Source organism: Sneathiella sp. (assembly GCF_036960985.1).
Taxonomy (GTDB): Bacteria; Pseudomonadota; Alphaproteobacteria; order Sneathiellales; family Sneathiellaceae; genus Sneathiella.
This window is the reverse complement of the sequence record NZ_JBALWD010000019.1, coordinates 1-57,671: the sequence shown is the minus strand read 5'-3', so window position 1 is coordinate 57,671 and position 57,671 is coordinate 1. Positions and strand designations below refer to the sequence as shown.

50 protein-coding genes and 2 pseudogenes (1 of these 52 running past the window's edge) are annotated in these 57,671 nt (G+C 48.2%); 34 read left to right on the top strand and 18 right to left on the bottom strand.

The features are described 5' to 3' along the window. The 4 genes from ftsH to V7723_RS12235 form a co-directional block, all read right to left on the bottom strand. Positions 1-1,266 carry the 5' portion of an ATP-dependent zinc metalloprotease FtsH gene (ftsH, locus tag V7723_RS12250; RefSeq protein WP_335684762.1) on the bottom strand. The gene continues 594 nt to the left of window position 1, outside the view, so the window shows 1,266 of its 1,860 coding nt (coding positions 1-1,266); it begins with the start codon at positions 1,264-1,266; its stop codon lies beyond the left edge, outside the window. 67 nt (positions 1,267-1,333) lie between these two features. Then, complete coding sequence (locus V7723_RS12245) at positions 1,334-1,669, bottom strand: MerR family transcriptional regulator (RefSeq protein ID WP_335684761.1); 336 nt, start codon at positions 1,667-1,669, stop codon at positions 1,334-1,336. Continuing rightward, on the bottom strand, positions 1,666-2,610 hold the full coding sequence (locus V7723_RS12240; protein WP_335684760.1) for a DnaJ C-terminal domain-containing protein: 945 nt from the start codon (positions 2,608-2,610) through the stop codon (positions 1,666-1,668). Before V7723_RS12240 ends, V7723_RS12245 begins: the two co-directional genes overlap by 4 nt. Positions 2,611-3,193: 583 nt before the next feature. Then, complete coding sequence (locus V7723_RS12235) at positions 3,194-4,801, bottom strand: bifunctional aminoglycoside phosphotransferase/ATP-binding protein (protein ID WP_335684759.1); 1,608 nt, start codon at positions 4,799-4,801, stop codon at positions 3,194-3,196. 117 nt (positions 4,802-4,918) lie between these two features. Here V7723_RS12235 and V7723_RS12230 point away from each other — a divergent pair, with 117 nt between their 5' ends. The 3 genes from V7723_RS12230 (at position 4,919) to V7723_RS12220 (ending at position 6,740) form a co-directional block, all read left to right on the top strand. Then, positions 4,919-5,368, top strand: a complete 450-nt coding sequence (locus V7723_RS12230) for a host attachment protein (protein WP_335684758.1) — start codon at positions 4,919-4,921, stop codon at positions 5,366-5,368. Positions 5,369-5,511: 143 nt separating this feature from the next. Continuing rightward, positions 5,512-5,898, top strand: a complete 387-nt coding sequence (locus tag V7723_RS12225; protein WP_335684757.1) for a rhodanese-like domain-containing protein — start codon at positions 5,512-5,514, stop codon at positions 5,896-5,898. Between the two features lie 344 nt (positions 5,899-6,242). Further along, entirely contained in the window at positions 6,243-6,740 is a 498-nt protein-coding gene (locus tag V7723_RS12220) for a hypothetical protein (RefSeq protein WP_335684756.1), read from the top strand. Positions 6,741-7,055: 315 nt separating this feature from the next. On the opposite strand, the gene V7723_RS12215 is transcribed toward V7723_RS12220, so the two are convergent. From V7723_RS12215 to V7723_RS12185, 7 genes are all read right to left on the bottom strand, one after another. After that, positions 7,056-9,413 carry a xanthine dehydrogenase family protein molybdopterin-binding subunit gene (locus V7723_RS12215; RefSeq protein WP_335684755.1) on the bottom strand — a complete coding sequence of 786 codons (2,358 nt, stop codon included), beginning with the start codon at positions 9,411-9,413 and terminating at the stop codon, positions 7,056-7,058. Next, a complete protein-coding gene (locus tag V7723_RS12210) occupies positions 9,410-9,904 on the bottom strand; it encodes a (2Fe-2S)-binding protein (protein WP_335684754.1) in 495 nt (164 codons plus the stop codon). Before V7723_RS12210 ends, V7723_RS12215 begins: the two co-directional genes overlap by 4 nt. After that, positions 9,901-10,788: an FAD binding domain-containing protein gene (locus tag V7723_RS12205; RefSeq protein WP_335684753.1), complete on the bottom strand. Its 888-nt coding sequence runs from the start codon at positions 10,786-10,788 to the stop codon at positions 9,901-9,903. The genes V7723_RS12210 and V7723_RS12205 overlap by 4 nt, the downstream gene beginning before the upstream one ends. A gap of 183 nt (positions 10,789-10,971) precedes the next feature. Continuing rightward, entirely contained in the window at positions 10,972-11,400 is a 429-nt protein-coding gene (locus V7723_RS12200; protein WP_335684752.1) for a hypothetical protein, read from the bottom strand. After that, the gene (locus V7723_RS12195) at positions 11,397-13,019 is read right to left on the bottom strand and encodes a GMC family oxidoreductase (RefSeq protein ID WP_335684751.1); all 1,623 of its coding nucleotides are present in this window, start codon (positions 13,017-13,019) and stop codon (positions 11,397-11,399) included. The genes V7723_RS12200 and V7723_RS12195 overlap by 4 nt, the downstream gene beginning before the upstream one ends. Before the next feature lie 106 nt (positions 13,020-13,125). Continuing rightward, positions 13,126-13,881, bottom strand: coding sequence for an SDR family NAD(P)-dependent oxidoreductase (locus tag V7723_RS12190; protein WP_335684750.1), 756 nt, complete (start codon positions 13,879-13,881; stop codon positions 13,126-13,128). Between the two features lie 37 nt (positions 13,882-13,918). Further along, positions 13,919-14,830, bottom strand: a complete 912-nt coding sequence (locus tag V7723_RS12185) for a LysR family transcriptional regulator (protein ID WP_335684749.1) — start codon at positions 14,828-14,830, stop codon at positions 13,919-13,921. Positions 14,831-14,959: 129 nt separating this feature from the next. On the opposite strand from V7723_RS12185, the gene V7723_RS12180 reads away from it, so the two are divergent. The 14 genes from V7723_RS12180 (at position 14,960) to V7723_RS12115 (ending at position 33,671) form a co-directional block, all read left to right on the top strand. Further along, positions 14,960-15,688 carry a LamB/YcsF family protein gene (locus tag V7723_RS12180; protein WP_335684748.1) on the top strand — a complete coding sequence of 243 codons (729 nt, stop codon included), beginning with the start codon at positions 14,960-14,962 and terminating at the stop codon, positions 15,686-15,688. Positions 15,689-15,742: 54 nt separating this feature from the next. Then, positions 15,743-15,985, top strand: a complete 243-nt coding sequence (locus V7723_RS12175) for an acetyl-CoA carboxylase (protein WP_335684747.1) — start codon at positions 15,743-15,745, stop codon at positions 15,983-15,985. A 47-nt stretch (positions 15,986-16,032) separates the two neighbouring features. Further along, positions 16,033-17,397, top strand: a complete 1,365-nt coding sequence (locus V7723_RS12170) for an acetyl-CoA carboxylase biotin carboxylase subunit (RefSeq protein ID WP_335684746.1) — start codon at positions 16,033-16,035, stop codon at positions 17,395-17,397. Between the two features lie 28 nt (positions 17,398-17,425). Then, positions 17,426-18,301: a 5-oxoprolinase subunit B family protein gene (locus V7723_RS12165; RefSeq protein WP_335684745.1), complete on the top strand. Its 876-nt coding sequence runs from the start codon at positions 17,426-17,428 to the stop codon at positions 18,299-18,301. Next, complete coding sequence (locus V7723_RS12160) at positions 18,291-19,265, top strand: biotin-dependent carboxyltransferase family protein (protein ID WP_335684744.1); 975 nt, start codon at positions 18,291-18,293, stop codon at positions 19,263-19,265. The genes V7723_RS12165 and V7723_RS12160 overlap by 11 nt, the downstream gene beginning before the upstream one ends. 59 nt (positions 19,266-19,324) lie before the next feature. Next, positions 19,325-21,100 carry a caprolactamase subunit beta gene (capB, locus tag V7723_RS12155; protein WP_335684743.1) on the top strand — a complete coding sequence of 592 codons (1,776 nt, stop codon included), beginning with the start codon at positions 19,325-19,327 and terminating at the stop codon, positions 21,098-21,100. A gap of 33 nt (positions 21,101-21,133) precedes the next feature. Beyond that, positions 21,134-23,218, top strand: a complete 2,085-nt coding sequence (capA, locus tag V7723_RS12150; RefSeq protein WP_335684742.1) for a caprolactamase subunit alpha — start codon at positions 21,134-21,136, stop codon at positions 23,216-23,218. Between the two features lie 98 nt (positions 23,219-23,316). Further along, positions 23,317-24,690: an aminotransferase gene (locus V7723_RS12145; RefSeq protein ID WP_335684741.1), complete on the top strand. Its 1,374-nt coding sequence runs from the start codon at positions 23,317-23,319 to the stop codon at positions 24,688-24,690. A gap of 328 nt (positions 24,691-25,018) precedes the next feature. Further along, a complete protein-coding gene (torT, locus tag V7723_RS12140) occupies positions 25,019-26,086 on the top strand; it encodes a TMAO reductase system periplasmic protein TorT (protein ID WP_335684740.1) in 1,068 nt (355 codons plus the stop codon). Positions 26,087-26,117: 31 nt separating this feature from the next. Further along, a complete protein-coding gene (locus tag V7723_RS12135) occupies positions 26,118-27,707 on the top strand; it encodes a sugar ABC transporter ATP-binding protein (protein WP_335684739.1) in 1,590 nt (529 codons plus the stop codon). 3 nt (positions 27,708-27,710) lie between these two features. Beyond that, on the top strand, positions 27,711-28,733 hold the full coding sequence (locus V7723_RS12130; protein WP_335684738.1) for an ABC transporter permease: 1,023 nt from the start codon (positions 27,711-27,713) through the stop codon (positions 28,731-28,733). Beyond that, the gene (locus tag V7723_RS12125; RefSeq protein WP_335684737.1) at positions 28,726-29,721 is read left to right on the top strand and encodes an ABC transporter permease; all 996 of its coding nucleotides are present in this window, start codon (positions 28,726-28,728) and stop codon (positions 29,719-29,721) included. Before V7723_RS12130 ends, V7723_RS12125 begins: the two co-directional genes overlap by 8 nt. Positions 29,722-29,896: 175 nt before the next feature. After that, a complete protein-coding gene (locus V7723_RS12120; protein WP_335684736.1) occupies positions 29,897-31,615 on the top strand; it encodes a hydantoinase B/oxoprolinase family protein in 1,719 nt (572 codons plus the stop codon). A gap of 4 nt (positions 31,616-31,619) precedes the next feature. Beyond that, positions 31,620-33,671: a hydantoinase/oxoprolinase family protein gene (locus tag V7723_RS12115; RefSeq protein ID WP_335684735.1), complete on the top strand. Its 2,052-nt coding sequence runs from the start codon at positions 31,620-31,622 to the stop codon at positions 33,669-33,671. Between the two features lie 70 nt (positions 33,672-33,741). Here the strand turns inward: V7723_RS12115 and V7723_RS12110 are convergent. The 4 genes and pseudogenes from V7723_RS12110 to V7723_RS12095 form a co-directional block, all read right to left on the bottom strand. Continuing rightward, positions 33,742-34,436, bottom strand: a pseudogene (locus V7723_RS12110) (IS6 family transposase). A 327-nt stretch (positions 34,437-34,763) separates the two neighbouring features. Further along, on the bottom strand, positions 34,764-35,798 hold the full coding sequence (arsB, locus tag V7723_RS12105) for an ACR3 family arsenite efflux transporter (protein WP_335684734.1): 1,035 nt from the start codon (positions 35,796-35,798) through the stop codon (positions 34,764-34,766). A 336-nt stretch (positions 35,799-36,134) separates the two neighbouring features. Further along, positions 36,135-36,592: pseudogene (locus V7723_RS12100) on the bottom strand (IS6 family transposase). Positions 36,593-36,924: 332 nt separating this feature from the next. Then, positions 36,925-37,860, bottom strand: coding sequence for a LysR family transcriptional regulator (locus V7723_RS12095; protein ID WP_335684733.1), 936 nt, complete (start codon positions 37,858-37,860; stop codon positions 36,925-36,927). A gap of 102 nt (positions 37,861-37,962) precedes the next feature. On the opposite strand from V7723_RS12095, the gene V7723_RS12090 reads away from it, so the two are divergent. From V7723_RS12090 to V7723_RS12075, 4 genes are all read left to right on the top strand, one after another. Then, positions 37,963-38,400 carry a MoaF-related domain-containing protein gene (locus tag V7723_RS12090; protein ID WP_335684732.1) on the top strand — a complete coding sequence of 146 codons (438 nt, stop codon included), beginning with the start codon at positions 37,963-37,965 and terminating at the stop codon, positions 38,398-38,400. 78 nt (positions 38,401-38,478) lie between these two features. Beyond that, entirely contained in the window at positions 38,479-39,075 is a 597-nt protein-coding gene (locus tag V7723_RS12085) for an O-methyltransferase (protein WP_335684731.1), read from the top strand. A gap of 19 nt (positions 39,076-39,094) precedes the next feature. Continuing rightward, the gene (locus V7723_RS12080) at positions 39,095-39,547 is read left to right on the top strand and encodes a (2Fe-2S)-binding protein (RefSeq protein WP_335684730.1); all 453 of its coding nucleotides are present in this window, start codon (positions 39,095-39,097) and stop codon (positions 39,545-39,547) included. Between the two features lie 4 nt (positions 39,548-39,551). After that, a complete protein-coding gene (locus V7723_RS12075) occupies positions 39,552-41,702 on the top strand; it encodes a xanthine dehydrogenase family protein molybdopterin-binding subunit (RefSeq protein WP_335684729.1) in 2,151 nt (716 codons plus the stop codon). A 221-nt stretch (positions 41,703-41,923) separates the two neighbouring features. On the opposite strand, the gene V7723_RS12070 is transcribed toward V7723_RS12075, so the two are convergent. Then, a complete protein-coding gene (locus tag V7723_RS12070; RefSeq protein WP_335684728.1) occupies positions 41,924-42,382 on the bottom strand; it encodes an Lrp/AsnC family transcriptional regulator in 459 nt (152 codons plus the stop codon). 120 nt (positions 42,383-42,502) lie between these two features. Here V7723_RS12070 and V7723_RS12065 point away from each other — a divergent pair, with 120 nt between their 5' ends. The 8 genes from V7723_RS12065 (at position 42,503) to V7723_RS12030 (ending at position 51,391) form a co-directional block, all read left to right on the top strand. Further along, entirely contained in the window at positions 42,503-43,687 is a 1,185-nt protein-coding gene (locus tag V7723_RS12065) for an amidohydrolase (protein WP_335684727.1), read from the top strand. A gap of 1 nt (position 43,688) precedes the next feature. Next, complete coding sequence (locus V7723_RS12060) at positions 43,689-44,897, top strand: diaminopropionate ammonia-lyase (RefSeq protein WP_335684726.1); 1,209 nt, start codon at positions 43,689-43,691, stop codon at positions 44,895-44,897. Further along, positions 44,890-46,062, top strand: coding sequence for a M24 family metallopeptidase (locus V7723_RS12055; protein WP_335684725.1), 1,173 nt, complete (start codon positions 44,890-44,892; stop codon positions 46,060-46,062). The genes V7723_RS12060 and V7723_RS12055 overlap by 8 nt, the downstream gene beginning before the upstream one ends. A 10-nt stretch (positions 46,063-46,072) precedes the next feature. Continuing rightward, entirely contained in the window at positions 46,073-46,834 is a 762-nt protein-coding gene (locus V7723_RS12050; RefSeq protein WP_335684724.1) for a maleate cis-trans isomerase family protein, read from the top strand. A 75-nt stretch (positions 46,835-46,909) separates the two neighbouring features. Continuing rightward, positions 46,910-48,001 (top strand): ABC transporter ATP-binding protein, encoded by a 1,092-nt coding sequence (locus tag V7723_RS12045; RefSeq protein ID WP_335684723.1) that lies wholly within the window; start codon positions 46,910-46,912, stop codon positions 47,999-48,001. Positions 48,002-48,078: 77 nt separating this feature from the next. Then, on the top strand, positions 48,079-49,173 hold the full coding sequence (locus V7723_RS12040) for an extracellular solute-binding protein (protein ID WP_335684722.1): 1,095 nt from the start codon (positions 48,079-48,081) through the stop codon (positions 49,171-49,173). 84 nt (positions 49,174-49,257) lie between these two features. After that, the gene (locus V7723_RS12035) at positions 49,258-50,532 is read left to right on the top strand and encodes an ABC transporter permease (protein WP_335684721.1); all 1,275 of its coding nucleotides are present in this window, start codon (positions 49,258-49,260) and stop codon (positions 50,530-50,532) included. Positions 50,533-50,536: 4 nt separating this feature from the next. Beyond that, positions 50,537-51,391, top strand: coding sequence for an ABC transporter permease (locus V7723_RS12030; RefSeq protein WP_335684720.1), 855 nt, complete (start codon positions 50,537-50,539; stop codon positions 51,389-51,391). A 108-nt stretch (positions 51,392-51,499) separates the two neighbouring features. Here V7723_RS12030 and V7723_RS12025 read toward each other — a convergent pair whose 3' ends face one another. Next, entirely contained in the window at positions 51,500-52,198 is a 699-nt protein-coding gene (locus V7723_RS12025; protein WP_335684719.1) for an IS6 family transposase, read from the bottom strand. After that, positions 52,195-52,812, bottom strand: coding sequence for an IS6 family transposase (locus tag V7723_RS12020; protein WP_335684718.1), 618 nt, complete (start codon positions 52,810-52,812; stop codon positions 52,195-52,197). The genes V7723_RS12025 and V7723_RS12020 overlap by 4 nt, the downstream gene beginning before the upstream one ends. Positions 52,813-53,005: 193 nt before the next feature. Here V7723_RS12020 and dctP point away from each other — a divergent pair, with 193 nt between their 5' ends. Genes dctP through V7723_RS11995 form a run of 5 tightly spaced genes read left to right on the top strand, consistent with a single transcriptional unit; the run spans position 53,006 to position 57,535 of the window. Further along, entirely contained in the window at positions 53,006-54,016 is a 1,011-nt protein-coding gene (gene dctP / locus V7723_RS12015) for a TRAP transporter substrate-binding protein DctP (RefSeq protein ID WP_335684717.1), read from the top strand. 9 nt (positions 54,017-54,025) lie between these two features. After that, positions 54,026-54,574, top strand: a complete 549-nt coding sequence (locus V7723_RS12010; RefSeq protein ID WP_335684716.1) for a TRAP transporter small permease — start codon at positions 54,026-54,028, stop codon at positions 54,572-54,574. Beyond that, entirely contained in the window at positions 54,574-55,863 is a 1,290-nt protein-coding gene (locus V7723_RS12005) for a TRAP transporter large permease (protein WP_335684715.1), read from the top strand. The genes V7723_RS12010 and V7723_RS12005 overlap by 1 nt, the downstream gene beginning before the upstream one ends. A 16-nt stretch (positions 55,864-55,879) precedes the next feature. Next, positions 55,880-56,293, top strand: a complete 414-nt coding sequence (locus tag V7723_RS12000) for an OsmC family protein (RefSeq protein WP_335684714.1) — start codon at positions 55,880-55,882, stop codon at positions 56,291-56,293. A gap of 45 nt (positions 56,294-56,338) precedes the next feature. Beyond that, entirely contained in the window at positions 56,339-57,535 is a 1,197-nt protein-coding gene (locus tag V7723_RS11995; RefSeq protein WP_335684713.1) for a cytochrome P450, read from the top strand. Positions 57,536-57,671 lie beyond the last annotated feature (136 nt).

Genomic DNA, 57,671 nt, shown 5'->3' with positions numbered 1-57,671 from the left:
CTCGTCTGGCTGGATGGCCAGGGTGCGAACGGTTCCCATGATTATTTTGTCTCGCATTTCATCAAAATGAAGCATGGAGATTTCATCAACTCCCTCCCGGGCGGCAGCGATGGCTGCCTCATTCACCAGATTTTTAAGATCCGCCCCGGAAAATCCCGGGCAATTTGCGGCAACAATACCCAGATCAATGTCAGCCCCCAGCGGCGTTTTCCGCGTATGTACTTCCAAAATGGCCTTCCGCGCCGCTTTGTCCGGGAGTTCAAGAGTTACATGGCGGTCAAAACGTCCGGGACGTAAAAGTGCAGGATCTAGTACATCAGGTCGGTTTGTGGCTGCCAAAACAATAACGGTTTCGTGGCCCGTAAAACCGTCCATTTCTGACAGGATCTGATTGAGTGTCTGCTCCCTTTCGTCATTGCCTCCGCCCACCCCTGTGCCACGCACACGCCCCACAGCATCTAATTCATCGATGAAGATAATGCTGGGCGCGCGTTTTTTTGCTTCTTCAAACATCTTGCGAACCCGGGAGGCACCGACACCGACAAACATTTCGATAAATTCGGATGCAGAAATATTGAAAAAATTGACGCCGGCTTCACCAGCAAGGGCGCGGGCCAGTAATGTTTTTCCAGTTCCGGGAGGCCCGACGAGAAGCACGCCATGAGGCGCCTCGGCGCCGAGATTTTCGTAGACTTCGGGATGTTTGAGAAAATCCACCAGTTCAGCAACTTCCTGTTTTGCTGATTCCTGACCCGCAACGTCGTCAAACGTGACCCGGCGACCAGCTTTTTCTTCGCGTTTGGCGGACCCGACAAGGAAATCACTTGAATTACGACCACCAAATCTGTCCTTCAGGTTGCCTTGCATCCGCCACATAATGAATAAGTAAATGCCGATAAATATGATCCAGGGCAGCAGCGAAAGAATCCAATTTCTACCTTCCGTTACCGGTGAATTCCAGATGGCCACCTTTTTGGCTTCCAGTAATTTCAGTAATTCCGGATCGCCGCCGTCGGGAAGGACTGTCTCGACGGTAGTTACTGACACACCGTCAGGCCCGAGCGGGGACGACACTTTTAACTCTGCGGTGGCGTCCTGACCTTCCAGTTTTACTACTTTAATGGCATCTTCCGAGACGAGCTGCTTGAAGTCACTATAGGCGACAACTGCTTTTGTCATAGTGGGTTGCAGCTGGGTTGTGAGTAAAGAACCAGCGAAAAAAATCCCTACAACAACGAACCATACCCAAGCCGGTATTTGTTTCATATTGAACTCCCACTCAAGACCCTAGAAATGTGGTGTAAGATATTGACTAATGTCAATCTGCGTAAATTTAGTCGCGACGTCTTATCTCCTCGCAAGCTGTAACAATAGCAGATTGGATATCTTTATGTTGGGATTCCACCGCACGAGCGAGAGATTTGAGCTCAAACCGCAGGCCATGAAGCTGATCGATTAGCGACAATACTATTGGGATAGCGTCGTTATTGACTGCCATATCTATCTTTAGCTGTCGTACCAGCTCCAGCCGTGCAACATCTATGTCGCTAAAATGGTATCCTGCACTGGTCTCAGCAGGTGCAATCCACCCTCGTTTTACCCAGAGCCGGAGTCGTTTTAGGGAAACACCCTGTAGCCGCTCGACAAGTTCCTGTTCTGTTATCATCATATTGCTCCTTCCAGATTCTTGCGTACTGCATAACTATTTTTCTGTTGCCAAGACTCGAAAAAGGCCTGTAATTCCGGATCAATATTCTTCGGTAGCACTATTTTCAATTGTACGAGCTGGTCTCCTGTTGTCTTCTTCCCGGAGGCGGAGATGCCTTTGCCCTTCAGTCGCAGGATCTGGCCGCTGCTGGCGCCTACTGGGATTGCCATGGTGACGGTGCCCTGGATCGTTGGGACCGGTATTTTTGCACCGAGAACGGCTTCATCAAGGGAAATGGGCAGTTCCAGAAGTATATTCCGCTTGTCCCGTTTGAAATTCCGGTGAGGGAAAATCTCGATTTTGACGAAGGCGTCTCCGCTAGAACCGCCGTTTCCACCTGGCGTGCCCTTTCCCTTCAGGCGCAAGTTCTGACCATCTTCGATGCCAGCAGGAACGGTAACATCGAGATTTGACCCGTCCGGCATGGTAATACGACGCTTGGCACCGCAGACCGCGTCCAGAAAATCAACTTTTAGTTGATATTGTACATCTGATCCGCGATATGGCCCATCAGGCTTCCAGCCGGTTGAACCCTTCGCGTGGGCACGGCCGAAGAGCTCTGAAAACAAATCACTTTCATCACCAAAATCGCTGAAACCTCCCGTATTATAGTAATGATGTTCCGGTCCTGATTCTGCATAGGATCGATAATATTGTTGCTGAGGCTGAGACTTTTCATTGCCCGCAGCGTCAATCTCGCCACGGTCGAAACGAGCGCGTTGCTCCTTATCACTCAGCAGCGCATGGGCTGATGAGATTTCCTTGAACCGCTCCTCTGCCCTGGCGTCACCCGGATTGAGATCAGGATGAAGCTCTTTCGCCAACTGACGGTAGGCGGATTTTATTTCCTTTTCCGATGCATCCGGCTTAATACCCAGAAGCTCGTATGGATTGCCTTTCATGTATTAGCCTCATATTATTAAATATCGAGTATTCAGGATCCGGATTTTGCAGCTACAGTATCATATCTGTGACTGATCGGATTGATTTCGCACAATTGGATAGACGATCATAGACATAACCATACTCCTATTTGTATTGCTGAATTAGCGGTTCCTAATAAATTGACGGAGAACAGCCTGAAACGCCTTCGCTCTATGAGACTCAAAGAACTGGTCTTGAAATAGTTGAACCCCAAATGAGCGAGGATCCCTGTGGGCTTAGTTCATTGTGAATTTAGTACTTAAGGCTGCTATTACTTTTAGTAAACAAAGATGTCCATTCGCATCATTTTGAAGAGATCCCGAACATCCAGTTTTCTGCGTCGAAGCGTTTCCGCACCCTCACATTGGGCTTTTATCCTGGAATTTGTTGCGCCTTGTCATTCCACCAGCTTTTGGGATGAAGAAGATGCATCGCTCACGATAGTCTTTCACGTCAAATCCGGATAAGCTGAAAGTCGAAGGGGATTTTGGGGTAGCTGAGTTTGTGCCATATCCCTGTTCCTTTTTGATCAAAAGTGCGTAAAGACGCTTCTATTAAACCTCAGATATCGATACATTGATCTAAGTCAAAAGCGGCGCTTTCGAAGACGGCCAATGTATTTTTCAACGTGTCGATCTCGGTGCCGCTGGCATCGACGGGAAGCCAGTTATTAGAGCCGGTATCGCTTCTGAGCTGTTGATGAACAATGTCAGGCGTGGCGTCCGATGCGTCACCCCTGCGAAGGACTACCCGCAGAGACATTTGTGCCTCATCTGCCGTCAACCAAAGGCCGATAAACGGGATATCGAATTCCTTGGCGAGGGTTTCAAATGCGCGGCGCTCATGCTCTTTGGAGAAAACCGCATCAACGATGACGCGTTGCCCAACTTTAAGGGTAATTCTTGCCTTGCGTAGTAGGTGATCATAAACTTGGGTATCTGCGGTTTTTGTGTAGCCTTTTGATCCGAGCCTGTCCGTTTCCGCCACATCGAAAATCTGTTTACGCTCCGTATCACTTCGCAAATGAAGAAATCCCGGTGCATGGTCAAGAGAGCCGGCCAGCCGTTCTGCGAGGGTTGTTTTTCCTGTTCCGGAAAAACCGCCAATGGCAATCAACAATGGTTTTTTTGGACGCAAATAGTGCAGCGCCGCGTGAAAATAGATGCCTGCTTCCCGGGTTTTAGCACCCGCTTTTTTGCCTGTGCACTGCCGGGCGTGATCCACGCAGACCATGGCGCGAATACCGGCTCTCAGGGCCAGGAACAGGGGCATGGCCTTAAGCCCGTATATATCTTCGTATTTGCTCGACAAAAAAAGATATTTGTTCAGTATTCTGTTTGCCGTGGGGCTAAGGCCCTGGTAATCCAGATCCATCAGCAGGAAGGCGAGGTCGTATAAAACGTCAATGGTGGCCAGGTCTTCGTCAAACTCCAAGGCGTCGAACGGCAAGGGTTCGTCATCAATCATCACGATATTACGAAGATGCAGGTCCCCATGGCAGCGACGAACAAACCCGCGACGCCCGCGCCAGCGAAGGCAATAGTAGGTGCGGTCTAGATTTTCTCTCGCCAATGTCTCGAATTCAGCAGCTTGTCCGGTCGAAAATATTTCAGGGGCTGCCCAGAATGCGAGAGCAAGCTCCTCAATCAGAGCAGAAATCTTCTGTGGGCCATCGCTGATGACGACGCTAGGGGCTAATCGATGATATCTGAGGATCGCCGTCGTCAGTTTTTCGATAAGGGGTTTCTCTGCAAGTTTGGCATGGGGAAGATGATCCAGCATTTTTTCCTGATCGAAACGCTTCATACGGATTGCCCACTCGATAGGTGATCCTTTGCCATTGAGTGCTAGTGATCCGTTGGTCTCGATGGTTATGGGTAGTATGTCTATATAAAGGCCGGGAGCATATGGCCGATTGATATCAAGCTCATGCTGGCAATAGTAGTGACGTTTTTCTAGCGTCGAGAAATCCATATAGGGAAGCTTGACATCTTTCTTTACTTTATACGCTAGGTTGCCCGCCAGAAATACAACGGCGCCATGGGTTTCATGGACTTCAACATAGTCAGGCGGGGCTTGATAGCTGGAAGGCCGACGCAAAAAAGCGAAAACCTCTTCCTGCGAACGGACATCTGTCACCGGAAATTTGTCCAGCTTGTTATTTTGCATGGCTACCTCCGCAGATATAATAGGCAGATCCTTTTGTCACATCGTTGATCTGGATCAAGGTAATCAGCGTATCTTCATTTAAAATTCCCGCTTTATTGAAAATGTTAGGAGGCATAGATGAAGGGGACGCGCACCTGGGTTGTTGTTGCAAACAGTACTCATGCACGGTTCTTGCTGAATGATGGACCGGGTCATGGTCTGGTGGAAATCAGGGACCTCGATTTAAAGCAGGATCACTTGGACGCCCACGACTTGGCGGCAGATCGTTCAGGCCGGACGTTTGATTCCAACGGACCCAGTAAACACGCTATGGAACCTTCCCGAGACCTTGTCCGTCTTGAAGAGAAAAAATTTGCAGGTAAAGTCGCGGTCCTTTTGGAAAATAAGCTTAAGGAAGATTGTTTTGATCGGTTGATACTCGTTGCTGCACCCACCACGCTTGGCGATATCCGAGAAGCGTTGCCTAACCATGTTGCAAAGCGTGTGGCAAAAGATGTTCCCAAGAATTTGAATCATATACCCAACGCCAAATTAACCGGCTACATAGGAAAATTCCTGGCGGTTTAAAACGTTGATATATGTCAATGCCGAGCAAGGATTTCCCCGTTTGTGGCATATTTTGTGGGAAATTGCCCTACATAGATAGTTGTGTGTTAACACGCGCAAAATGACTTAACCCACTTTTACATCTCAATTGAGGAATACTGTCAATGCAAAAACCAACACTGCGCCACGGATTTAAGCAGCTGCTTGCAGAAGCCAACGCCGTCATCGAAATAGTATCAATACAAGACCTTCTATATTTGATGGATGCTCCGGACGTTGTGCTTGTCGATGTCAGGGAACAGGTAGAGAGAGGCTTAGACGGAGGCATCCCGGGATCAGTCCACGCGCCGCGCGGAATGCTGGAATTTCAGGCTGATCCTGAAAGTCCGGCTTATAATGACGCTTTGGATCCAGAGAAACGACTGGTGCTTTACTGTGCTAGTGGAGGGCGCTCTGCGTTGGCTGCGAAAACTCTGATTGATATGGGATTTTCGGATGTTAGTTCTTTAGCTGGTGGCTTTCAGGCTTGGAAAGCAGCAGAAGAAAAATAATGTTCACGCAATCTTTGCGAAACATCGGCCGAAGGGATCGGCGGGGGACATCCGGCAATGTCAAACTTTGAGCTAAGCCTCAGCGAATTTGAAGATCTCTCCGCATATTTCGAAACGTTGATGCGCCAAGTTCACTGATTGATCCATATCAAAGCGTCTTATTTTTGGTCGCCTATAATGAAAAGATTAATCTAATATTGGGGATCAGTTATGGGCTACAAAACCATCCTCGTACATGCTAGCAATCTTGACAGGTCAAAAGAAACGTTAAATGTCGCTGTTATGATGCCCACTTAATTGGCCTTTTTGTTTGCCCCGGAATTCAGATTCATCCTTCGATCGGCATGTATATCCCCGGCGAAGCTTTACTGCCTCACAAGCAATATCATCTTGAACAGGCGCTAAAAATTCGCGCGCTGTTTGAAAAAGTAACAGCAGGCGAAGGTATTTCCGCAGAATGGCGGCAAGAAGAGTCTGAGCTCCCAAATATTTCACAAAATGTCATTAAAAGTGCTCATGCGGCAGATTTGGTTATCCTTGGCCAGGCAAATGAAGATAAAGATGACGCAAATATACGAGAAGTCGCTGGTGACGTCTTGATGGAATGCGGTCGACCGGTATTGCTGGTGCCTTATTCGGGTACATTCGCCGAAATTGGTTACCATATTCTAGTGGGTTGGAATGGATCGTGGGAATCGGCAAGGGCCGTATTCGATGCCTTGCCTTTCCTGAAATCCGTAAATCAAGTTCATTTGCACTGGGCTGCGCTTGTACAACCCGATAGTGAAGAGAAAATTATTCTGGGAGCCGATCTGGCCGCAACTTTGGCCGACATGATGTGAAGGTTTCAGCAGAAACAAATTTCAATCCAGACCTTTCCGACAGCGATGAGCTTCTTTCCTATGTGAGGCAAAGGGGCGCCGACCGGCATTGTCACATTAACTTTCTATGCGCAATATCTCGATGAGTATCAGAATGTGGATTATTGTATTTCAAAGACTTAGGAGCTTATCAATTCTTTCATTAAGACTAAAATGGACAAGTGTTGAGTTAATGTGACAACACTCTAAATACTTCCTAGTTCCTTGAAACAAAAAAATATTTATTTGATAAGCATCAAGATTTGGTATTTAGAAAGGGTAACCTGACAATATCTTTTAGAGTGTATTTTTGTGCCATTCGTTGCTGATGTGTGAAAGTGATATTCCGACATAGGCGTCATCATCTAAAAGCTCTAAAACACGGGGTGGCGTAAGCGGCAGTTCGGAAATCGCTTTTCCCGTTGCATTGGCAACGGCACAGGCAACCGATGCGCCAACATTCAAAATCGGGACTTCGCCAGCGCCCTTTGTACCGAATGGCCCGCTTGAAGGCGCCCCTTCAAACAGCTCAAACTCTATCGGCAACACGTCTCCTGCAAGCGGAAGCCTATATGTTTCGAAACTAGTTTGGTCAAAAGCACCGTCCGCATTGATAGTAATTTCTTCTTGGAGGGCATAACCCAACCCTTGAACAACGCCACCCTGGATCTGGCCATGGATGGCGCGAGGGTTTAGAGCCCGTCCTACATCTTGAACAATGCGGTAGGAAATAACATCGACATGTCCAGTATCTGGGTCAACTGCGACTTCACAATCATGTACGGTAAAAACAGGGATATCTAGCGCATCAATAAAGTGACCTGATGCACAACCGGGCATCGCTTTAACGCCAGGATTGGTGAAGGCGCCGCTTCCTGAAATGGGGCCAAAATCAATTTCTGCTTGTTGTACAATTGTCTGAATGGTTGCACCGGATCCTGGGTGGCCTTTGATTTCAACCCGTTTGTTTTTTAGGATCAAATCATCAGCCTTCGTTTGTAGCATTTGGCTGGCGACCGAAAGCAATTTGTTTCTCACTTCGTCGCAAGCCGCCACGCTAGCTGCGCCGATTGATACTGTTGTGCGACCACCCCCGACGCCCAAGTCACGGCCTGAAGCGTCAGTATCCGCTGTTTTTACTATCACGTCACTTGGATGAAGGCCAAGACTAGCCGCGACAATCTGTGGTAGTGATTGCATCATGGTTCCGGATCCAATCTCGACACCTGACGTCACAAGAGTCACACTACCATCAAAGTTCAAATTGACAGTTGCCGCTGATGGTCCAACAAAAACAAACCAGGTGCCGACCGTCGTTGCACGTCCGTATAGCCGACCATCAGGAAGTTTTTTTGCTACGTCGTTAACAGGGTATTTCGCGAGAATTCTTTCAAGCATTGGCCCAAGAACATTTCCCTCAAACACTTGCCCAGTGGCACCTATATCGGCGTTGCCAACAACATTGCGGCGGCGAAACTCAATCTGGTCCATTTCAATCGCTTTGCAGATTTCGTCAGTATGTCGTTCGAGCGCGAAGGTGTTGTAGACGCCATTACACGCGCGAAACGCACCGTTTGGCGGCGTGTTTGTGTAGACCGCACGACTTGAAATACGCACCGAGCCGAGTTTATAATTGCCACCAAGTGTGTGAGCCGTCATGCTTGTAAGGAACACTTGTTCTCCTCCATAAGCGCCGCAATCCATCAAAACAGTTGCTTCTCGGCCTACGATTTCACCTTCTTTAGTAACTGCCGAGCGAATACGGATTTCTGCATTTTCACGGCAAAGGCAGGTCATTTGCTCATCTCGCCTCGAGTTGAAGAGCGAAACACTTCGGCCAGATTTCTTGGCTAGAATGGCGGCATAGGGTTCCAGCGAACAATCAAATTTTAGGCCAAAGCCACCGCCGACAGCAGGTACTGTTACTTGGACCTGTGCATCAGGAATACCCAACACCTTTGCTGTCACGTGTCGAACAGTCCACGGTACTTGCGTCGACGTGTGAATATGATATCGACCATCCTCATATGATGCGACTACCGCCCGGGGCTCAAAAGGCACGTGACTTTGTCGCCCTACCCGGTAACATCCTTCAACAATTGACACATCTTCGCGAGAAAATGCAGCTTTTGTATCGCCACGCTCTACGGTTGCTTCCCAAGCGATGTTTCCCCCTCGCGAGGCACCATCCAAAAGGATCTCATAGTTTTTCCAATTTGGGTGAACTAGCGGAGCTTCCTTTCTTAGCGCCTCCTCCATAGTTAGAAGGGCGCGATCCATTTCAAGCGTGACCTTTATTGCCGCCACTGCAGCTTCAGCCTGAGCCTTTGTGAAGGCTGCCACTGCGGCAATTGGTTCACCATGGTAGCGGATAATTTTACTGGCAAATATAGGTTGATCTGAAATACCAATACCGTGTAGGCCCGGTGCATCTAAATGGGTTGAAATTGCCTTTACGCCGGGCATTTTTTTTGCTTCAGAGGTATCAATGCTGATCAATCGGGCGCTCGGGACAGTAGCTCGTAATAGCACAGCATGAAGGGCGTCTGAGCCGCCGATGTCGACTGTATACTTGGTGCGACCGCGCAATTTGTCTCGTGCATCGCGGCGCGGGAAGTCCATAACGGCGTCTCTTGAATTTAATTTGCTGCTCATGGTGCCACCTCTACATTTTTCTGCGACGGAGTTTGTTCAAGAGACTGCAATGACATCAGGGCATCAATAATGCGTTCATAGCCTGTGCACCGACAAATATTTCCTGTCATCGCGAATTTTATTTCATCACGACTAGGGTTCGGGTTTTTTTTAAGAAATGCTGATAGGCTCATAACCATGCCGGGAAAACACATGCCGCACTGGACTACATCAAAGTCCTCAAAAGCTTGCTGGACGATGTTGAGTTCATCCATTGATGCAATGCCTTCGATGGTGGTGACGTCGGCGCCATCCAGGACACCGATTGGTTGAAGGCAAGACATTATGGGGCTGCCATTGACGTGAACGGTGCACGCGCCGCAAAATCCTTCGTTGCAAACAGCCTTTGCCCCTGTTAGGTGGAAGTGTTTGCGGAGTACCTCCAATAGTGAAGATCGAGGATCTCCGTGATAATTTCTCGTGTCGCCGTTGATGGTCAGATTGATGATCATATGGCGCTCATATTGTATGATAAGACAGCCTCTGAAAAAGCACGCGAGGCGAGAACCGGCAATATTTTTTTGCGGTACCAAGCGGGAGCATCTGTGCCCTCGCGACCCTCAAACTCATCGACATGAGACTTTGCTAGTCCTTTAACGTCGATTTCGATAGCCCTTGCGCCAAGAATTGTCCGTTCCAATCCGATCCAACGTTTTGGCTGCATTTCTACAGAACCAACAACAATGCGGACAAAACTTATTTTGCCGCCATGGTCAAAGTCAGCGCAAAGACTGAGGTTGGCGACTGGATATTCTCCAGCTTTTCTCATCAACAATCGGGTATGTGAACTAAAACGACCACTGCGAGGTATGTGAATATGGGTGAGCAATTCTGCGTTCGTCAATCGCCGCCCATTTGCAACAAAATCGGCTACAGAGATTTTTCGCGTTCCAGAAAGACTCTGCAGTTCTATAGTTGCATCAAGCGATAAAAGTACAGGGAGTAAATCGGCGGCGGCAAACTCGGTCGTACAGATATTACCGCCAACAGTGGCCATGAGACGAATTGCGGGGTTTGCCGAGTTGTTGGCTGCGTAAAATAGACCTGCTAGGTCTTCCATGCCAACGACAGCTTTCGACAATGCATCGTGTGTGACCATACTGCCCACCTTGATCGAGGCTTCACTAACCTCGGTAACGTGCAATTCTTCAATACCAGCAAGAGAGACAAACACTTTATTGTTGGTTTCCTGACGCGCTTCGGCACGCATCAACCAAGTACCTCCTGCAAGTAGTATGGATTTTGAGCCCGCTGATTTGAGACCAGAAAGCGCCTCTTTGATACTATTTGCAAAAATTAGTGGGCTCGACGAAATTTCGTCGGTTGTTGTTTGCATTTCGCGATAATTCCCAGCAACGTATTCCTACAATGGAATACATAACGAATATCTAGCAAAAAATTCTATTCAATGTAGTGCAGTATGGAAAATTCAAATTTTTGATTTAACGCATCTGCTTTTACGATGGCACGGTAAGGTGCCAAAAATAAAAAGTGATCAGGCCGCTGTCCTTCTGTCACTTTAGTCGGGCACTTCTCGATATATCGGGCCTCGGGCAATAACGGGTTGCAAGATATCATCGTGCAGATAATCGTGTTCTTCGTCAGGGCTTGCTGGCCGACTGATTTGTCCCGGATAGCCAAGTAGTTTACGAACACTGGCGTCCAAATAATATGCCGACGAGGCGACGAGTCCGAGTGTGCCAAAAGCCTGCGGGTCGTCCATATTTAGTTTCTCAATTGTATCGCTGGGTGACAAAGCATCAGCACGCGCTAGAGCTCGGCGCAGGTCGGCCTGCAGTTCGGGGCGCAATATTAGCACACGTTCTACATGGTTTTGATGCCCTTTAAGTTCACTAAATGCCGGCATCGACTCTGCGGAAGGTATCAATACATCTGCTAGCGCGGCCAGCGTTTCATGTTCAATGGGTTTTAAGATTTGATCGGTCATAATGCCACCGCTGCAGTGCTACGGTTTTCAATCATATGAGCTACGCAGCGCAACGCGATTGCGGCGATGGTGGCTGTCGGGTTAAAGCCAGATGAGGTGACAAACAAGCTGCCGTCAAATATGTATAAATTGGGAACGTCATGACACTGACCCCATTGGTTAGTGACTGAAGTTTTCGGATCGTTTCCCATGCGGCAAGTTCCCATTAGGTGCCATCCGCAATCACGCATCAACTCGGTTGTCGACATATCAGTTGCACCAGATGCCTCCATCGCTTCTTTTGCGCGCTCAAGGTGGTAGGCCAATAGACGTTTTGTGTTTTCTGAATTTTTGTAGATCACCTTAGGCGCGGCGATTCCGTCGGAATCTAATAATGTGTCGTCTAAGACAACTCGATTGTCGAGACTTGGCAAATCTTCGGCAATAATCCCCCATTCGAAAGACCGGCCTAATCGCTTCTTAGTAGATCGATGTAGAGTCGCTCCCCATGAATCCTCGAGCGGTTTTCCGCCGTAAACAGATCGCAGGCCAAGTGGACCACCTGTTGGCATGGCATTCCATTTTGCACCACGGACAAAGCCGCGCTTTTCATCAGTTTCATAAAACTGCATCGACTGTATTGCTTGCCCAGCAGGGCCAACCCAACTTTCCATCGGCTCATCAAAGTATCCAACGACGGCGGCAAACGGGTGCATCATCAAATTGCGCCCAACCAAGCCTGATGAATTCGCCAATCCGTCGGGGTGTGTAGCAGTCGCCGAAAGCTGCAATAGGCGCGGAGTGCCGACGCCATTGGCACACATAATGACTGTATCTGCTGTTTGCAATTGCTCGGCGCCATCACGATCCAAATAGATTGCCCCATTCGCTTTGCCTTGCGCGTTCAAGGTGATTTGGCGCACCCGGGCGCCGGTGATCAGAACAGCGCCGGATTTCAGCGCATCGGGCCAATGAGTGAGATCGGTCGAAGCTTTTGCATTTTCTGGGCAGCCTTGCATGCAAGTTCCTCGTCTCGCGCATTGGCTCAAGTTCCGATATGGGCGTGACGGGATAGCCTGTGATGCTGGCCACCAATGCCAACCCAAATCGTTCATACCTTTGGCAGCTCGTTTGCCGATCGCACCAATGGGGTGGGGCGGTAATGGCGGCGGCGACATAGGTGGGTAGGCCGGGTCGCCGGCCAAGCCCGAGACACCCATCTCGATATCGACAAGGTCATAAAACGGTTCAAGATCTTCATACTTAAACGGCCAATCATCCGCAACACCGTCGAGTGAACGAACGCGGAAATCTGACGGCATGAAGCGCTGCCAATGAGCCGCCCAAATAATGCTGCTGCCACCGACAGCGCTGTACATCAGCGGATTAACATCAGATTCTGACACGTCGATCGGATAATCTGTCGGCAGGCCGCGAACATTTGGATTAGGGTGCCAACGCTTCTGTGACATCAATTCCCATTCCGGTTTGTCACCGTAAAACTCTTCTGATTCGATTTTGCGACCCTGCTCTAAGCAAACAACACGAACCCCTGCCTCGGCCAAATGTTTCGCTGCAATAGCACCAGACACACCGGCACCGACAATGAGAACTTCAGCGCGATCAGCTTGTTTTGTCATTTTGCCTCAGCCCATTCGTACAAGTTTCTTGGCCAAATTATGTTTGATCGAGATCATTATATTCAAGTACCAGATCTAATTGCAACTTCCAAAAAGAGTCAATCCGCTACCAGGCAGACCATCCGCCATCGACAAGCAAGTTTATACCGTGGACAGAATTGGCGTCAGCTGAGGCGAGAAAAACAACCGCGCCAGTCAGTTCTTCTGGATCCAAATGCCCGATGCCATTAGGCGTGAGAGAGGCGTTTTTATCGTCGTAACCATCGATCTTTCGCAGGTCTGCATTAATTTCTGTTTTAATGTTGCCGGGCGCTACTGCATTTACATTGATCCCGAACTTTGCCAACTCCAAACACATGGCTTTGGTCATATTGATGAGCCCGCCCTTAGAAGCGCAATATGCAGCCGAGTTAGGAAAACCGCCAACACCAGCAATTGACGTTACATTGATAATTTTGCCGCTTCCGCGCGGCTTCATATTGGCTACAACCGCCTTGCTCAGAAAGAATGCCGATTTGAGATTGATGTCTAACTGACGATCCCAAATTTCTTCAGTGGTTTCTTCAATGGGTGTCGGCGTAAAAATACCGGCATTGTTGACTAAAATATCTACGCGCCCCGTTTCTGCGATCACTTGATCAACTAGCTGCTTACAATTGGCGGGTGTCGACAAATCAATCATATGAACATAAGCTTTTCCGCCATCAATTTTAATAGACTCAATGATCGCATCGGCTTCTGATTTTCTGGACCGCGCAACAACCGCTACAATTGCGCCTTCGAAAGCAAGTCGTTTGCTTATACACGCGCCAATTCCACGCGATCCACCGGTAACTATGGCCACCTTATTCTTCAACTTCATTTTCGACCTCCGCAAAGTTTGCTGTTTTAAGAACAATCTAATCTGAACTGACACCACTGAACGAAAGACTCATAAAATCCATGAACGCTTTTGTCATTGGCGTCATCGTGTTCTCAGGGTTCCATGCTAAACCGACATCCATTGTTGGAATATCTTCTGAAAGATTAACAGTTTCTATCCGTTGGCCATCAAGCGACCACGGGCGATAAACCATATCAGACAGGATTGTAACCCCCATGCCCGCGGCTACCATACTTCGCACGGACTCTGCGGCTGACGTTGTAAAAATTGTTTTTGGGCGAAGTCCTGATGGTATCCAATATTTATCGGCCGTTTGATCGGCCTCATCAATGGTCAACATGATGTAGGGCTCTTGAGAAACGTCATTAAAAGTGATGGTTGATGCTTCACATAGCGGATGATTTGACGGCAGCCAAAGGCGGCGCTTCGAGCGGAGCAAAGTTTCATACTCAAGGTGTTGCTTATCTTTAAGGTTTGACACCAGAATGACCGCAATATCGAGACCACCTTTTAGAAGGCCGGTTTCTATCTTGGGGCGGGGCAGCTCAAACATTTCAAGCTTAAGGTTTGGATAACTTCGCGTGAAGCGAACGTAGAGCTTCGTCATAAAATAACCTGCAACAGTGTTGGTCACACCGACGCGAATATTCCCTGATAAATTGGTTTCGGTTGACAACGGAGTTTGGACCGCTTCGGTGACGGCGGCCATAATATTGTGAGCATGCTGTAAAAATCGCGCTCCCTCATTGGTAAGCGAGACACCTGACGGCAGGCGTTCAAATAATGGCACTCCAACGTCTTCTTCTAGTTGGTGAATTGACGCTGTCACTGTTGACTGAGAAATATTGAATTGTTTAGCTGCTAGAGAAATTTGTCCAAAATCCGCTGCGGCGATGAAGTATCGAATTTGTTTCAACGTTAACGGCATAATTGGATCCTAGTCTGCATCTATAAAATCGATATCATTAAGCGCTTTTTTATATTTTACAATACCACTTAATCATTGCCAAACTCCAGATATTAATAATGCCGATGTAACACGATAAGGAAATAGATAATGGCGGTTACGTTGAACTGTGACATGGGAGAAGGTTTCGGCCTATACCGAATGGGTGATGACGAAGGTCTAATGCCTCTTATTTCGATTGCAAATGTTGCATGCGGTTTTCACGCATCGGATTTCAATCATATGCGAAAAACTGTTCGGCTAGCGAAGCAGTGTGGTGTCAAAGTTGGGGCACATCCATCTTTGCCAGATTTTCAAGGATTTGGTCGCCGCGAAATGAAGATGTCGCGCGAAGAGATGGCGAATTGCCTGATTTATCAGATTGGCGCGTTGAAGGGATTTCTTGACGCAGAGGGTATGAGTCTCAATCACATCAAACCGCACGGGTCGCTTTACGGTATGGCTGCTAGACAAGAGCATATTGCGGATGCCGTTTGTGATGCCGCTGACGTATTCAAGGTTCCATTGCTTGGAATGATCGGCACGCTCCATGAAACGGTGTATCCCGCGCGTGGGCATGAATTTGTGTCTGAGTTTTACGCAGATCTAGACTATAATGATGACGGCAGTTTAATCGTCACTCAAGTCCACGAAGCGTTCGACGCAATCGGCGCTGCGGCTAAATGCCTTCAAGCAATTAACGAAGATAAGGCAACAACAATTGGTGGGAACCAGATCGCTGTACGCGCAGATTCGATTTGCGTACATTCAGATACACCCAATGCGGTTGAAATAGCGACAGCTGTTCGCAAGGCAATCCAACCGTACATGGCAGATTAAGACTTAATGTTACAGGAAAACAATCGTAAAATTTTTGGTGATGGATGAGGAATAATGACAAATAAACAAGTACTATCTCCGCTTCCCGGCACGTTTTATCGGAAGCCGACTCCAGACGACCCCGTATACAAAACTGAAGGCGATAGCGTCGCTGTCGGTGACGTCGTTGGCTTGGTAGAGGTAATGAAGTCATTCCACGAAGTGACGTCGGATGTCAGTGGAACGATAAGTTCGTTTCTAATTGAAAATGAAGACGCGGTGATGGCCGGGCAGCCGATACTTGAACTGTCTGACTAATAGCAAGCAATTAAGATAAATCACGTTAGGATGTTAAAGGGCGTATCATGACTATTCGTAGGCTTATAATCGCCAATCGCGGCGAAATTGCGGTACGGATAATTCGTGCTGCGCAGGAACTGGGCATTCATACTATACAGGTGTACAGTGATGCTGACGCTAACTCTCTTGCGGTAAAGATAGCAGATGAGTCCATTAATATAGGTGGCGCGCAGGCATCAAAATCTTATTTGAATGTTTCCGCAATTATCGAAGCTGCGACAAACACCAAGGCCGATGCGGTTCATCCGGGGTACGGGTTTTTTTCGGAAAATGCTGATTTTGCAGACGCTGTGGTCGCAGCAGGAATGATTTTTGTTGGACCGAGCGGCGACACGATTCGCATGATGGGTGACAAAGTATCGGCGCGGCAAGTCGCCGCAAAGGCTGGCGTTCCGACTGTACCCGGTAGTAATGGTCGCATACAAGATATAGAAGAAGCCCGTGCGGTTGTCGATAAAACGGGCTTTCCCGTGATGATCAAGGCTGCCGCTGGTGGCGGTGGTCGTGGGATCCGGATTGTTGGCAATATGACTGAATTTGAACACCAAGCTCCACAAGCAAAGGCCGAAGCCGAAGCAGCGTTTGGTGACGGCGGTCTCTATATTGAAAAAGTTATTGACGCGGCACGTCATGTTGAAGTGCAAGTATTAGGCGACGGTATTAACGCTGTTCATTGCTATGAGCGCGAATGCTCTCTACAGCGTCGACGCCAGAAAGTGTGGGAAGAGGCTCCTGCGGCAATGCTACCAGAGAACGTTCGAACCGAACTTTGCCGCGCAGCCGTATCATTAGCTGTATCAGTTAATTACAAAGGTGCAGGCACAGTCGAATTTTTATACGATGATAAGACACAGGATTTTCATTTCATAGAGATGAATACTCGCATTCAGGTCGAGCATCCTGTTTCGGAATTGATTTGCGGAATTGATTTGGTTCGTGAGATGATCCGTATCGCTGGCGGAGAACCGTTACGCTATACCCAAAAAGACATTGTTGCGCGCGGCCATGCCATTGAAGTTCGCATTAATGCGGAAGATCCGGCAATGGATTTTATGCCTTTCCCTGGCGTCGTTGGCGAACTTACTGCACCAGGCGGACCAGGGGTTCGCTTTGATACAATGCTGTATGCAGGATATGCCATTCCTCCTTTTTATGATTCACTACTTGGTAAGTTGATCGTTTGGGACGAAGACAGAAACGCAGCAATAAATCGGTTGCAACGCGCTCTGCATGAACTCAAAATCGAAGGTGTGAAAACGACAAAACCATTGTTTATTGCCTTGGCTGCGGATGAGGAAATTCGTCATGCAAAGTTTGACACCCGATGGCTTGAGGGTTGGTTGGAGAAAAACAAAGCAAAATTGGCCTAACAGGTATAACTGGGAAGGTAAGTAATTTATGAAAACGAGATACACATTCGGCGGCGATGAACACATCTTTGTTGAGGTAGACGAAGAAATGTCTCTCGAAGCCTTTTTTAAAAGCTTGTCGATGACGAACGGCGTCCGTGACAAGAAAATAAAGGGTGTTACAGAAATATGTCCGGCAAACGCGTCCTTCCAGATCAAGTTTGACCCTGATGTGATCAGCCCTAGCGAGATGTTAGCAGAACTCAAGGAAATTGAAAAAACAGCGGAACATGCTGATCATATTATTGAAACACGAATTGTTGAAGTGCCAGTCTTCTATAAAGACCCGTGGACGCACGAAACTTTAATGCGCTTTCGAAAGCGCCATCAGGACCCCAGCGGTACTGACCTTGATTATGCGGCGAAGATCAATGGATTTGATAATGCTGATGAATTTATAAAGGCGCACCACGCCGCACCTTGGTTTGTTTCAATGGTCGGCTTTGTGGCAGGGTTACCGTTTCTTTATCAGATGGTTGATCGCGCTCGCCAGCTTGAGGTGCCGAAATATCTCAGGCCTCGCACGGATACACCAAAACTGACGGTAGGTTACGGAGGATGTTTTTCCTGTATCTATTCGGTGCGAGGTGCTGGTGGTTATCAGATGTTTGGTGTGACACCCCTGCCAATTTATGATCCCAAACAGGAAATCAGCTACCTAAAAGATTTTATGGTGTTTTTTAGGCCCGGTGACATTGTCAAGTTCGCGCCAATCGATCATGCGACACATGACAAAATCGCTGCCGATGTAGAGGCTGGAACTTACCAGCCACTAGTGAAATCAGTCACATTTTCTCTCGATGATTTCAATAAAGACATCGATGCCTACAATCACAAGCTTGAGGAGGCTCTCTATGGCGATTAAAGTCAATTCTCCGGGACTTGCGACCACAGTTCAGGATCTTGGACGCCCTGGTTATTATCATTTAGGTATTCCGATTTCGGGTGGCATGGATCGCTATGCGCTCCGGGTTGCCAACATGCTTGTTGGCAATGATGAAGGTGCGGCTGTTCTTGAAGCGGTGTTTATGGGCCCCGAGCTAGAATTCACTACCGATGCGACAGTTGCTGTCACTGGCGGTGATTTGCCGCCAAAAGTTGATGGTGACGTGCGCGACTCATGGTCGTCTTTTGAAGTAAAAGCAGGTCAGGTATTGTCGTTTGATTACCTAAAATCCGGGGCGCGAGCATATATCGCTATTTCCGGCGGCATAGACGTTCCCGTAGTGTTAGGCAGCAGATCAACTTATGCTCTCGGCGCGCTTGGCGGTCATGAAGGTCGACCGCTGATTAAAGACGATGAACTGGAATTGTTGTCAAAAAGCCTGGGGGCAGGTAGTGGAAGATCTGTGGCGCTGGAGCTTCGGCGTCTGCCAGGTGACCCTGCCGAGTTAAGGGCTCTACCGGGGCTTTACTGGCATTGGATTACCGAGAAATCAGGAGCTAACTTTTTTTCTGATATATGGAAAGTTGCGTCTGAAGCTGACCGTATCGGGTATCGTTTCAAAGGTGGTCAGAACATTCAATTCAACGAACGAAAGCGTCCATTTGGCGCGGGTTCTGATCCGTCAAATATTGTTGATGGATGTTATCCTTATGGATCGATCCAAGTGCCGGGTGGCACAGAACCAATCGTTCTGCATCGTGATGCAGTGTCGGGCGGCGGGTATTTTATGGTTGGTACCGTGATTTCCGCTGATATGGATTTGATTGGACAACTTCAACCGCATTCCGAAACCCGTTTCGTCAAAGTAGATATGGAAGAGGCGCTTGCAGCGCGTCAAAATCGGAGGGATATGCTCAATAAGATAAGGGAATCATTGAGATAGCTTAAAAAGGAAAAGGGCTGTTGCGGCAGCGGATAATATTTTTTCAATAAGAGGTTATTATGGCAAAGAAGGCAAAAAATAAGAGCAAGGTTGACCCAATCACATTATCTGTTGTTCGTGGCATCCTGGAGACCACACAAAGAGAGATGACGTTATCCCTTGAGAAAACCGCGCGCTCCAGCGTGTTCAATTTGGCGCACGACTACTCGACAGCCCTTTTTAATGGTGAACCCGAGATGATCTTGCAGGGGCAAGACATTCCTATCCATTTGGGATCCTTGATCCCTGCGATGAAAGTTGTCGCTGCATACTTTGGCGACGATATTCACGAAGGCGACCTTATATTGCATAATGACCCAGCCTATGGTGGTAGCCACGCAATCGACGTTTGTTTTTACAAGCCCGTATTTTATGGCGGCAAGCTCCGATACTGGACTGTTTGCAAAGGACATCTGACGGACATTGGTGGGCCAGTTCCAGCTGGCTATAATCCAAATGCAAAGGAAATCTATGAAGAGTGCCTGCGGATTCCGCCGGTTAAAATCTGGGATAAAGGCAAGCCACGCAAAGATGTGTTAAATATGATCTTGACTAACATGCGTGCGCGTCGCGATCAGGAAGGTGATTTCAACGCATTGATAGGTGCCTGCCAAGTAGGCGAACGGAACCTTACAAATTTGATCGAGAAATACGGCATGGACGAAGTTGACGCTTGTATCGCCGAGCTTCTGTCGATGGCGGAACAACACATGCGGTCGTTAATTGCGACCGTGCCGGATGGCAAATATACTGGAACGGCAGTTCTTGAAGATGCTGGTCACGGCTTCGGTGACATTGATATTACGGCGACCGTAACCATCAAAAATGATGCCTGCCATATTGAAATTGCAAGCCCGCCGCAGATCCCGTATTTCATCAATTCCTATGAGGGGAACTCTTACTCAGGCGTGTATCTCGGGCTTATGATGTATGCGCAGCTACCACCCCCGTACAATGAAGGGCTGTATCGCTGTATCAGCGTCGACATGGGGCCTAAAGGAACGCTTTGTAACGCGATGGAGCCTGCTCCGCATATGAATTGTACGACAACCCCAATGGAGACATTAACCGACGCAGTTCGCTTAGCATTTGAACATGCGATGCCGTCGAAAGTATCAGCGTCTTGGGGTCATTCAAACGGTTTGAATATTACCGGATGGGACAAACGACATGACGAAGAATACGTCACAATGGTGTTAGCGAGCATGATTTCAGGTGCTGGTGCGACACCACAACAGGACGGCTGGCACGCGTGCGGACCACAGTGCTGTTTCGGCGCCTTAACATCTGGGGATGTCGAGCTTTTAGAATATTCTTACCCGATCGTGATTCATAAATATTCGTTGATGGAAGATTCTGGCGGCGCAGGGAAATATCGGGGTGGATCTGGAACAGCTTGGGAGGTCGAACCTTTGGATAGCGAGATGACCTTCATCACTTTTGGTGAGGGACGCCACATTCCGGCTATGGGCGCCGCTGGTGCGAGATCGACTCTTGTCGATAAAAAAGTGGGACACATCGAGGTGAAACACAAAGGGAAAATTCAGATAATACGTGAGAACGTCATTGATAGCATCCAGCCTGGTGACACTGTTACCAATATGAACCCGGGCGGAGGCGGTTATGGAAATCCGTTTGAGCGTGAGATTCCGAATGTGGTGGATGACGTTAAGAATGGTTTGGTGTCGATTAAGGGCGCTGCTGGTGACTATGGCGTGGTCTTCAAAAACCCGAAAACCCTGGAAGTGGATGCGGCGGCGACGGAGACGCTGCGCGCTAAATCCATTGCTGCCTAGCTATTTTGTTGGACTAAAGGGAAATAGAATAACATGCGTATGAAATATCGTCTTGGCGTTGATGCTGGCGGCACGTTTACAGATTTTGTCCTAGCGGAACAAAACGGCGAGATTAAACTGTACAAAACACCTTCAACGCCTTCTGACCCAAGGGAAGCAATCCAATCGGGGCTTGATTTGATTTCGGAAGATATCGGCGAAAGTATCGAAGAGATCGTCTCAAATTGTGATCTTTGTATCAACGGTACAACTGTGGGGCTGAATGCGCTCATTCAACATACAGGCGCCAAAACAGGTTTGATTTGTACTGCCGGTCACGAAGATTCTATTGAGATCCGATTGGGTCACAAAGAAGATGGTTATCGCTACGATCCTGATTATCCTCCGGCAACGATGTTAGTGCCGCGCTATCTTCGCAAAGGTATCCGCGAACGCGTTGTTTCTGATGGGTCGGTAAAAACACAGTTGAAAGAGGCCGATATTCGAACTGCATGCCGTTTGTTTAAGAGAGAAGGTGTCGAAAGTGTCGCCATTTCTTTTGTGTGGTCCGTGTTGCATCCGGACCATGAGCGCCGAGCGGCTGAGATCGTGCGTGAAATGCTGCCAGAAGTTATTCTAACCGTTGGAAGTGAATTGTATCCACAAGTTCGAGAATATACGCGTACCTCAACAGCAATCACCAACGCCTATCTTGCTCCTATTTTGCGAAGCTATGTGGAATCTGTGGATAAGTATTTTGCTAATCTTGGAGCCAAATATCCTGTCCGTTATTTCCAGTCAAATGGTGGCCTTGCAATTGGCGAGGTCATGGGTAATCGCTCAGTTTACGCGATCAATTCAGGCCCGGCCTCAGCACCGCAAGCTGGGCTTTATGTCGCAGAACCTTTCAACAGCAAAAATGTCATTACAGTTGATATGGGAGGTACTTCGTTCGACATTACATTGACAAAAGACGGCGTCACGAATTTAAACAAAGATATTGACTTTTTGCGCTACAGAATCGGCGTGCCGATGATCCAAGTGGAAACGCTTGGCGCCGGAGGCGGATCGATTGGTCGCATTGATGAAATGGGCCTCATGCAAATGGGCCCGCAAAGTGCGGGCGCAGACCCTGGACCCGCGTGTTATAGCAAGGGTGGACAGTTGCCTACGGTAACTGACGCAAATCTTGTGCTTGGATATTTGAGCCCCGAGGGACTGATCGGCGGGCGACTACCGCTCGATATAGATAAGGCTCGCAAAGCTATTAAAACTCATGTGGCAGATCCTCTTGGTATTTCGATAGAACACGCGGCCTATGGGATGTACACCATCGTAAATAATAACATGGTGAACGGTATCCGTCGCGTGTCTGTTGAGCGTGGTTATGATCCGCGCGACTTCGTTTTTGTTGGTGCAGGTGGTGCGACCGCTGCCCATATCACTGCTCTTGCTTCTGAAATGGGTGTTAAAACAGTCATTTTGAATAAGTTGGCGTCTGGCCTATGTGCGTTTGGTCAGATTATTTCGGATGTAAAATATAACTTTATGGCGACCTGTCCGGTACGGCTTGAAGGGAGCGCGCCGAATAAGCGTATCAATAAGTTTTTTAAAGAACTTGAAGCGAAAGGGAAGAAGCATCTTCTCGCTGACGGTTTTAAGAAGCCCCAAATCGATGTTAAACGAAGTATTGAAATGCGCTATGTTGGACAGGTGCATGAGTGCACGGTTGAAATTGGTAATTTTGAAATCAATGACAAAACAATTGAAGATGTCAAAATGGCTTTCCATAAACGCCACGAAGAACTTTACACTTACTCCGAGCCACACAATTTTGTCGAAGTGGTGAATGTCGAATGTACGCTCTATGGCCGTATTGAAAAACCTAACCCTCTTATACTTGGACGAGGTGAAAAGGTAGAAAAAGCAATTAAAAATCATCGAAAAGCGATCTTCTCAGCCAGAGGCATAAAAACTAAAACCCCTGTTTATGACGGTAACAAACTTGGCGCAGGTGCGGAGATTTTGGGGCCAGCGATTATAGAGGAGACGACGACTTCAATTGTTGTTCAGCCAGGCTGGAGAGCTAAACTTGATAAGTCTGCTTCATATGTGCTTACGCACGATCAAAAAGAGTAGTCAATACGGCGCTTATAAATACGCGATGCCCCAGATTAATGGTCGCAATGCAGTTAGCGGCTTGATCTGAAGGGGTATTCTTACAAGGAGATATGCTGATGAACTATGTACCTAATTCTCTTGCTGGCCGCGATTTGGCGTTTTCGCTGCACCCATACACTAACCTGGCTGCACATCAAGAAAAGGGCCCTTTGATTATAACGCGAGGCGAGGGCATCTACGTTTATGATGACCAGGATAATCAGTATATAGAAGGCTTGGCAGGGCTTTGGTGCACCGGACTTGGCTATAGCGAAAAACGTTTAGTGAAAGCTATTAAGGATCAGTTGGATATCTTACCTTTTTCGCATTCGTTTTCCCACCGGGCAACTGTTCCAGTTATCAACCTGTCTGAAAAACTGATTGAGTTGGCGCCGGGTGACTTGGGTAAGGTTTATCTGGTCAATTCTGGTTCAGAAGCAGTTGATACAGCTATCAAAATGGTGTGGTATTATCATAATGCCATTGGTAAACCGGAAAAGAAAAAGATTATTTCCCGCAAGCGCGCTTATCATGGCGTAACGGTAGCCGCAGGATCGTTGACCGCACTGCCTTATGTGCAAGATGGCTGGGACCTGCCAGCAATTGATGGCATAATCCATACTGACACGCCGTGTTATTATCGCTATGGCGAAGACGGTGAATCAGAAGAAGATTTTGCCACTCGGTTGGCAGAAAACCTTGACAAACAAATTCAGGATGAAGGCCCGGAAACGGTCGCCGCTTTAATCGCTGAACCTGTCATGGGCGCCGGCGGGGTCATGACCCCGCCGAAAACCTATTTCGAAAAAATTCAGAAAGTTTTGAAGAAACACAATGTGCTGATGATTGCTGACGAAGTAATTTGTGGTTTTGGTCGCACCGGCGAAATGTGGGGATCGGATACCTATGGCATCAGGCCAGATATTCTAACCTGTGCCAAGCAACTCTCTTCGTCTTACTTACCAATCGGGGCTGTTTTGATCACGAATGCAATTTACGATGCATTCGTCGAACACAGTACAAAATTGGGTACTTTTGGAACGGGAAATACGTATGGTGGACATCCGGTCGCTGCTGCCGTAGCGCTAGAAACACTAAAAATATATGAGGACGATGATATCATAAGTCACGTTCAACATATTACGCCGCAATTTCAAAAGCGACTTAAGGCAATAGGGGAACACCCGTTGGTTGGTGAGGCGCGAGGGGTTGGATTAATTGGCGGCTTAGAGCTGGTGGCTGATAAATTCACGAAAGAGCAATATCCTGCCGGTGCGAAAGCTGCACCGTTAGCGGTTGAAAAAATCTTCGGTCAAAAACTCATACTTCGACCAATGCCAGGTGATGGTATAGGGATTTGCCCTCCGCTAATTATAACCGAGAAAGAAATTAATGAAATGTTCGATCGCATTGAACGAGGATTGGACGAGGCGAACGCCATCCTAGGTTAGCCGTATTATTTATTATCAAAAAATGTATTTTTTCGGCAGAAAATTTTCAAACTCAATATAGAAAAAAACGATATGAGTGTTTTGATTTTCAGATTTTACAATGACAAAGGAAACGCTAATATGATTATTAGCTTGAGCGAGGAAGATCCCCTAACTTTAACTTAAGATGCCTGCGACACGAATATTAAAATGTAAGAACGAAGGCGACCGGTAAATAAAGATGATTAAGAAAAGCATCTGATTAAGACTGAATGAGATCATCAGGAAGTCTTTTGTAAGATTTTTTTTACCGCCGCCTAAAAACAAGTGCAACACAAGGAGGCGAAAAATGAAAACAAATCTTAAAACATCATTAGTAGCAGTTGCTATAGGCGCTTTTACGCTTACCGCAGCAAGTGCACAAGCTGCCGACCAATGGTGGCCTGTTAAGGTTTATGATGCCAGTTCTGGTAAAAATGTGGAAACCACATATACGCCGTTGGAAAAAGCATCTAAACCTTGGAACCTTTGCGTTTCTTTCCCACACATGAAAGATAGCTTCTGGGTTGCTGTTGCTTACGGCATCGTGTCCGAAGCTAAGCGCCAAGGTGTTAATATGACATTGCTTGAAGCCGGTGGTTACGAGAACCTCCCGCGTCAGTTGTCGCAAATTGATGACTGTATGGCTTCCAACGCAGACGCTATCATTGTTGGCCCGATATCCGAAGCCGGCCTTGCCAAGAAATTCGAAGAAAGCATTGCAGCTGGTAAGCCGCTTATTGCGACGGTAAACCCGGTAAAAGAGGCAAAAACCACAGCGAAAATGTACGTTGAGTTTGACACCATGGGTGAGCAAACTGGAACATATCTCCTAAATCATCTTGATGGAAAGCCGGCAAGCGCCGTCGCCTTCCCCGGTCCTGCTGGTTCCGGTTGGGCTGAATCTTTTTATGAAGGTTTTCAGCGGGCGCTCGATGGCAGCAATGTGAAAATCGAAACTGAAATGTTCGGCGATACGGGCGTTGGTGTTCAGCTCAAGCTGATCCAAGATGCTTTGCAAGCTTATCCAGATATGACCGTCATTTGGGGTTCAGCGCCGACTGCTGAGGCAGCAATTGGTGCCGTCGCTGAAATTGGTCGTAGCGATGATATGATGATCATGTCTTCATACGAGAACCAAGCAATGCTCGATGCCATGAATGATGGTGAAATTCTCGGCTTTGCAACACAATACCCGGTTCTTGAAGGTATGATTGCTGTTGATATGGCAATCCGCGCCCTTGAAGGCAAAGAGTTGAAAACATTCCTTAAGCCAATCCCCGATATGATTGCAAAAGCGAATGCTGACCAAATCAACATGGATCTGGTTCTTGCGCCAGCTACATGGAAGCCGGAATACTCTGTGACAGTAAAATAAGAAAAGAACGACTTGAGAGAATCATAACTCTATGAATAACGATTCGGATCAAGTGCCGAACACAGCTACCTCCTCTCTAGCAAAAACTGGGGGAGAGGTAGCTTCTTCGAGTATTCTTGAGATGCATGGCATCTCCAAACAATTCCCAGGCGTTCTGGCGCTGGACAGCGTCGATTTTGATTTACGTCGCGGTGAAGTACATATCCTTTTTGGCGAGAACGGTGCTGGAAAGTCGACACTTATAAATGTCATTGCTGGAACGTTTCCGCCAGGCAAAGGGACCTTCCAATATGATGGTCAGAATATTAAACATTTGACCCCCCACCGTGCCCGCGTCATGGGGATTAGTCCTGTTTTTCAGGAATTTTCACTCATTCCAAATTTGACTGTTGAAGAAAACCTCTTTCTGGGTCGCGAGATCTCTTCTGCCGGATATTTACGCAAAGGAATGATGAGTAAACGTGCCGCGGAAGTCATAGAGATGCTGGGCTTCGATCTAGATCCCAAAAAGCGAGTGTCATCGTTGTCGCGCGCGCATCAGCAAATGGTTGAGATCGCCAAGGCTCTGCTCGCTGATGTTAGGTTGCTGATTTTAGATGAGCCGACAGCGTCGCTTACTGAAAATGAAACCTATAGGCTGTTTGAGTTGATTGGCCGTCTGAAAGCGGACGGAGTCGGTATTATCTACGTCTCTCACCGTATGCGCGAAATCAAAGAGATCGGTGATAGAATCACCGTGCTTCGTGATGGCCGCAAAATTGAAACATGTAATGCGGCGGATGTCGGCGAGAACGAACTTGTCGAATTGATGACGGGCCGCAAAATTGATGTTCTGTTCCCAAAAATAGACCACAAGCCCACGCGAAAGCTGCTCGAGATTAATAACCTTACTCTGGCCAATCATGTGGTCGAAGATGTTAGTATTTACGCACGTGCTGGCGAAATTACCGGTATTGCCGGACTGGTTGGTTGCGGTAAATCAGAACTCGTCCGTGCGGTTTATGGTCTTGAGAACATAGAAGAGGGCGAAATTGTTATTAAAGACGAACGCATCTTACACCCTCGACCGGATATCAGTCTGAAAAGGGGTGCTTGTTATTTTCCATCTGATCGGGTCGCCGAAGGCTTAGCGCTAGAACGACCCATTCGCGAAAACGCATCAATGGCAGCGCTTGATTTGGCGGAATTTTCATGGATGCGGATACTGAACAAACTGAACGAGCGAAAGCTTATTCAGGGTATTGTTGATAGGCTGAAGTTACGTCCGCCAAATATTGAACGCGCGGTTGGCAATTTGTCGGGAGGCAATCGGCAGAAAGTCATGTTGGCACGTGGATTGACCCGAGAAACCGATGTATTTTTATTTGATGAACCAACGGTTGGAATTGATGTTGGCGCGAAGGTCGAGGTCTACGATCTCATGAAAGAATTGGTCAACAATGGTGCAGCAATCATTCTCGTTTCGTCTGAATTGCCGGAAGTTTTACATCTTTCCAATCGGCTTTATGTCATGCATCGTTCCAAGCTAGTCGCGGAATTGACAGGTGATGATATAAACGAACAAGCAGTCTTATCCTGTTTCTTCCAAGATGAAGAAGCAAAATCAAAAGTTGGAGAGTAGGTGGTGAACAATAATTTAGCCTCAGGCCATCTGCACCAAAAAGAGGTGAACCATCTCGTCAGGGCCATCTCAGCTATGGGATTACTGCCTATAGTGCTGGTGGTCATTGTTGCTGCTTTGTCCATTTTTGAACCCCGGTTTTTGGGAATTTTTAATATCCTCAATGTGCTTAGAGAGACTTCATTTCTGGCGATCTTGGCCGCCGGACAAATGTTGGTTCTGATTGTAGGCGGCTTTGATCTCTCCGTCGGTGCAGTTGTGGCCCTTTCCAGTACCGTCACGGCTACGGTAATGGCATACTTACTAGGTATTATGCCAGATGATATCGGGTTGGTAATTTTCATTGGCGTGGCGGCAGGCATTGGGTGCGGAGTGGCCGTTGGGTTAGTAAACGGTTTATGTGTTGCTTTCCTTCGGGTCTCACCGTTCATGGTAACGTTGGGAACGCTTTCGATTGCTTCTGGTATTGCTTTACTTTTAACGAACGGTATTCCTGTTTATGGAATGCCGAAAGTTTTTGTGAAGAGTTTTGGTCGTGCGCTGTGGCTGGGCTTGCCAACAACCGTATACGTTGCTTTGGCGCTGGTTATTATCGTTTGGGTTATTCAACGGTATACGGTACTTGGGCGATACATCTACGCCATTGGCGGAAACTTGCAGGCATCGCTGGTGTCTGGTGTGTCGACGAAAACTTATTTAGTTATGGCATATACAATGTGTGGTGCCTTGGCAGCTATCACCGGTGTTCTCTTGACTGCTCGTGTTGGATCCGGTCAGGCGACACTTGGCGGAAATATCATAATGCTGCAATCTATTGCGGCAGCGGTCATCGCCGGCGTGAGCCTGCGAGGCGGTATTGGTCGCGTTGAATTGGTGACGTTGGGCGCATTGTTTCTGTCAATCGTAACGAACGGTATGAACTTAGTGAGGATTGATAGCAAAATTCAAACGATTGTTCTTGGCGTTATCGTAATTATTGCTGTCGCACTTGAGGAATATGGTAACCGGAGGAAAATTCGTGAGTGATGCGCCGGCTTCTGTTCAAATGGGACAACGTGTACGCATAACAACGTTCATCATGCGTTGGCTCATGCCAATTTGCCTTGTCTTGATGGCGCTTGGTTTTGCTGCTGTCGAACCGCGTATTCTATCCGAAGCAAATCTCTTGAATATTGCTACACAAGCTAGTTATTTGGTCGTTTTTGCCGCTGCGCAAATGGTGGTAATCTTGACCCGTGGCTTTGATTTGTCGTTAGGCATGTGCGTGTCATCGGTGAGTGTGCTGGTTGCATTGATTATGACTGGCATTGTTGAAGCCAATCCGGAATCCCTAGCGCTGGCCATTTTCCTATCTGTTTGTGCGGGTATAGTCTTCGGCGCCCTTGTTGGTGCGTTTAATGGGTTCTGTGTTTCTGTCTTGCACGTGAATCCTTTTATTGCAACGCTTGGCACGCTTAATATCTGTTATGGTATTGCCTCGACGATTTCCGGTGGCCGCCCTGTTTTTGGCGTGCCACGCGAATTCAGTAATTTGGTGTATAGTGGGGAAGTATTTGGCATATCTGCACCAATTATTATTGCAGCGGCTATTCTCATAATCATTCACTTAATTCTGACACGGACAGTGTTCGGGCGGGGGTTTTATATTTTGGGTAGCAATCCCCAGGCCGCTAAGGTTGCTGGTCTACCGAGCCGCTTGTACCTGACTTATGCTTATGTCATTTGCTCGGTTTTGGCGGCAGTTGGAGCCATGTTGTTGACGGCGCGTACTGGTTCGGGTGAACCGAATTTAGGTGGAAATATTACACTGGAAAGTATTGCTGCAGCCGTGATTGGCGGGGTTAGTCTTCGCGGCGGCATTGGAGGTGTTCCGGCGGTCTTATTAGGTGCCGTGTTTGTTACGGTGCTGTCGAATGGGATGAACCTGACACGAATTGACGGGAATGTTCAGATGATCGTTTTGGGATGCGTCGTGATTGCCGCCGTTTTTGTAGACCGTATAAGAACCAAGTAAAACGAACTGTTTGATTATAGTGTGTTTTTGTAACAATTGTAGAGGAGAAACGGTACTTAATGGTACCCCAATCCATATATTCCAGATTGATAATGACAGTATCCGAAAATCCGGATGGCAATGTGCGCTTAATGTGGCAACGGGCTATCTTAATGCTGATTGGGCTTAGAAATTGATGCAACAAAGCCCGGAGCCAAATGCTGATGTCGATTCAATAACTGTCGAAATACTAACCGGTAAATTGTTGGCAACGGTCGATGAGATGGGCATCATCATGACAAGAACAAGCATGAGCCCTATCGTCTATGAAGTGCTGGATTTTGCTTGTGGTATTTGCGCGCCAAATGGCGATTTGATTGCACAGTCAAACGGCATTACCTTATTCACGGGCACCTTTGCTTATCAAGTGCGAACTTTGGCGGCGCGTTACAAAGACGATATTGCGCCTGGAGATATTTTCGTTACCAACGATCCATTTGCGGGCGGGACACATCCAAATGATGTGGCGGTTGTCCGACCTATCTTTGTCGGAGATCAACTGTTAGCTTATGCGATTACTGTCGCGCATTGGTTAGACATCGGTGGTGCCGTGCCGGGTAGCCTACCCGTTGATGCTACGTCTATTTTCCAAGAGGGCTTGCGCCTTCCCGGGATACGCATTGCTCGCGATGATAAACTCAATGACGACCTCGTCCGCCTGATTGAAGAAAACGTTCGTATGCCAGATTTGGCGATGGGCGATCTGCGCGCCCAAATTGCAACGGTCAGAATTGCTGAACGAAATCTTTGCGATAGTGCCGAAAAATATGGCTTTGAAACAGTTAGTGCGGCTTTTGACGAGATCACCGAAAGCAGCTCTAAGAGTAGTCGCCGTGTGATCGCTGAACTCCCAGATGGTGTTTATGAAGCCGAAGACCTTATAGATGGCGACGGTGTTACAGATGATCCAATTCCAGTATGTGTGCGTGTCACCATTGAGGGCGATAGTATGACGGCTGATTTTACTGGCTGCGCACCAACGACAGCAGGGCCGATCAACTGCACACGGGGCGCCTTGGAATCGGCCGTGAAAACAGTCTTTAAGGCCCTTGTCGATCCAGGCGCGCCATCGAATGAAGGCTGGTTTTCACCATTGGACGTTGTTGTTCCAGAAGGCACAGTTTTTAGCGCAAATAAGCCTGCTCCGACAGGCTGGTATTACGAAGGGTCTGTGCATGCCTCAGAACTTGTTTGGCGCGCGTTAGCACCGCTAAAACCTGAGCAGTTTTCTGCTGGATCCTATACTAGTTTATCCGTACTCTATTTGACTGGAAAAAAGGAAAACGGCGAGCTATTTGTACATATCGAGCCGCAGCACGGTGGTTGGGGAGCGACCTCTGATCGTGATGGAGCCAACGCGCTGATCGCCCTGACTGATGGCGATACGTATAATCACTCGATCGAGTTATTAGAGGCAAAGTTACCTATTCTCGTGCGGCGCTATGGGTTTAATACTGATGGTGGGGTAGGCGCGGGACGACATCGTGGTGGCTACGGCTTGATCCGTGAATATGAAATGCGCACAGACGAAGCCTCGTTCTTTTGTGGCATCAGTCGCAACAAAACGCCACCCTGGGGGATGGATGGTGGCGGGGTAGGAAGCTGTAATTTTGTTGAGGTTCGAACACCTGGCAACGATGCGCCCACTCGTGTACATCATCATCCCGACTGGCATCTCGAGCGTGGTGATAGTGTTCGGGTTATCACTGGTGGTGGCGGCGCTTGGGGGCGTCCAGAAGATCGCTTGATATCCGATGTACAGGCAGATATTGCTGATGGTTTGATAACCATAGAAGAAGCCAGCCAGTCATATGATCTCAGCCCAGCTACTCTTAAGATGAGCAAGGAGAAATAGGTTTATGGTCAGGTTAGCAACAGACGTTGGCGGCACATTTACTGACTTGATCGCTTATGATGAAACGACAGGACAAATTACGTTTGGGAAAACACTAACGACGACAGATGACCAGTCTACTGGCGTACTTAATACCATTTTCGATGCAAAAGAAACGAACAATCTTGACCCGGCCGCCATCGATTTTTTTGTGCATGGTGGGACTACAGTGATTAACGCGATCACCGAGTGGAAAGGTGTTAAGACGGCGCTTATCACAACACGTGGATTTCGGGACGTTTTAGAGATTGGCCGTGGCAATCGCCCTGATTTGTATAATCTCAAGGCCAGAACACCTCCGCCCTATATTCCACGTCGCTACCGCCTTGAAGTCACTGAACGTCTTGACGGGGTAGGCAACATTATCACGCCGTTAGATGAATCGGATGTCGCCGATGTCGCTGATATCTGCCGAGAAGCGGATATTGAGGCCGTCGCTGTTGTCTTTTTACACAGCTATGTTGACGATAGGCACGAAGTCCGCTGCGCCGACTTACTGCGCTCTTTTTTACCCGGAGTAATGGTATCTACAAGTAGTCAAATTTCACGGCAGTGGCGTGAATATGAGCGCACTTGTACGGCGGTTTTAAACGCGTATGTTCAGCCCGTTATTGATAAATATTTCAGAAGCCTCGAGAAAAAGCTATTGAAAACTGGGCTCGATTGCCCGCTATACGCGATGCAATCCAATGGTGGGGTGGCGTCATTTTCTGACGTTCGATTGCAACCGCTGACGCTCGTCGAATCCGGACCGTCAGGTGGCATTGCTGGTGCCGTTAGAATTGGCCAGGCAATTGGTGCGCCTGATGTATTATCGTTAGATGTTGGCGGCACAACGGCGAAGTGCTCGTTAATTCGAAATGGACGCCCGCAGATAGTCCCCGAATACAAACTTGAATGGAGCCGTTTTTCCCCTGGCTATACAGTTCAGGTACCAGTCGTCGATATTGTTGAAATTGGTGCAGGCGGCGGGTCTATTGCTTCGATGGATCAAGCGGGACATCTGAATGTTGGACCTGAAAGTGCTGGTTCGACACCCGGTCCGGTTTGTTATGGGCGTGGCGGCATTTCGCCAACAATAACAGATGCAATGTTAGTCACTGGAATTCTTAATCCGGAGAATTTTGCCAACGGGAAAATGTCTCTTAACGTGACCAATGCGCGTGCTGCATTCCAATCAATTGCTGATACCCTAAATTGCTCGGTTGAAGAGGCTTCAAGCTCAGTTATTCGTATTACCCATGCAAATATGATCAATGCGTTAAAGCTTGTCACTGTACAACGTGGGCATGATCCTAGGGATCTATCTTTAATAGTAAGCGGAGGTGCTGGACCGATGCTCGCCGCTAAATTGGGACGGGAGCTAAACGTAAAATCAACGGTGATTCCGGTTTATCCTGGTGTATTTTCTGCGTGGGGTATGCTTTCGGCCTTACCGCGCACTGATCTGCGGCGGACGTTATTCTGTGAAGTGGATAACATGGGGTTGGAAAAAATCCGCTCGGAATTTCAGAATTTGGTTGTCCAGGCAGCGAACCAATTTAATACGAGTGATGTAGACGCATTGAACCTTCATTTCGCCGTTGAGGCCCGCTATCAAGGTCAGGAACATTCGGTTTCTGTCGCTTTTCAGTACGATGATACGGTACAGAGCTTTATACAAACCTTTCACGCTACACACGAAACTGCCTATACTTTTAAATTACCGGAAAGTCCTATAGAAATTACCAATCTGCATCTTCAAGCAGAACATAAGAGCGATATCATTGCACTGAGAGAGATCCCGCAGATGGAGCAATTGCCAAGTGGTGCGGTGAAAAGTACTCGCGATGTATTCTTTGGCCCGGGTCTTGGTTGGTTATCGTGCCCTGTCTATGATCGTGCGTTGCTTTTTGCGGGCTGCCAACTTGATGGACCCTTGCTTATTGAAGAACCAACGACAACGAGTTTGGTGCTACCTGGTCAAGTTGTTGAAACAACGACAACTGGATTACTGATAATCACTGAATTAGGGTAGTCCAATTGCTAGCTGCAGGCATTGTCACATTAACTTCTAATAGACGCAGATTTTCCTCAGTTACAAATTCTCAGGCAGCGGCGCTTGCAGCTGCCCAAACCCCAAAAGCTTCATCGCGTAGCTGCTTGAAGTGAATTCGATTGAGTAGGTGGCGTTGAACATAGAAAGTATTGTACGTGGCGGATTGAATATTGAGAAATTTTGAGCGGATCCAGGTGACTTAAACTTTTGCATTTTTCGCTCTCTTCGACGGACCGGAAGATGCGAGTTTTCCGCTCGATTGTATGATCATTTGTTGTCAATATGCTCGACGCTCATGCCCAGAGTTTGAAATGCCTTGTGATAAGACTTCAGTTTATCTGTGACGATCTGCGTTGGTGCAAATCCTTGCTTCTTCAGTAATTTCCGCATTAATTTCAAGGCAGCTTTCGTGTTTCTTTTGGATTGTACAAGAAAATCCAGAACTTCACCTTCGTTATCAACAGCACGCCAAAGAAAATGCCGTTTTCCTCGAATAACAATGACCATTTCGTCTAAATGCCAAATATCATTGGGAGTAGGGCGGGGGGTTTTCAGATTTCAGGCAATTGGTTCGCCTAACTTCAAAAACCACCGCCGAACGGTTTCGTAAGAAATATCTAGGCCTCGTTCCGCCAACAGATCTTCGATATCCCGATAGCTCAGCGTAAATCGAGCATAAAGCCAAACTGCATGTTGAATGATATGAGGTGGAAATCGGTGCCGGGAATAGGAAATCTTTTGCATCAATGAAAATTAATTCAATCACGATCTCTTTGCTAGGAAGTTAATGTGACAATGCCTTCGAGATATCTATTTACCTGACAGGCCTTGCGTTTTTCTCAATCGGCATGACGAAAAGCCGTTGGTAAATGGTCCCGTGGTGGCGGTCGGGAGGTGAAACATTTCTGATCGGTGGGATCGCGGCTGTAGTCGTCTATTTTATTGGTTATTTGCTTAGTAGAATAGGATCATAGTTGTAGTTTCTTACAGGTTGATCGCTGCATTCACGGTTGAGACCTTAACTCGTAGATTATGCATTTCGTCATCTGAAAGGCATAAAACAGAATGTCGTCAACCTATATTGGCGTCTTTCCTGAACCAATGCTGAGTTCGATTAGCGAAAGCGACCAATGATAACATGACCGGAACTTCAACTAATACACCGACCACAGTGGCGAGCGCGGCACCGGAATGCAGGCCAAATAAAGATATAGCGACGGCTACCGCAAGTTCAAAAAAATTTGAAGCACCAATTAGGCAAGCTGGGGCGGCAATATTGAATGGTAATTTTAATATTTTGGCGGCAGCATAGCCAACGCCAAAAATACCATAAGTTTGCAGCAGCAGCGGTACTGCAATCAGCGCTATAGTTTGCGGCTGATCGAGAATTACTTCTGCCTGAAAACCAAATAGTAAAATGACCGTGGCTAATAATCCAAGAATCGACCAAGGCTTGAGAATATGAAGAAAATGACGGAGATGTTCCTCGTCCTTGCGAGATTCAAATAGGTGGCGTGTCCAAATACCTGCTAATAGCGGAATCACCACATAAAGCACGACAGAGAGCAACAACGTTTCCCATGGTATTTGAATATCGCTGACACCAAGCAACAATGCGGCAATAGGGGCGAATGCAAACACCATGATTACATCGTTTACGGACACTTGTATAAGCGTATAGTTGGGATCCCCTTTAGTAAGCTCGCTCCAGACAAAAACCATGGCTGTACAAGGCGCCACACCTAATAAAATCATGCCCGCGATATACTCATTGGCCGATTGTGGGTCGACCCAATTCGCAAAGAATACTTTAAAGAAAAGCCATCCAAGCCCCGCCATCGTAAATGGCTTGATGAGCCAATTTATGACGAGGGTGAGGATCAAACCCTTGGGACGCGAACCTATGTCCTTCACTGCCGAAAAATCCACCTTGACCATCATCGGATAAATCATGACCCAGATAAATACTGCGACTACAATATTGACGTGGGCCCATTCAAATTTGGCGATTGCAGAAAATGCATCGGGAAACAGAAAGCCCAGCAGGACACCCGCAGTAATACATAGGGCAACCCATACTGATAAATATCTCTCAAATGCGCCCATTAAATTGTTTCCTTTCAACAGCGATTATTTCACGCTCGTACCTCAAAAAATTTGTCTCGGTTCTAATTCATTTGAAGGTTCGCGAATTTCTTGCCTAATATATCTATACGCCGTATTCATTACCGTTCGCTGCTTAATCGACCTATACTGCTCAGATACGTTTGGAATTCAGTGATGAGCTTTCACTTTAGCATTGCATTACCCTATTACTTTGATTTTGCTCAAGCTAATACCGAGCTCTCCCGTTTGATCAAAATCAAAGCTTGGTTCAGGAGTATAAATTAGGCATTGTCACATTGACTTGCGAAAGTCGCAGAGAAACCTCAGGAAAAATGTTTAGGCAGCTGCGCTTGCGGTCGCCCAAATGCCAAACGCTTTAGCACTACTTTGCTTGAGGTGAGATCGATTTATTAGGTGACGTTGAAGATAAAAACTATTGTAAGTAACAGACTGGATATTGAGAAATCTCTGAGCAGATCCGGGTGACTTAAACTTCTGCATTTTTCGTTCTCTTCGCCGGATAGGAAGATGTGAGTTTTCTGCCCGATTGTTCGCTCTTTTATTATCAAAATGCTCGGATTTCAAGCCTAGAATTCGAAACGCTTTATGATGGGATTTCAGCTTATTTGTGACGATTTGCGTTGGCGCGAAACCCTGCTTCTTCAATAATTTTCTCATCAGGTTCAAGGCAGCTTTGGCGGTTCGCCTTGATTGTACAAGAAATCCAAGACTTCGCCCTCACTATCAACAGCACGCCATAAGAAATGCTGCCTTCCTCGAATGACGATGACCATCTCGTCCAGGTGCCAGATATCATTGGAAGTGGGGCGGAAAGATCTCAGGTTTCTGGCTCTTGGTTCGCCAAACTTTAGAAACCATCTTCGAACTGTTTCGTAAGAAATATCCAATCCCCGTTCGGACAGTAGATCTTCTACATCCCGATAATTCAGTGTAAATCGGGCATAAAGCCAGACGGCATGCTGGATGATATGAGGCGAGAAACGATGGCGCTGATAGGAGATCTTTTTCATCGAAGAAGACTAATTCAACGTTGAATTTTTTTCCACGAAGTTAATGTGACAACACCTGTTTGAGTTGGTCATGGGCGCGTTGAAATTCTTCATGATTAAGGTGCGGCCTCATAGCGAAGACCTGCATGGCTCTTGATTAACTGGCGCAACCACACTAGGGCAGGGTCAAGATCTGTGCGCTTATGCCAAACCTGGATGTAACGGAAACTTTCGATTTCTAAAGGAGCTTGCAGACATTCCATATCGGCCATTGCCGCGAAATGCTTTGCGGTGCGTGTGGGAAGCGTCAGCAGCATATTTGATTTTGCGACGATCAACGGTGCAGTCGAAAAATACGGCAGCCTGAGAGCGATATGCCGTTGTAGACCTTGTTCCTTAAGCAGTGCATCAATCATTCCGTAGCGACCGCCGAACACTGTTATCAAAGCGTGCGGGTGAGCCAGGAAAGCCTTGAGTGGAATGACACCGTTTTCTACGTCCTGGATGACAGGATGTCCCTTACGGCAAACGCAGGAATAACTCTCTTCAAATAGATCCTCGCTCTCTAGATTGTCGGGTACGGGTGCATCGACATAAAGCAGGATATCACTGGTGCCTTCGGCGAGATCACGAAAGACGTCGGAAGTAAGCGGTGAAATTTCCAGACTTGCGTGCGGCGCCTGCTCTGTAAAATCCTTGCAGATGTCCAGTATGACGGTTCCCGCGCCATAGTCCGTTGTTGCAATTCGGAATGTTCGTTTCGTCAATGCTACGTCAAAATCTTCTGGTGAAAACAGATCTGTCATTTCGTTGACAATATCTGATACTCGTCCGGCTAGCTGCCGCGCCCTTTCCGTCGGTGCAACGCCTCGCGGACCGCGCACAAACAGCGAGTCATCAAACATCTCCCGCAGATTGGAAAGCGCCCTGCTGACCGCTGGCTGACTCATATTCAGTTCCGCCGCGGTACGGGTCACGTTCCCTGTTTTCAGCAGGGATTCGAAAACGACAAGTTGGCTGACGTTCCGGCGCAGTAAATCCGATTTTTGCATAATGTGTATTCTCTTAATTCATTAGACGAATTTCGTTAGATGCATCAATTTGCGGAAGAGCACAAGCCTAATAGCGATTTGCAATCACAAAAGGAGCCAGAAATGATCTGCTCAAAAATTGGCCTGACGGTCACTGCCGCTTTCGTCAGCGCAGCATTGTTACTGCCTTTTCAGGTAACAACTCCGGCCTTCGCCGGCGACGAAACGCAAGGCGCGCAGATAAAACGTATGAACAAGCTCACTGGCAGAACCTTCGACTATCAGATCGAGGACTACAAAATCCGGGCTGAGTTCCTCGCTGAGGACCGGCTTCGCTGGACGTATCTCTCAGCACCCGGAGATCTCAAGGGCAAAACGGCCGACGAAAAGCTTGACCGCCGCGATATCCATTCCGGAATTATTCTTCTGTCCTGGACCGAAAAGGACGGCACAAATGTTGTCGATGTTCTTGATCTTCAAACAATGACCATGCACGCCAATGCTGTATTCGCGAATGGAGTGCGGTTCTTTACGAAGGCGATGGTCACAGAATTTAAGTGACGACTGATGGAAAGAGGTCAAAACAAAATGCAAGCCGCAACGAAAGATCACCTGCTGAAGTTCATTTTCGACGATGCCGTGAGAGGAGACCCCGCATCCGTTGCCCGTGCGATCGACGGTTATGCCCAAAGTGCCTCAGGCATGATCCACCTCGGTCGCGACAAAGGTATTCTCTTCGACCAGGTCGTCGCACAAAGCGGTGCCCACCGTATTCTCGAACTGGGCACCAACTTCGGTTACTCGGTTCTGCGGCTTGCAAAAGTTCTCGGATCTCAAGCAGAAATCCATTCTGTGGAAGTTGATAGGTCGTTGGCTGATACCGCCGAGGCCATCATTTCCTATGCGGGGCTTTCGGGCCAGATTACTGTGCACCGAGGTGCCTCACAAAATGTTCTGGACTGCTTCACAACACCCTTTGATCTCATTTTCATTGACCACTTTCCGCAAAACTATCTGCCGGATCTTCTGAAAATCGAAGAACGCGGTCTGCTGCAGGAAGGCGGCACATTGATCTCCGATAATGTTGTGCTCTTCGGAGCCGATCTTGAACCCTATCTGCACCATTTGCGTCAGTCTGGCAGATATCACAGTAGCCTGCACCAGCCACGGCCAGGAGCAGACGGATTTGAAGTATCAATTCGATGCGGCGAGCGCTCAACCGATACACCAATATGAATAGAAAGAGGTGATTTAAATGACCACATTTACCCTGAACGATGAACTTCGCACTATCGATGGTCCGGAAGACATGCCGCTCTTATGGGCCCTTCGCGACCTCGTGGAACTCAAGGGCACAAAATTTGGCTGCGGTGCAGGGCTGTGCGGCGCTTGCACGGTTCATCTCAACGGAGAGGCGGTTCGATCGTGCCAGACCAGTCTGGCAGAGGTCGCAAATGGAAAAGTCACAACGATTGAGTTTGTGGGGAGCACGGAAGTGGGCAGAAAGGTCCAGGCCGCCTGGGTCGAGATCGACGTTCCACAATGCGGTTATTGCCAACCCGGCCAGATCATGTCCGCCACAGCCTTGCTTGCAGATAACGCTGCCCCAAATGCTCAACAGATTACCGAAGCCATGTCCGGCAACATATGTCGCTGCGGAACCTATGCCCGCATTCGCCAGGCAATCGAACTTGCCGCAAGGAGTTAGACTGATGAACCCATTTACGCATAACTATCTGTCTCGTCGCGGTTTCCTGGCTAGTGGCGCTGTGTCGGTCGGCGGATTGCTGGTAGCCGTTTCCTTTGCAGGTAGCTCACAGGCACAAACTCAAACTTCGTCCACGCAAGCAGACGACGGCAATGCATTCAAGCCCAGCGCCTATATCGAGGTGACGACCGACGGAATTGTCAATATGTACGTTGGCAAGTCCGAGATGGGTCAGGGTATACATACCGGCATCGCTCAACTGATCGGCGATGAGCTGGGTTGTGCATGGGAAAACATCCAAATTGTGCAGGCGCCAGCTTCTCCGGCATTCGGTTTTCCCGGCAACGGTTTCATGGTCACAGGAGGCTCCACCAGCATCCGCACCGAATGGCAGCGCATGCGCAGCATGGGAGCGGCGGCACGTATGATGCTTGAAGAAGCTGCAGCAAAGCGCTGGGCTGTGAATGTTGGGGATTTATCGACGGCTAACGGCGTTATTTCAGGCCCAACGGGTCAAACGGCAAATTTTGGCGAGCTGGTTGTGGACGCATCGCAGCTTGATGTTCCCGCCAATCCTTCACTGAAACCGAAGCCCGCCCGAAGTCTGATTGGTACTTCCGTCAAACGTCTCGACACGATGCAAAAAATTACGGGCCGTGCGGAATTCGGAATAGACGTGCAGATCCCGGAACTGCTGACCGCCACCGTCGTGTTTCCGCCACAGCTGTTGGCACCTGTCAGGTCGTTTGACGCGACGCGGGCTCTTGCGCGACCGGGTGTCCAGGCGGCCGTCGCCATTTCCTCCGGCGTTGCCGTCATTGGCGATCACTACTGGGCCGTACATTCCGCGCGCGATGACGTCTCCGTGGAATGGGGCGAAAGTACTTTTGCGGGTTTGAACATGGAAAACCTGCGCGCAGGCTATCGTGATGCGCTCGACAAAGACGGTATTATTGCCGAAACCAAAGGAGATGTGTCCGCAGTCAACGGCGCAAAGTCCGTCAATCTTGAAATTGAGCAGCCGTTTCTCGCGCACGCCTGCATGGAACCTTTGAACCTTACTGTGGCGATTAATGGCGAAAGCGCGGAGGTCTGGGGACCGGTGCAGGCACAGAGCTGGGTCCAGCAATCAGTCGGCGAGATCGCAGGGATAGACCCTAAAAATGTCGCGGTACACACGACCTATCTTGGGGGTGGGTTTGGCCGCCGTTCAGCACAAGATTTCGTCAAGGCAGCGGCGGAAATCGCAAAAGCTGTCGGCAAGCCCGTGAAGCTTGTCTATTCGAGGGAAGACGATATGCGGGCGGCCCATTACAGGCCTTTCAACCTCACCCGCGCGCACGGAACACTGGACAATGAAGGCAATCTACTGGCACTTGATATCAAGGTTGCGACGCCGTCGGTTTCAAGCTGGGCGGGTGCGCGTTTTTTGATCGGAAAGGATGGGGTCGACGAACAGGCGGTGGAAGGGCTTGTCAATCTGCCCTACGACATTCCCAACGTCCGGGTTTCATGGGTCGAGCATGACACTAAAATTCCGGTTCATTTCTGGCGCGCTGTGGGATCATCGCACAACCCCTTCGTAATCGAAAGCTTGATGGATGATCTTGCACTGGATGCTGGTGTGGAGCCAATTGCTTTCCGTCGCAACCTGCTCCGAGATGAACCGCGTTACCTGGCAATACTCAACAAACTGGAGTCAGATGCGGGCTGGAAGCAACCTGCGCCGCAGGGCATTGGCCGTGGGATAGCAATCGTCCAATCTTTTGGAAGCATTGTCGCGGAAGCTGTGGAAATCAGCCAGGACAGTGACGACATTCGCGTAGAAAAGGTCTTTTGCGTTATTGACTGTGGTATTGCTGTAAATCCAGGACAGATTGAAGCGCAGATGCACTCCAGTATCGTCTATGGATTGGGCGCGCTTTTGCGGGGCCAAATCACCATCGATGACGGTGTAGTTGAACAGTCCAATTTCCACGATTTCGAGCCGCTCCGCCATGCTGAAATGCCTCAGATTTCAGTCAGTATCATCGAAGGTAACGACAAACCAGGTGGCGTAGGAGAACCCGGTCTTCCGCCCATTCTGCCAGCCGTCGCCAATGCGCTTCGTGCTTTGACGGGCAAGAGAACCTTGCGTCTGCCAATGGTTGGGTAAATTCGGTGGATCCATGTCGGAAAGTCAGCTTTGGTTCAGATGCAGACATCTGTGTTCGATAGAATAGGATTCACCAGGCGTTGTCACAAATTTTTTTGAGCGCAAAATATCGGTGTTTATTGGAATGTGGGTTGTTGTATTTCAACGACGTATTAGGCTCTAAATTCCCTCAATAAGATTAAATTGGACGAGTAAAGAGTCATGTGAAAATACTCGATTTCCTATTCATATACACGAATGCTAAGTTCCGTTTTAACCCGGTCCATAACGACGGAGCTCGTAAATTTATTTACTTGTGACGTGCTAAAGAAGTATTCGTGGGTGAATTCCGTATATTCAGCCATATCTTTTACGACCATAATTATTATGAAGTCAGCTTCACCAGTTGTGTAATAACATTGCTGTACTTGGGGCGCATGAAGCATACGTTTTTTAAACGCATCGAGCACTTCTCTGCTTTCCTGGTTCATGGATACTTCAACAATCACGGTCACATTTTGATTTAATTTTGCCGGATCCAATACCGCGATTTCTTTGAGGATAATTTTCGCGTCACGCATCTTCTTTATGCGCTTTTGAACAGCTGCGGATGACAAGCCCACAAGATCGCCAATCTTCTCAGCCGTAAGGCGCGAATCTGTCTGTAAAACAGAAAGTATTTGACGATCAAAGTTATCCATATTCCGAAATTCAGACCTTTTTAGGTGAAACAATACGAAAAGTAGAAAATTTTAGCCCGTATCAGCGAAAAAGACACCTTCAATTACGCATATAGTTTTTTCAGGGAAGGAAATACAAGAATGCTCAATACATCTCACGACATCAAAGCCATCGAAATTAGCTCATCATTGAGTGAATATATGGCCGAATTTCGCCATGATGTACATCGTTTACCCGAGCTTGGGTTTTGCGAGACACGTACGGCTGATCGTGTGGCAGAAGCGTTGAGAAGCTTTGACATCCAGGTTTTTCAGAATCAGGGCGTTGTTGGGATTCTTAAAACAGGTAGTTCGCAAAGGGTAATTGCATTGCGGGCCGAGTTGGATGCGCTCCCTATCCAGGAAACCTCGACGCATAATTATGCGTCTCTTGTCCCGAAGACGATGCATGCCTGCGGGCATGATGGACATATGGCAATGTTGTTGGGTGCTGCAAATTATCTGTCTGAAACGCGCGCCTTTGACGGAACTGTCATATTTATCTTTCAGCCAAATGAAGAAAATGGATTGGGCGCGCAGGCTATGTTGGCTGAAGATGTTCTGGCGCGATTTTGTATTGAGGAAATTTACGCAATTCATAATCTGCCAGGCGCACCGGTAGGTGAAATATCAACCCGGCCCGGACTGATTTGCAATAGTGAAAGCTTGTTCGAAATCGAGATTAAGGGACAAGGCGGTCATGCCTCCATGCCCGATGTCGGCGTTGATACGATCTTGGTTGGATCGGAGATCGTTCAGACACTTCAGACAATCGTTGCTCGAAAACTACGGCCGGCAAGCGGGGCCGTTGTTTCGGTGACTGAATTCATTACGGATGGTGCCCGCAACATATTGCCAGGGCATACTCTTTTGAAAGGGGATGTTCGGTCACAAAAGCCTGAGGACCGATCTAGAATAGAACAATTGATGCGGCAAATCGCGGCAGGGGTTGCTGCGACACATGAAGTCGAGGTCAACGTTAAATTTCAGACAGAGTTCGTAGAAACAATCAACCATCCTGAAAACGTAGCGTCTGCAGTACGCGCCGCCCATCGCGTAACTAACCAGGTAATCGCGGACCGTGAACCCATGTCTTTTTCAGAGGATTTTGCACATTTTTTGAACGAGATCCCAGGCTGTCTTTTACTTTTGGGCAATGGCACAGAGGACGTATATGGCAAACCTCTGCATTCTTCAAATTACGATTTTAATGACGACGCTTTGACGACCGGTGCCCGGTTTTGGGTAAGTCTGGTCTCGGAGCTTTTACCAATCAAGGAAGCCTAGTATGTTCGATTGTTTTGACACCTCCAAGGTCAACCACATTGGCATTACACCACGCGATGGAGAAGCTTACCTCACTGTGTTGTCGGCGAAAGTTTTTGCTGATGCGGCCAGGGAAATTACGGCTTGGGAAGGCTATGAGCCAACCCCAATGTACCACTTAACAAATCTAGCTTCCGCGCTCAACGTAATGGAAGTCCTCTACAAGGATGAAGGCCCTCGTTTTGGGCTGGGAAGTTTTAAGGCACTAGGCGGAGCGTATGCGGCTTTAAAGATTCTGCGGGATGAAATCGCCAGAATACGAACATTGGCCAACGCATCAGGTGACGTAACACTTGAAGATGTCCGAGAGGGTCGGTTCGCAAAGGAAGCGTCGAATATAACCCTGGTATCCGCGACAGATGGAAATCATGGTCGTTCTCTGGCCTGGGGCTGCCGACGATTTGGGGCGTCTTGCCGTATTTATATTCATGCGGAAGTCAGCAAAGGAAGAGCCGATGCTATGCGTGAATTGGGCGCGACGGTTATCCAGATTGAGGGTGACTACGACGCTTCCGTTCGTCTTGCTCGGCTTGAAGCGGAGAAAAATGGCTGGTTTGTTGTTTCGGATACTTCTTGGGAAGGATATACCGAGCCGCCTCGACAGGTTATGGCGGGCTACGGCGTGATGGTTGGCGAGATTGTGGATTCACTTGTCGCCCCGCCGACCCATGTCTTCTTGCAAGGTGGTGTTGGAGGCCTGGCGGCGTCTGTTTGTGCGGCGTTTCGGCAATATTGGGGAGACAACAGCCCCCGTGTTGTCATTGTAGAACCGGATCGCGCTGCCTGCCTGTTCGAAAGCGCCAAAGCTGGCGAAGCGAGAACTGTCAAGATTGAACGTGAAACGGTTATGGCTGGTTTGTCCTGCGGTGAGCCGTCCAATATGGCGTGGTCAATTCTGAGCGAGGAAGCCCAGGATTTTTTGACTATTTCTGATCAAGTTGTTGCGCCGGCAATGCACCTCTTGATGTCCCCCATCGGCTCAGATCCTGTCATAGAGGCCGGTGAATCTGCTGTAGCAGGTTTGGCTGCGGCAATCATGAGTTCTCGAGGGGAGGAATTGCGTGACACTCTAGGTTTGGACAGGAATTCTGTAATTCTCGCAATCGGGTCAGAGGGAATAACAGATCCTGCAGTCCATGCTGAATTGATGAAAGAGGTTGACCATGCCTGAAATCATTAGCCAGCGAGGCTTTGAAACCGCCGAATTCGAAAGTCGCTTAGAAAGTGCCCAACGACTTATGGCTGACCAGGGATTAGCTGGAATACTTTTGACGACTGAGGCGGAAATTCGGTATTTCAGTGGTTTTCAAACACTTTTTTGGCAAAGCCCTACGCGGCCGTGGTTTCTCCTGTTGCCGGAAGCTGGATTGCCTATTGCCGTGATCCCTGAGATTGGGGCCGCGTTAATGCGCACAACCTGGGTGAAGGATATCAGATCCTGGAGCGCACCGTGTCCTGAAGATGATGGCATCTCGTTATTGCAACATCTTCTGGCGCCTTACGCCGAGACAGGCAGCCGAATTGGGATGTTAAAAGGACCCGAAACCAACTTACGGATGCCTCTCGCAGATTACGAACGTCTTGTGGAGAGCCTTGCAGGGCTAAAAATCGTAGATGCGACTGATGTGATAAAAAGCCTGCGACAGATTAAATCGGCAGCAGAAATTAAGAAAATAAGCAGCATTTGTGACATTGCATCTCGAGCGTTCGGCGAGGCTGAACGGATATTTCAAAATGGTCAGCCTTTGATAGACGCTTTTAGGGCGTTTAAAATTGAATGTTTGATGCAAGGCGCTGATGACGTGCCCTACCTGGTCGGGGGTGCTGATCAGGGCGGCTATATCGATGTCATTTCGCCGCCCTCATCTCGACCGCTTGAGAATGGCGACATTCTGATGATGGATACCGGCTCAGTATTCGATGGTTATTTCTGCGATTTTGACAGAAATTTTGCAATTGGATCGGCCGATGACCTAAGTAAAAAAGCTTATGACGTCCTGTATCGCGCAACTGAGGCAGGATTGAAAACCGCTCGGCCTGGGGTTACCTGCGCGGAACTCTTCAAAGCCATGCAATCAGTGATCGATGAATTCGGTGATCAGGACGGGAATGTTGGCCGGATGGGGCATGGATTGGGCATGCAGCTGACAGAATGGCCCTCGCACGCCGCCTTTGACCAGACGGTGTTAGCGGAGAACATGGTCATCACTCTTGAACCCTCAGTGGGCTATGGCGACGGGCGTATTATGGTACATGAGGAAAATGTTGTCATCCGTGATGGCGAACCAACATTGCTGTCGGCCCGCGCTGCCCCCAATCTTCCAATTCTTACTTAGGAATTCCGCCATGCATCTCGCACATACAACAGATAAAGGCATCGGCACCCAGGCAAACTTCGGTTTGATCGTGTTGCAAACGGACGAAACCATTGAGTCCGAAATGGCGCGAATGATGGATATTCCAGGAGTTGTGCTCTATCACAGCCGTATTCCGATGCAGACAGAGGTTTCCTCAGAAACACTAGTGCAAATGGAAAAAGATCTTCCTGCTTCTGCAGCCCTGTTCCCGACGTCTTTGAACCTTGATGTGATTGGATATGGATGTACTTCCGCGGCGACAGTCATTGGTCCGGACGGTGTTGCCAATGCAATTCGAAGTGCACGACCTGAATCCAAAGTTACTGATCCGATTAGTGCGGCTCTTTCAGCCTGTAGATTTCTTGGAGCAACACGTATCGGGTTTGTAACGCCTTACGTCGCAGAAGTTTCAGCAAAAATGCGGGGAATGCTCGAGCAAAACGGACATGAAGTTGTGGCATTTGGCTCCTTCAACGAAAGTGATGATCGAGTAGTAGCGCGGATTACTCCAGACTCGATACTCGCCGCCATAGAAGCCGTTGACGCAGAAGCGGAGTGCGATGCAGTTTTTGTTGCTTGCACTAATTTGCGGGTAGCCGGCATCGTTGAGGAAGCGGAACGACGTATCGGAAAGCCGGTCCTTTCAAGCAATTCTGCTTTGGCTTGGCATATGCAGAAACTCGCCGAAATCACGCCATCAAACCCCCGTTTAGGGGTGCTATTTACAAACCCCTCAGGAGTACCGGCATGACAATGATTTGCATTTTAAAAACGGCCGAACAGTCAATGCCGAAAGAAGTTGGCTTTAAAGCACAGGGAGGGGCGTATGCGTGAAACATCAAACCCGAACACTTTTGTCGTCTTCGACCATGTCCAAAAAAGCTATGACGGGGAAACGCTGGTAGTAAAGGATTTGAACCTTAGCATTGCTGAAGGAGAATTTTTGACAATGCTGGGTCCGTCCGGTTCAGGCAAGACTACCTGTTTGATGATGCTAGCAGGGTTTGAGACGGCGACTCACGGCGATATTTTGCTGGCGGGTAAACCCATTAACAATATTGCCCCACATAAACGGGGAATTGGAATGGTTTTTCAGAACTATGCTCTGTTTCCGCATATGAGCGTTGCCGAAAACCTCGCCTTCCCGTTGACTGTTCGCAAAATGAACAAGGCCGACAGGGAAGTTAAGGTTAAGCGCGCATTAGATATGGTGCAGATGGGCACCATGGGAGGACGCCGGCCAGCCCAATTGTCAGGAGGTCAACAGCAACGGGTTGCCCTGGCACGTGCCTTGGTGTTTGAGCCTGAACTTGTGTTGATGGATGAGCCGTTGGGTGCTCTCGACAAGCAGTTGCGCGAGCATATGCAGTTTGAAATCAAACACCTGCATGAACGTCTGGGCGTGACAGTCGTATATGTGACACATGATCAGACCGAAGCACTGACCATGTCTGACAGGGTTGCGGTGTTTGAGAATGGCCGCATCCAACAGCTTGCAAAGCCGAGTGATCTATATGAGCGCCCGGAAAATGCCTTTGTGGCTCAATTTATTGGCGAAAATAATAAGCTTAATGGCACGATCAAAAAAATCGACAACGAAACTGCTGAAGTATTAGTTGACGGCGGTCTCATGGTCTCTGCGCGCCGTGTTAATTGCGGCGGGGTCGGAGATCGGACGGTGTTATCCATCCGTCCCGAACGGGTATCTCTCGCGGACAAAGGACCAAATAGAGCCAACGGCGAAGTTAAAGAACTAATATACCTCGGAGACCACATTAGATGCCGGATGCAAGTAGCTGAAAATGATGAATTTATTGTCAAAGTTCCAAATGCTGCTGGTCACCAGCATCTCATAAAAGGGGAGACGGCTCATATGAGTTGGAACATCGAAGATTGCCGAGCGCTGGATGCCAGCTAACCCGGCATAGACAAATGCAATACTGGCGCTGTCAGTGGCATTTAAGCATATCTAAATCACAAAATGGGAGAGAAATAATGAGTTTCAAGCATCTTACATTAGGAATTTGTATCGCGGCCTTAGCTGCTAGTCCAGCAGTTGCTGATGACATGACCATCGTGTCTTGGGGCGGTGCCTATCAGAAGTCACAGCAAAAGGCATATCATGAACCGTATATGAAGCTAAACCCAGAGATAAATATTATCAATTCAGATTCATCTGCAGAAGCAGTCGCAAAGCTGCGTGCCATGACAGAAGCCGGTAATATCACCTGGGACGTTGTTGATGCCGTGGCCTCAGACGCCATACGCATGTGTGATGAGGGTTTGGCGATGATAATTGATCCGGAGAAAGATCTGAACCCAGCCCCAGATGGGACCTCTGTGACGAAGGATTTCAATGACCTCATCGTTTCGGAGTGTCACATCCCGAATATTGTCTATTCAACGACCGTCGGTTATCGCACCGATTTGGTAGGTGATACGCCGCCAACAAGTATCTGTGCTTTATTTGATCTGGAGACCTATCCTGGCAAGCGGGCACTTGAAAAACGACCAATCAATAATTTGGAATGGGCGCTTTATTGCGACGGTGTTGAAAAGGATGAAATTTATAATGTTCTTGAAACGGAAGAAGGGCTAGCCCGCGCCTTTGCAAAGCTAGATACCATTAAGGATCAGGTTATCTGGTACACGGCCTTTGCCGATACACCACAGTTATTGGCGTCCGGCGAGATTGTTATGGGTTCTACCTTTAACGGTCGTTTATTTGCCTTGATCGAAGAACAGAAGCAGCCGGTTGCAATGCTTTGGGATGCGCAAGTATTTGACTTGGATGGCTGGATTATTCCTGTAGGCTTATCTGATGAGCGCAAAAAGCGGGCCCTTGACTATCTAAGGTTTGCCACAGATACGCAACGTTTGGCAGATCAGGCTAAGTATATTCCTTATGGCCCTGCCCGTATATCCTCTGCTGCTTTGGTCGGTAAACATGCTGAGTTAGGCATAGATATGGCGCCGCACATGCCAACGAATCCCGTTAATGCCAAAAACTCGTTCCTGTTTAATTTCACTTGGTGGGCGGATTACAGGGATGATCTGGACGCGAAATTCCAGACCTGGCTTGCAAACTAAACAAGCGCACAAAAGATGAGGAGCGATCTTCGGGTCGCTCCTGCAGCGAACAACGAAGCTGCTAGCAGTGGGAGGGAACAGGCGATGTCTACCACTTTTATAGAAAACAGACCAGTTCTTGGTGCCGATGGCAAACCGTTGAAAAAAAGCCTTCAACGTGCCCTGCGCCGTCAAAAATTCCGGGCCGTTATCCTCATAGTCCCGTTGCTCCTCTTCATTCTTATCACCTTCATCATACCTATTGCGGATATGCTGTTCCGATCTGTCGAAAATCAAATCGTATCGGAAACGCTCCCACGGACGGTCGTAGCTCTTGAAGGCTGGGATACTGATAGTGGCGATGCTCCTGAAGAAAATGTGTTTGCAGCGCTTGCCGAAGATTTAAAAATAGCCGCGGCCGCTCGACAGCATATGAAGCTTGCGTCCAGGCTGAATTATGAACATTCGGGTATCTCGTCTTTGTTTCGAAAATCGGGACGAAAAGCTAAAAAATGGGATGTAGATGCCGATGCACCGTTCAAGGGAAAGTTCCTTAAAATCGACAGAAACTGGGGAAACCCTGAAGTTTGGCGAACAATAAAAACCTATTCCTCCCCTTATACAGCTGGTTATTTCCTCAATGCTGTCGATCTCAAGTTGGGGGCAGATGGCATTGCAATGCGGGATGAAGATCAGCGTATTTATCTGTTGTTATTGAAGCGTACATTGTTTATGTCGCTGACGATTACGTTGGGCTGTATTTTGCTAGGCTATCCGGTTGCATGGTTGCTCGCAAACCTGCCGATGCGCACTTCCAACATTCTTCTGATCCTGGTGCTATTGCCATTTTGGACATCCCTTTTGGTAAGAACTTCGGCCTGGAAGGTTTTGTTGCAACAACAAGGAGTCATTAACGATGCTCTGGTCTGGATGAGGATTGTTGATGATGCTCATCGGTTGGCACTCATAAACAACCAGTTCGGCACCATTATCGCCATGACCCATATTCTACTGCCATTTATGATATTGCCGCTTTATTCAGTTATGAAGACCATTCCTCCAAGCTATGTCCGTGCTGCAAAATCATTAGGGGCGACCAACTCGACTGCTTTTTGGCGGGTCTATTTTCCTCAGTCCGTACCGGGCATTGGCGCCGGTTCCATCCTCGTGTTCATTCTCTCGATTGGTTATTACATTACGCCTGAACTGGTTGGCGGAACAGACGGTGTCTTTATCTCAAACCGCATAGCGTATCATATATCGACCTCACTAAACTGGGGTCTTGCCGCCGCCCTGGGGGCGATCTTACTGATTTTAGTAACGGCGCTGTATTGGGTTTACGACAGGGTTGTCGGTATTGATAACGTGAAGTTAGGATAATCCAATGAGCTCACTTCCTATATACACCACTGTCCCTCAACGGATTTGGCACTATTCCTTTCGTCTTATCTGTATTCTGGTTTTCTTTTTTCTGATCGCACCAATTATTGTGATCATCCCTTTGAGTTTTAATGCACAAAACTTTTTTACCTTCACGCCGGAAATGCTGGCGTTAGATCCTGCCGGATATTCGCTCAAGCATTATGCAGATTTTTTTACCAACGATGACTGGCAGCTTGCGCTAAAAAATTCCCTGCGGATCGCGCCAGCTGCCACTTTTCTATCGGTAGGAATAGGCACAATGGCTGCAGTGGGGTTGAGCCAACCTCATGTCCCGTTTCGTCGCCTAATCATGGCACTGTTAATTTCTCCAATGATCGTGCCATTGATTATTTCTGCTGCAGGAATGTATTTCTTTTACAGCAGGATTGGGTTGCAGGGGACCTATTGGGGGGTGGTTTTAGCGCACGCGGCGTTGGGCGTTCCCTTTGTAATAATTTCCGTTACGGCAACCCTTGTCGGGTTTGATAATAGTCTTGCCAGAGCTTCGGCGAGTTTAGGTGCGGGCCCTCTCAGGACATTTTTCAAGGTTCAGATGCCGCTCATTCTTCCCGGGGTGATTGCTGGAGGGCTCTTCGCCTTTATCACCTCGTTTGATGAAGTGGTTGTGGTACTGTTCGTGGGTTCAAACGGCCAGAAAACCCTTCCGTGGCAAATGTTCACTGGCTTGCGAGAGCAAATAAGCCCGACAATCCTCGCTGTCGCTACGATCCTCGTAGCAATTTCTATTGTGCTCCTGACCATAATTGAACTTCTTCGCCGTCGGTCTGAGAAACTGCGTGGTATGACCGCGCAATAATCGTTCATGCGCTCGATAGACAATGTGGCGTCTCAATTGGCTTTGCTGTTATCCGGGCACTGTCAGAGTAAAATAAAGAAGCGCTAAAACGACGCGCAGCGTAACTTTTCAGGCAGCGAGCTGACGCCAGTCTGCAAGAGCAGCTTCTCGATTAAGTTTGAATTGTTGTCGGCTTGTGAGATGGCGTTCCAAATTAAAATGATTATGAGCTGAGGAATGGATTGAAACAAATTTTTGCAACGATTTTGTCGCTCTGAATTTGATCATTGCGCGTTCTCGTCGTCGGAAGGGTTGATGCGACTTCTCAGCCCGATTGTTTAGCCATCGCCCGGTTTCCTGCTGATCAGCGTTGCCTATTTCTTTCATCGCAGCTCGATAGGAACGAAGCTTATCCGTCACAATCACTTTTGGATTGCCGCACCGCTTCATGACTTTCTTTAGAAACTTCAGGGCGGCACTACGGTTACGTCGCTTTGTGACAAAAGCTTCAAGAATTTCTCCTTCATGATCAACTGCTCTCCAAAGGTAATGCATCTCGCCGTTGATCCGGACGAATACTTCATCTAAGTACCATTGCCACCGTGCCGACTGGCGCTGAGTTACGGCTCTTTTCTTTCTGATTTCTGATGCAAATAAAGGCCCAAAGCGATTCCTCCAAACCCGGATTGTTTCGTAACTTAAGTCGATCCCACGCTCATGAAGGATGTCTTCGACCGGACGCAACGAAAGTGGATATCGAACATACAGCATGACGGCCAAGCGAATGATTTCAGGTGACGTCTTGAAATAGCGAAATGGATTTTTCATGCACCGACCGTAAATCCAGCTTCGTGATAGCTCAAGTGTTTTTCCTCTGCCGATGCCGATCCGGGTGACTTAAACTTTTGCATTTTTCGCTCTTTTCGACGGACTGGAAAATGAGAGTTTTTCATCCGATTATTAGATCGTTTGTTATCAATATGCTCAGCATTCAAGCCTGGAGTTCGAAACGCATTGTGATATGATTTTAATTTATCTGTTACTATGTGGGTTGGCGCATAGCCTTGTTTCTTGAGTAGTTTGCGCATCGGTTCCAAGGCAGCTTTAGCGTTTCGTTTTGGCTGTACAAGGAAATCCAGCACTTCGCCTTCACCGTCAACGGCACGCCACAGAAAATGGCGTTTTCCTCTAATAACGATGACCATTTTATCCAAATGCCAAGTATCATTGGGAGTAGGGCGGGAGAACCTTAAGTTTCGAGCAATGGGCGCTCCAAATTTCAGGAACCGACGTCGAACCGTTTCATAGGAAATATCCAGGCTTCGTTCGGCCAACAGATCTCCAACATCTCGATAGCTCAGTGTAAATAGAGCGTACAACCAGACTGTGTGCTGAATGACGTGGGGCGGAAACCGATGACGAGAATAGGAGGTTTTATTCATTGAAGAAAACTGATCCAACGTCGGACTATTTTCCACGAAGTTAATGTGACAACACCTGTCTCGTTTTGTGTATATGAGTTAATTATTTTCACTTCTATCGGTCAATTGCCCCATAATTCTCCGAAACCAGTAGACAATTGGTAGAAATTTTCTGCTACGTAATGTTATGCTATTTTCTTTGGGAGAAATCATCATGAATAAACTTTTAAAAATTCTATCAGCTGGCCTAACCGGACTTAGTTTTGCTCTGCCCGCTGCTGCTGCCGACGAATGGCGGTTTAACAATTTTCTGCCGGAAACTCGCCCGGAATCAGCTGAATTGGAGAAATTTGCTGCCGATGTAAACGAGGCGCTTGCTGGAGAAACCACGCTGAAAATATACAGTGGTGGATCCTTGGGTTTGCCGAACACGGACACACTACGATTTTTACCAAAAGGCGCGGTGGAAATGAGCTTGATGTGGGCCAATTACCTCGGACGAGATGCGCCTGCGCTTAGCTCAGTGGTCGTGCAAGGGACAATTAGTTCCATCGAAGAATTCGAAAAAGCAATACCAACCGTCCGTGAAATCTATGAAGAAGAGTTCAGGGAATGGGGAGTGTCGTCGGTTGGTTATGCAGCCATTCCCATGCTGTCAGTTTCGGTGTTCTGCCGTGATGAGCCTATCAGGTCCATAGAAGACTTGAAATCAAAAAAGCTACGAGTTTGGGCGCGTGACCAGGTTGAAACTTTTACTCGTCTTGGGGTAGCAGCACAGATCATTCCACAAGAGGAGATGTACGTTGCCATGAAAACCGGGGTTGTCGATTGTGCGCTCTATCCTGCACTTTATGCGCATACTGTGTCGCTTCAGGAAGTCGCAAAATACGCGTCGTTCCTGTACCCGATGGCATCTGGCCCTTATGTGATTGGCGTTTCTACTGAACGCTGGGACGCAACAGATGACAGGATCAAGCAGGCAGTTGCCAAAGCCGCAGAAGATCTTTGGAATCGTACCAACCAATATGAAGACGACTTCGAGCGCGAGCTGGCTGCTCGCGATAAACTGGTCGAAGGCGGTATAATCTGGGGCGAAGATTTCCCGCAGGCCGATCGTGATCTGTTTGTGTCTTCCGTCACTGAAACATGGAAAATGCTGGCCGAAGAAGCTGGTGGAAATGCCCCTGCCTACCGTGAGCGTGTCCTGAAAGCTCTCGGGCGCTGATCAGGACCAATGGCAAAATCGATTAAGAGCGCTCTTACGCAAGGGCTGGACAAGCTGGCCCTTGCGTGTGCGGCAACCGCCGCCGTTGGAATGGTCGCAATCGTTGGTATCATCGTCACAAGCGTCTTAATGCGAAAATTTGCAAATACGCCTCTCCATATCACCGAAGAAGTCGTTGGATTGTTGTTGAGTGTATCGCTTTTTCTTGGCCTGCCCATGGTAACCATGAGGGCAAAGCATGTCCGCGTCGCGCTTGTGGTCGACTTGTTGAAAGACAAATGGCATGTCGTGATCCAGACTGCCGGATTGGCAGTCGGAATCGGCTTCTTCTCCTGGCTGATTTTGGAAACCATTCCCTGGTGGGAGTTTGCCTTTGAAAGAAACCTCAAGACCGAAACGACGCGGATCCTGCTGTATCCTTGGATGGCACTCATGCCGCTTTCGCTCATTATTACGTGTGCTATTCTTGTCGCTCGTTTGACCGGTGCTATAGATCGCGTTGACGACGATGCAGATATCGAGGCCGTGGACTCCAAACCTGATGGGGATCACGGCTGATGTTCTGGACCACTCTTATCGGGGGATTGATTGCAACCGCCAGCACTGGCGTGGCGCTGGGTGCTGCCCTTGGCTTGACGGGGCTCATCATCCTGTATTTTTTCTCAAATGGGGCGACTTCTTTGGCAGTGGATGCAATTTGGAGCGTCTTCAATTCTTTCACGCTCAGCGCCGTGCCCATGTTCATTCTGCTGGGAGAAATCCTGCTACGAAGCGGGATCAGTGAAAAGGCATATTCGGCCTTTTCCCCCTTGTTTCGGAAGATCCCTGGCGGGTTATTGCATACGAATATCGCCGTCTGCACATTGTTTGGTGCGGTCAGTGGATCAAGCCTTTCGACTGCGGCCGCCGTGGGTTCTGTTGCTTACCCTGAGATGTCGAAACGAGGTTATGACAAAGACACTGTGGTCGGCAGTTTGGCAGGCGGCGGCACACTTGGTCTGCTTATCCCGCCAAGCCTCTCTTTTCTGATCTTTGGAGCGTTAACGGAAACTTCAATTGGTCGGCTTTTTGCGGCCGGCATCATTCCGGGATTGCTAGTGGGTAGTCTGTTCATGGTTTACCTTTTGGTTAAATGCCTGCGTAATCCGGGCCTTGCTCCGCGCGACGTGGCTCAGAGTTCGTTACTTGAGACGCTCGCCGGGTTCAAACAGATCTGGCCATTGCTGGCGTTGATTTTCGCGGTCATCGGAAGCATCGTTGGGGGCCTCGCTACACCGACAGAAGCAGCCGGTATAGGCGTTGTCCTGGCCATCTTTATTTGCTCCCTTTGGGGGGATCTCACATTCCGCAAATTGGTAGAAGCAATATACCAATCAGTACTCTTGTTTTCTGCGGTTGGGTTCCTAGTGCTTGGCGCAACAATTCTCGCACAATCGGTCAGCGTTCTGGGCGTCCCTCAGCAAATCCTCGGGGCAGTCGCCGAAAGCGGTCTCGGCACACACATGGTGTTGCTGATGGTCGTGCTGATTTACCTGATCCTCGGTTGTTTCTTCGACGGGCTTTCGCTGATGATCATGACACTCCCCGTGGTATTTCCGCTTCTGACCGGCTTGGGGTTTGATCCGATCTGGATTGGCGTTGTAATCACGATTGTTATCGAGATAGGGCAAATAACGCCTCCGGTCGGGCTGAACCTGTCTGTCCTGACGGCGCTAACCAATAATGAAGTCAGTCTTGGACGGGTCGCAACTGCCACTATTCCTTATTGGATTATTCATCTGTTCACGATCTTGATCCTCACTCTTTTTCCGGTATTGGCATTGTTCCTGCCAAATCTTCTTTTCTGACACAGGAAACACTTAGATGGCCTTGAAAGTTAAGCCAAAATCGTTTGGACCGGTATTTGTCATATTTGATGGTATGGATGGCATTCAATATGCCCACACTGATCCATCGAACACCAGCCCCTATCCACCGACAAATACTCCGGTTGATACACTCATTGCATCGCTTGGTTCGTGTATTGTGAAATCGATGCAATGGTCGGCAGATCAGCATAAAGTTTCGCTCAATCCTTTTATGGTGAAAGTTGTGGGGATCAAAGCACCGGTACTGCCTGGGCGAATTGAAAAGATGGACATCACCATATTGGGCAGCTTGGTCGACGATGAAGAGTTGGCGCCCCGCATCGTGAGGCAAGCGAAATCGATCTGCACGGTTAGCAATACATTGAATTGTGAAGTAGAAATCTTTTTTGAACCGGATCAGGCCGTTTAATTCAATTCCTTTGCCATAGCGGCAGGACATTAATCGGAGAACACAATGAGAGAAGTCCCCGCCAAAGGCATGGAAGTCCCAATTGATACCCAAACCACTCTTTCAATGCTGGAAGAAAATCCGGAAGAAGTTTATCGGCGGCTAAGGCGGGAAATGCCGATTGCGCGGTTAAAGGCAATCGGACGCATCGTTTTCACGAAGGCGGAAGATACCTACCGCGTCAAAACTGATTTAGAACATTTTGGTTCATTCGATACTACGACGCCTATGCAACGAGCATTTGGCGGCCACACCTTGATGCGCAAAGATGGCTGTGAACACTTGCGCGAACGTCAAGCTATGGAAAGTGCTTTCAAGCCTTCGCTCCTATATCAGCATTGGAAACCCAAATTTGAGCGTTTGACAGACCGGTTGATCGAGAAACTTGCCACACGGGAAACAGCAGACCTTTTGCATGATTTGGCGGCACCATTGAGTGCCGGGTATTTGAAACTGCTCTTGGGGATTGAAGGTGTGACTGACGAACAATTGTTCGACTGGGCGTCAGCGTTGATCAGAGGTGCAATGAACGCGGCATTTGATCCGGCTATTTTCGAAAGTAGCGATCAGGCAAATGAGGAAATGAACGAATGCTTCGATCAAATGATCGAGTTGCATCTGAAAAGCCCCGATTGCTCTGTACTGTCATCAATGGCGAACCAGTCTGACCCGATTGCGCTTAGCCAGATTAGAACCAATATGAAAATTTGTATCGGTGGTGCAGTGATCGAAACACGGGATGCCCTGCTTTCCACTTTGTGTGGATTGCTCAGCCACCCGGATCAACTGTGGTATTGTAGAGATCAAAAAGCTTGGGATCGGGCCTGCGAAGAAGGGTTGCGCTGGGTGGCGCCAATTCAGGCCAGCCCGAGGATAGTCAAAAAGGCATTGATCATGAGGGGCGTCATCATTCCCGAGGGTGAAACCGTAATGGCCATTCAGGCGTCGGCAAATCACGATGAGGATGTCTGGGATCAGCCGCATCAGTTCAATGTCCATCGAGAGCCGCGTGTTAATCAGACCTTTGGGAATGGGCCTCATAAATGTCTGGGGGGCGATATGTATCGCCTGTTAATTTCTGAAGTAACCCTACCCAAGCTGTTTGACCGTTTTCCTGTGCTGTCACTGAATAACAGAATTGCCGTAAATTTCCGGGGATTTGCCTTTCGTGGACCAACTTCGTTGCCGGTGATTTTTAAATAGAGAAGATCTCCGGGTATTGTCACATTAACTTTCCGTATGCGTGATGAAGTCTCAGCTATATTATTTAAACAGCGGCGCTTGCTGTTGCCCAAACGCCAAAAGCTTCAGCGCGACTTTCCTTTAGATGAGGTCGGTT

What these genes read in the sequence shown, in the direction of transcription:
- V7723_RS12075 (WP_335684729.1), top strand. Translation starts at nt 39,552, where the DNA reads ATGAACCCATTTACGCATAACTATCTGTCTCGTCGCGGTTTCCTGGCT.
- V7723_RS12210 (WP_335684754.1), bottom strand. Translation starts at nt 9,904, where the DNA reads ATGATCATCAATCTGACCATCAACGGCGACACGAGAAATTATCACGGA.
- V7723_RS12055 (WP_335684725.1), top strand. Translation starts at nt 44,890, where the DNA reads ATGCCTGAAATCATTAGCCAGCGAGGCTTTGAAACCGCCGAATTCGAA.
- V7723_RS12035 (WP_335684721.1), top strand. Translation starts at nt 49,258, where the DNA reads ATGTCTACCACTTTTATAGAAAACAGACCAGTTCTTGGTGCCGATGGC.
- V7723_RS12145 (WP_335684741.1), top strand. Translation starts at nt 23,317, where the DNA reads ATGAACTATGTACCTAATTCTCTTGCTGGCCGCGATTTGGCGTTTTCG.
- V7723_RS12045 (WP_335684723.1), top strand. Translation starts at nt 46,910, where the DNA reads ATGCGTGAAACATCAAACCCGAACACTTTTGTCGTCTTCGACCATGTC.
- V7723_RS12170 (WP_335684746.1), top strand. Translation starts at nt 16,033, where the DNA reads ATGACTATTCGTAGGCTTATAATCGCCAATCGCGGCGAAATTGCGGTA.
- V7723_RS12195 (WP_335684751.1), bottom strand. Translation starts at nt 13,019, where the DNA reads ATGACAAAACAAGCTGATCGCGCTGAAGTTCTCATTGTCGGTGCCGGT.
- V7723_RS12225 (WP_335684757.1), top strand. Translation starts at nt 5,512, where the DNA reads ATGCAAAAACCAACACTGCGCCACGGATTTAAGCAGCTGCTTGCAGAA.
- V7723_RS12070 (WP_335684728.1), bottom strand. Translation starts at nt 42,382, where the DNA reads ATGGATAACTTTGATCGTCAAATACTTTCTGTTTTACAGACAGATTCG.
- V7723_RS12160 (WP_335684744.1), top strand. Translation starts at nt 18,291, where the DNA reads ATGGCGATTAAAGTCAATTCTCCGGGACTTGCGACCACAGTTCAGGAT.
- V7723_RS12010 (WP_335684716.1), top strand. Translation starts at nt 54,026, where the DNA reads ATGGCAAAATCGATTAAGAGCGCTCTTACGCAAGGGCTGGACAAGCTG.
- V7723_RS12190 (WP_335684750.1), bottom strand. Translation starts at nt 13,881, where the DNA reads ATGAAGTTGAAGAATAAGGTGGCCATAGTTACCGGTGGATCGCGTGGA.
- arsB (WP_335684734.1), bottom strand. Translation starts at nt 35,798, where the DNA reads ATGGGCGCATTTGAGAGATATTTATCAGTATGGGTTGCCCTATGTATT.
- V7723_RS12215 (WP_335684755.1), bottom strand. Translation starts at nt 9,413, where the DNA reads ATGAGCAGCAAATTAAATTCAAGAGACGCCGTTATGGACTTCCCGCGC.
- V7723_RS12180 (WP_335684748.1), top strand. Translation starts at nt 14,960, where the DNA reads ATGGCGGTTACGTTGAACTGTGACATGGGAGAAGGTTTCGGCCTATAC.
- V7723_RS12165 (WP_335684745.1), top strand. Translation starts at nt 17,426, where the DNA reads ATGAAAACGAGATACACATTCGGCGGCGATGAACACATCTTTGTTGAG.
- V7723_RS12030 (WP_335684720.1), top strand. Translation starts at nt 50,537, where the DNA reads ATGAGCTCACTTCCTATATACACCACTGTCCCTCAACGGATTTGGCAC.
- dctP (WP_335684717.1), top strand. Translation starts at nt 53,006, where the DNA reads ATGAATAAACTTTTAAAAATTCTATCAGCTGGCCTAACCGGACTTAGT.
- torT (WP_335684740.1), top strand. Translation starts at nt 25,019, where the DNA reads ATGAAAACAAATCTTAAAACATCATTAGTAGCAGTTGCTATAGGCGCT.
- V7723_RS12040 (WP_335684722.1), top strand. Translation starts at nt 48,079, where the DNA reads ATGAGTTTCAAGCATCTTACATTAGGAATTTGTATCGCGGCCTTAGCT.
- V7723_RS12200 (WP_335684752.1), bottom strand. Translation starts at nt 11,400, where the DNA reads ATGACCGATCAAATCTTAAAACCCATTGAACATGAAACGCTGGCCGCG.
- V7723_RS12235 (WP_335684759.1), bottom strand. Translation starts at nt 4,801, where the DNA reads ATGCAAAATAACAAGCTGGACAAATTTCCGGTGACAGATGTCCGTTCG.
- V7723_RS12175 (WP_335684747.1), top strand. Translation starts at nt 15,743, where the DNA reads ATGACAAATAAACAAGTACTATCTCCGCTTCCCGGCACGTTTTATCGG.
- V7723_RS11995 (WP_335684713.1), top strand. Translation starts at nt 56,339, where the DNA reads ATGAGAGAAGTCCCCGCCAAAGGCATGGAAGTCCCAATTGATACCCAA.
- V7723_RS12245 (WP_335684761.1), bottom strand. Translation starts at nt 1,669, where the DNA reads ATGATGATAACAGAACAGGAACTTGTCGAGCGGCTACAGGGTGTTTCC.
- V7723_RS12115 (WP_335684735.1), top strand. Translation starts at nt 31,620, where the DNA reads ATGGTCAGGTTAGCAACAGACGTTGGCGGCACATTTACTGACTTGATC.
- V7723_RS12205 (WP_335684753.1), bottom strand. Translation starts at nt 10,788, where the DNA reads ATGCAAACAACAACCGACGAAATTTCGTCGAGCCCACTAATTTTTGCA.
- V7723_RS12135 (WP_335684739.1), top strand. Translation starts at nt 26,118, where the DNA reads ATGAATAACGATTCGGATCAAGTGCCGAACACAGCTACCTCCTCTCTA.
- capB (WP_335684743.1), top strand. Translation starts at nt 19,325, where the DNA reads ATGGCAAAGAAGGCAAAAAATAAGAGCAAGGTTGACCCAATCACATTA.
- V7723_RS12095 (WP_335684733.1), bottom strand. Translation starts at nt 37,860, where the DNA reads ATGCAAAAATCGGATTTACTGCGCCGGAACGTCAGCCAACTTGTCGTT.
- V7723_RS12185 (WP_335684749.1), bottom strand. Translation starts at nt 14,830, where the DNA reads ATGCCGTTAACGTTGAAACAAATTCGATACTTCATCGCCGCAGCGGAT.
- V7723_RS12065 (WP_335684727.1), top strand. Translation starts at nt 42,503, where the DNA reads ATGCTCAATACATCTCACGACATCAAAGCCATCGAAATTAGCTCATCA.
- V7723_RS12050 (WP_335684724.1), top strand. Translation starts at nt 46,073, where the DNA reads ATGCATCTCGCACATACAACAGATAAAGGCATCGGCACCCAGGCAAAC.
- V7723_RS12020 (WP_335684718.1), bottom strand. Translation starts at nt 52,812, where the DNA reads ATGAATAAAACCTCCTATTCTCGTCATCGGTTTCCGCCCCACGTCATT.
- V7723_RS12005 (WP_335684715.1), top strand. Translation starts at nt 54,574, where the DNA reads ATGTTCTGGACCACTCTTATCGGGGGATTGATTGCAACCGCCAGCACT.
- V7723_RS12090 (WP_335684732.1), top strand. Translation starts at nt 37,963, where the DNA reads ATGATCTGCTCAAAAATTGGCCTGACGGTCACTGCCGCTTTCGTCAGC.
- V7723_RS12060 (WP_335684726.1), top strand. Translation starts at nt 43,689, where the DNA reads ATGTTCGATTGTTTTGACACCTCCAAGGTCAACCACATTGGCATTACA.
- V7723_RS12220 (WP_335684756.1), top strand. Translation starts at nt 6,243, where the DNA reads ATGTATATCCCCGGCGAAGCTTTACTGCCTCACAAGCAATATCATCTT.
- V7723_RS12000 (WP_335684714.1), top strand. Translation starts at nt 55,880, where the DNA reads ATGGCCTTGAAAGTTAAGCCAAAATCGTTTGGACCGGTATTTGTCATA.
- V7723_RS12120 (WP_335684736.1), top strand. Translation starts at nt 29,897, where the DNA reads ATGCAACAAAGCCCGGAGCCAAATGCTGATGTCGATTCAATAACTGTC.
- V7723_RS12240 (WP_335684760.1), bottom strand. Translation starts at nt 2,610, where the DNA reads ATGAAAGGCAATCCATACGAGCTTCTGGGTATTAAGCCGGATGCATCG.
- V7723_RS12025 (WP_335684719.1), bottom strand. Translation starts at nt 52,198, where the DNA reads ATGAAAAATCCATTTCGCTATTTCAAGACGTCACCTGAAATCATTCGC.
- capA (WP_335684742.1), top strand. Translation starts at nt 21,134, where the DNA reads ATGCGTATGAAATATCGTCTTGGCGTTGATGCTGGCGGCACGTTTACA.
- V7723_RS12080 (WP_335684730.1), top strand. Translation starts at nt 39,095, where the DNA reads ATGACCACATTTACCCTGAACGATGAACTTCGCACTATCGATGGTCCG.
- V7723_RS12230 (WP_335684758.1), top strand. Translation starts at nt 4,919, where the DNA reads ATGAAGGGGACGCGCACCTGGGTTGTTGTTGCAAACAGTACTCATGCA.